The organism is Rugamonas fusca (assembly GCF_014042365.1).
GTDB classification, from domain to species: domain Bacteria; phylum Pseudomonadota; class Gammaproteobacteria; order Burkholderiales; family Burkholderiaceae_D; genus Rugamonas; species Rugamonas fusca.
The window spans coordinates 57,279-98,008 of sequence record NZ_JACEZS010000023.1 but is presented as its reverse complement, the minus strand read 5'-3'; the positions used below and the strand labels follow the sequence as shown (position 1 = coordinate 98,008).

Below are 40,730 nucleotides of genomic sequence, written 5' to 3'. Positions count from 1 at the left end.
AAGTACTGAGAAAACGGGCGCGACAAGCGTTTGCGGCTAAGGCAGGCAAGAAATTGCGCCTCGATAAAATCGAGGCGCCGGGACAGTATTATCGACTTGACGCTGGTTGGCTAATGGGTGACCCCGCCGCTATGGGAGCTGACCTCGCTGCTATGACCCCGCCGCTACTGGGCGGCGCGGGCGCGGCGCCACAGCTTGAATTGGCGGCTGGCCGTCTGGCGCAGCTGGAACAGCCAGTCGCCACGCAAGATCTGGCCCAGCTGGCGGGCGTTGCGGCGGTCGGCCTTGCTGGCGCCGGGCGCGCCCAGCCGGGCCCGCAGTCGCTCCACCGGCGCGAACAGGCTGGTCAGGAAGATCTCGCGCAGGCGCGTCCGCACGGCCGCGCCCTCGGCCCCCGGCAACTGGTAGCTGCATTTCACGGTGCCGACGTAGAAGTCGCACACGGCCGCGTCGAAGCGCTCTTGCACGGTGGCGCTGATGCCGGCCTGTGCCAGCGGCGCGCGGGCGCTGGCCAGCGCCGTCACCACGTCCACGCACCAGCGCGCGCTGACGGCCTTGGTGATGCTGGCCGGGTGCTGGCGGTAGTCCAGCAGCACGAACGGCAGGTAGACCATGCTGTGGCAGTGGGCCAGCAGCAGCGGCACCACCGACAAGTCCTCGAACACGCGGCCGGCGGGGAAGGGCGGCTGTGGCAGCCGGGCGTAGACTTCGCGCCGGCAGATGTTGTTCCACAGGTAGGTATGGCGGTCGTCGAAGAACGGCGCCAGGATGGCCTCCTGGCCTTCGATACGCCGCCCGGCCGGATAGCTCAGCTGCACGTCGCGGTCCTTGTGCGGCGCATCCGGGTGCCAGAAGTGGAAGGCGGTGCTGATCACGTCCGGGCGCTCGCGCGCGATCACGTCGCCGAGGGCCGCCAGCGCGCCCGGGCGCAGCCGGTCGTCGCTGTCGATGAAGGCCAGGTACTGGCCGCCAGCCAGGGCCAGGCCGGCGTTGCGGGCGCCCGCGATGCCGGCGTTGGCTTGCTGATGCAGCACGATGCGCAGCGCCGGATGGCGGGCCTGGAAAGCGCGCACTTGATCGGCCGTGTCGTCGCGCGAGCCGTCGTCCACCACGATCAGTTCGTGCCTGGCCGTCATCTGGCCCACGATGCGCTCCAGGGTGTCGGCGATGAACGGGGCCGCGTTGTAGGCGGCCATGATGAGGCTGATGCTGGGCGGGCTCACGCCTGCAATCCCTGGGCCGCGCGGATGGTCTTGTCGGCGATGCGGCGCACCACCAGCTCGCGGTTGCTGCTGGCCTGGTCGCGCTGGCTCTCGGGATGCCACAGGTGCAGCACTTCGGTGGCGAAGGCGCCATCCTTGCGCATCACGCCGGCGTTAAACAGGCGCAGCACGATGTCCGAGTCCTCGTAGCCCCAGCCGCGGAAGCTTTCGTCGAAGCCGTTGATGCGATCGAGGTCGGCGCGCCACATGGCCAGGTTGCAGCCCTTGATGCGGCGCCAGCTGAACTGGCGGCGGGCCCGGCCCACGTCGGGCCAGCGGGCTAATAATTGTAAGATTTTGTTAAGGTGGCCGCCGGCCCGCAGCCGCAGCTTGTCGGCCAGCGTGAGCCGGTTCACGTCCACCTGGCCGGCCAGCACGCGGGCCGTCAACTGCTCGCTGAGCAGGATGCGGCTGCCCGACACCATGTGCCCATGCTGGGCCAGCTTGCGGTGCTGGCTGACGAAATCAGGCTGGGGCACGCAGTCGCCGTCCAGGAAGATCAGGTAGTCGCCGCGCGCGTCCTGGATGCCCAGGTTGCGCACCCGCGCCAGCCGGAAGCCCAGATCCTCCTGCCAGACATGGCGCAGCGGCACCGGCGAGCGCGCTCGCAGGGCTTGCACGCACGCTAGCGTGTTGTGGGTGGAGCCGTCATCGGCGATAATGATTTCGTAACTCGCATCGTCCTGGCGGAAGCACGCCTCGACCACGGCCGTGAGCGCGTCGGGACGATTGTAGGTGGAGATGATGACGGAAATGGTGAAAACTTGTTCCATGAGGGCAATGCATTCCTGGTTGATTCTTCGTAAGTAAAGCTCACAATCGAATGCATGAATAATACCTTATCGAACCAGCCGCCAGCATTGCTGCGTTCCGCCCCGCCGCTGGCCGTGATGCTCACGTTCGCCTTGCCGCTGCTGGTGATGGTCACGCGCGACGGCATGCACGTGGCCCTGTTCCTGATGTTGTTGTCGCTGGCCTGGCTGGGCCGGGAGCGCTGGCGCGCCCTGGTGGCCGCCCATGGCCGGGCCGTGGCCGGCATCGTATTCGGCTTTGGCGGCTACTTTCTCGTGTCGCTGGCGCGGCTGCTGATCTACCGCCAGAACCTGCATACGCTGGACGGGCCGCTGCGATTGCTGCTGGCGCTGGCGGCCCTGGTGTTCGTGGCCGGCTACCGGCCGCCGGTCCGGGTGTTCTGGCTGGGCTTGTGCCTGGGCGCCGTGTCTGCCGGCGTGATCGCGGCGGCCCAGTGGACCCTGAGCGGCGGCGAGCGGGCCGAGGGCTTCACCCACCATGCCATCACCTTCGGCGACCTGGCCGCGGCCCTGGGCGTGATGGCGCTGTGCGCGCTGGGCCAGTTCCGCCACAGCCGGCTGGCGCCGCTGCCCATGCTGGCGTTCGTGTGCGGGCTGGTGGCGGCCGTGCTGTCCGGTTCGCGCGGTACCTGGCTGGGCCTGCTGCTGGTGATCCCCTTCCTGCTCAAGTACGGCGCCGCCGTCCATGGCCGCCGCCTGGTGATGGGCGTGCTGGCCGCGCTGGCGCTGTGCGTGGCCGCCTGGTTCGTGCCGGCCAGCGGCGTGGCCAAGCGGGTCGATGACGCCGTCAATGAAGTGCGGCTGTACCAGAACGCGGGCAACGCCAGCACCTCGGTCGGCATCCGGCTGGAGCTGTGGAAGGCGTCCTGGATGATGATCAGCGAACATCCGTGGCTGGGGGTGGGGCGTGAGCAATTCCACCCGGCGCTGCTGGCGCTGCGCGAGCAAGGGCGGCTGCGGCAGTCCGACGCGCTGCTCTATAGCAGCAGCCACAACGATTTGATCAATGTGCTGGCCACCGGCGGCCTGCTCGATTTCAGCCTGCTGCTGGTGATGTATGGCGCGCCGCTGCACTTTTTCCTGCGCCGCCTGCGCCGCGCCGGCGCCGCCGACGAGGGGCGCGCGGCCGCCCTGGCCGGGCTGGCGCTGGTGGTGTGCTTCTTCGGATTCGGCCAGACCGACGTCATGTTCTGGCTGATGATGCCCAAGGTGTTCTACGGTATCATGGTGTGCATGCTGGCCGGCTTTTGCTTGAACGACGAGGATGCCGCGCGCCGCGCGCCTCCCCTTGAGACGCGCGCCTGAGCGTCTCCCCCTTTCATTTCACAGGCTCGCATGCCCCCGCAACTGAACCACATACTGATCTGCCGCACCGATAATATCGGCGACGTCGTGCTGTCGCTGCCGCTGGCCGGCTACCTCAAGCAGCGTTTCCCCGGCGTGCGCGTCGACCTGCTGTGCAGCGCTTACGCCGCGCCCGTGGCGCGCCGCTGCCGCCACCTGGACCAGGTGTACGCGCTCGAGCAGGTGGGCGACCCGGCCGCCTTTTTCGCCGCCCATGGCGCCGACACGGTGATCTTCGCCATGCCCAACCGCCGGCTGGCGCAGGCGGCGCGCCGGGCCCGGGTCCGCAACCGGGTCGGTACCAGCCACCGGCTGTTCCACTGGATCCATTGCAACCGGCTGGCCCACTTCGGCCGCGCCCACTCGGCGCTGCACGAGGCCCAGCTCAATTTCGCCCTGTTGCGCCCGCTGGGCGTGGACGAGATTCCGCCGCTGGCCAGCCTGCCGCCCCTGTACGGCCTGACGGCGCCGCAACGGGACGACGTGGCCGCCTTGCGGGCGGCCACGCCGCACGCCGTGATCCTGCACCCCAAATCGAACGGCAATGGCCGCGAATGGCCGCTGGCCCATTACACGGAACTGGCGCGGCGCCTGCAAGCGCGGCCCGATGTGCGGCTGTGGGTGACGGGCAGCGCGGCCGAAGGGGCGCTGCTGGCGGCCCAGGCGCCTGCGCTGCTGGCCCTGCCCAACGTGGACAACCTGTGCGGCCGCTACGACCTGGAAGGCTTGTGCGCGCTGATCGGCGCCAGCACGGGCCTGGTGGCCAGTGGCACGGGGCCGCTGCACATGTCGGCCGCGCTGGGCCAGCCCACGCTGGGCCTGTTCCCGCCCCGCAAACCGATCGACGCGGCGCGCTGGGGCGCGCTGGGCGTGCGGGCCCGCTCGCTGACCATGGCCGGCGAATGCGCCGGTTGCCGCGACGCGGCCACCTGCACCTGCATGCACGCCATCACGCCGGCCCAGGTGGAGCAGGCGGTGCTGGACTGGTGCGCGCCCGTGATCGACCAGGAGGCCGTATGAGCACGCCAGCGGCGCCCTTGCGCACCCTCGTCATTTCCCCCAACTGGATCGGCGACGCCGTGATGGCCCAGCCCTTGCTGCGGCGCTTGCGGGCGGCCCATCCGGAGCGCCCCATCGACGTGCTGGCGCCGCCGTCCGTGTCGCCCGTGTGGCGCCAGATGGCCGAAGTGGACGAGGTGCTGGAGACCCCGTTCCGGCACGGCGCGCTGCAACTGCGCGAACGGTGGAAGTACGCGCGCGCGCTGCGCCGGCGCGGCTACGCGGATGCCTACGTGCTGCCCAACACGCTCAAGTTCGCGCTGATCCCGTGGCTGGCCGGCATTGCGCGCCGGGTCGGCTACAAGGGCGAAAGCCGGCATGGCCTGATCAACGTGATGCACCACGACGAACAGCCGCCCCGGCCCATGGTGGCGTTTTACGCCGCCTTGTCCGAGGCGCCCGTGGCCAGCCAGGCGCCCGCCTGGCGCGCGGCCCTGCCGCGCCCGGCGCTGCGGGCCAGCGCCGACCAGATCGCGGCCGCCTGTGCGCGCGCGGGGCTGGACCTGGACCGGCCGCTGCTGGCGTTCGCGCCCGGTGCGGAATTTGGCGGCGCCAAGCGCTGGCCGGCCGAACACTTCGCCAGCCTGGCCCAGGCCGTGCTGGCGGCCCATCCGCACGCCCAGATCGCGCTGCTCGGTTCCCCCAAGGACCGGGAAGTATGCGACGCCGTGCGGGCCGCGGCCGGCGGCGTGGACGCCATCGTCAACCTGGCCGGCGCCACCAGCCTGGCCGAGGCCGTGGCCCTGATCGCGCGCGCGGCGGCCGTGGTGGCCAACGATTCGGGCTTGCTGCACATCGCCTCGGCCCTGAACCGGCCCGTGCTGGCCCTGTACGGGCCCACCGATCCCGACCACGCGCCGCCGTTCTCCGACCTCGCCGCTTCGCTGTCGCTGCGTCTGGAGTGCGCGCCGTGCCGGCAGCGCGAATGTCCGCTGGGGCACCAGGATTGCATGCGCAAGCTGCTGCCGGCCACGGCCTGGCAAAGCCTGCAGCCGATGCTGGCCGCCATTTCCCGTTAATTTCCCGTTGCAGTCCCGCCCGGGCCACCTGCAGGCTCCCTAAGGCATGCCGTCCAGCCGTCCCAGCGCGTCCACGGCGACCTGGGGCGGCACCGTATGGCCGCCCGCGAACTGCTCGAATGCCACCGCGTAGCCGGCCGCCGTCAGGTCGCGCGCGATCTGCTGTCCCCGTTGCACGGGCAGCACGGCGTCGGCCGCGCCATGGGCGATGAACACGCGGGGCTGGCCGGCGATGCGCAGCGGCCGGGAAAAGCCGGGCGAGAACGCGAGGATGTCGCCGAACAGGTCGCCGTTGGCCAGTCCCACCGACAGTGCGTACGAGGCGCCGTCCGAGAAGCCGGCGATGGCCAGCGCGGCGGGCGCGATGGCGTAGTGCTGCATGGTCCAGCTCAGCAGCAGGTCGATGAAGGACAGGTCCGGGCCAAAACCGCCGCGCAGCAAATCCCAGGACGTGTCGCGGGCGCGCGGCGCCAGCAGGAACGTGCCGCGCAGCATGGCGTGCCCCAGGGCGGTGGCCTCCGCGCCGCCATCGCGCCGGCAGGCGCCATGCAGCAGCAACAGCAGCGGCGCGCCCTGCGGGTCGGGCCGCTCCGGCGCGAAGAACAGGGTTTCCCGCCCGTTCGGAAAGACCAGGGTGTGCAGCCCGGGCGCGATGGTGGGCGCGGCGGTGGGCGGATGGGGCCGCGCGTACAGCCGTCCTTCGCTGTAGGCGCCGTCCGGGACGGCGGATAGGGGTGCCATGGCGGCCTGTGCGCGGAATGGACAATAACGGCAGCTTACTCCGTTTGCCGCCCGCGCGGCGCATCCGCGAAAATTAGAGGGTTTCTTCGGTTTTGCTGATTCAAGTGGCAAAATAAATTGCAATCGATATAATTGCACTGTCTTTTAGGAAACAATAATTAGCAATAAATAAACGATAAATAAACAGACAGGGAAAACCACATGAAATTTGCCACCATCCTCAAGTCGTTCGCCGCCGCCGCCATCTTCGCCGCCGGCAGCAGCCATGCCGCCACCGAGCTGATCTCCAATGGCAGCTTCGAGCAGAACCTGCAAGCCTCCGGCACCTGGGGCATCTACAACAACTTGATCGGCTGGCATGGCGCCAACAAGACGGGCATCGAGCTGCGCGACAACGTGGCCGGCAGCGCCTTCGACGGCAAGAATTTCGTGGAACTGGACACCACCGCCAACAGCTCCATGTGGCAGCAAGTGAACGACGTGGCCGGCAAGCACTACACGCTGAGCTTCGCGTTCGAAGACCGCGCCGGCGTACCATCGTCGTCGCAGGGCGTGCAAGTGTTCTGGGGCAGCCAGAACCTGGGCGTGTTCAACAACGCCAAGGAATGGACCATCAAGTCGTTCGACGTGCTGGGCAACCAGGGCGGCACCAAGCTGAGCTTCTTCGCCGTCGGCACCAGCGACAGCTATGGCACCTCGATCGACAAGGTCTCGCTGACCTCGGCCGTGCCGGAACCGGAAACCTACGGCATGCTGCTGGCCGGCCTGGGCCTGGTGGCCTTCGTGGCGCGTCGCAAAGCGGCCAAGTAACAGCATGACGCCCGGCCCCGATGGGGCGCGGGCAGACCAAACGGCCCGGCCGCGCGAGCGTCCGGGCCGTTGTTGTTCTGTGGGAGCGTTCAGGTCAGCGTCATTTCCACCGTGGTGATGGCGTCGGGCCGCACATGGACCGCCTTGTCGAGCGACAGCGACGGCGTGCCGCGCGTGGCCAGCCGTAGCCGGTGCTGGCCCGGCGCCACGTTCACGCAGGACCAGATGGTGCCCGTGAATGGCTGCGGCGCCTCGTCGTCCAGGCCGATATCGACCGTCTGCACCTGGCCATCCTTGTGGCTCAGCGCCAGTTCGATGGCGCCGCTGGCGCGGCCAGCCATGACCGAGACGCGCACCGCGTCCAGCGCCTTGTCGCCCGCGTCGCGCTGGGCGCGGATGGCCTCGCCCAGGGCCGTCATGCTGGTGCTGAATTCGGCCGCCCACTGGCTCGTTTCCTCCGCCTGCAGGCGCAGCGTGTCGTCCTCGTACTGGCGGGCCAGCTCGAACAGGGCGCGCACGTCGGCGTCGTCCAGCGCGCCATGGCCGGTCAGCAGGTAGCCGGCCCATTCGAGCTCGAAGCGGCGGCTGCGGTTCTCGATGGCGACCACGGTGGTGATGTAGCGCAGCCAGCCGCTGGACCAGCCGAAGATGCGGTCGGCCCCCTGCAGCAGGCCGGCCAGGGCCAGCGCCACCACGCCGCTTTGCGTACACAGCAGCCGTTGCGCGCTGGCATCGCTGAAGCCGGCCGCCACCGGCAGCAGCGAGCCGACGATCAGCAGCAAGAAGGTGGCGCCACGCACCCACCACGAGATGCGGCGCTTGACGGCGATGCTGGACCAGTACCAGCCGCGGATGGCGGCGCAGGTACTGTTGGCGTGGTCGTAGATGGTCTTGAGCGCGTCGGCGGGTTGCTGGTCCCGGTACTGGTTCCAGGGCAGGAGCTTGGTGTGGCTGACGTCTGTGGCGGTCATGTGGGGGAGGGCGGTTCCAGTTGGGAAAAGTCAGTTCCGGCAATGGGACAACGAAAATCAAACTTCGTTCCATTTTTGTCCATTTGACAGACCTGACACCGGTTTCTTACATCAGGATCACGTCGTACTGCTCCTGATGGTAGGCCGATTCCACCTGCAGCGAGATTTTCTTGCCGATGAAGTCGCCCAGCATGGCCAGGTGCTGCGATTCCTCCTCCAGGAACAGGTCCACCACTTCCTGCGAGGCGAGGATGCGGAATTCGCGCGGGTTGAACTGCTTGGCTTCGCGCAGCAGTTCGCGCAGGATTTCGTAGCAGATGGTGCGCGAGGTCTTGACCTGGCCCTTGCCGCCGCACGCGGGGCACGGTTCGCACAGGATGTGGGCCAGCGATTCGCGGGTGCGCTTGCGCGTCATCTCCACCAGCCCCAGCGCCGAGAAGCCCGACACGGAGACCTTGGTGCGGTCGCGCGACAAGGTCTTTTTCAGCTCGGCCAGCACGGCGTTGCGGTGCTCGTTGTTCTCCATGTCGATGAAGTCGAGGATGATGATGCCGCCCAGGTTGCGCAGCCGCAGCTGGCGGGCGATGGCGTGCGCCGCTTCCAGGTTGGTCTTGAAGATGGTGTCGGCGAAGTTGCGCCCGCCCACGAAGCCGCCCGTGTTGACGTCGATGGTGGTCATGGCCTCGGTCTGGTCGACGATCAGATAGCCGCCCGACTTGAGGTCCACCCGCCGCCCCAGCGCGCGCAGGATTTCCTCCTCCACGCCGTACAGATCGAACAGCGGGCGTTCGCCCGTGTAGTGCTGCAGCCGTGGCAGCACGCTGGGGGTGTAGGTCTGGGCGAACCCGGACAGGGCGATGTAGTTCTCGCGCGAGTCGACCTGGATGGTGGCCGTCTCCTCGTGCACGAAGTCGCGCAGCACGCGCTGGGCCAGGCTCAGGTCCTGGTGCAGCAGCGTGGTGGCGGGCTTGGTGCGGGCGCCGTTGGTGATGGCGGCCCAGGTCTTGCGCAGGTATTCGACGTCGGCCGCGATGTCGGCGTCGGTCGCTTCCTCGGCCTGGGTGCGCACGATGTAGCCGCCCTTTTCATCGGCCGGCAGCAGGCCTTGCAGGCGCGCGCGCAGCGCTTCGCGGTCCGCTTCCTTTTCAATCTTCTGCGAGATGCCGATGTGCGAGTCCTGCGGCAGGTAGACCAGCATGCGCCCGGCGATGGAGATCTGGGTCGACAGGCGGGCGCCCTTGGTGCCGATCGGGTCCTTGATCACCTGCACCGTCAGCACCTGGCCGTCGAACAGGATTTTTTCGATCGGGGTGGGGGCGGCGTTCTGGCCGTCGTGCGGGCGGGCTTCCCAGATGTCGGCCACGTGCAGGAAGGCGGCCCGCTCCAGGCCGATGTCGATGAAGGCTGACTGCATGCCCGGCAGCACCCGCACCACCTTGCCGGAATAGACGTTGCCGGCCAGGCCGCGCGTGAGCGTGCGCTCGATGTGCAGTTCCTGCACGGCGCCCTGGACGATGAGGGCGACCCGCGTCTCCTGCGGGGTGATGTTGATCAGGATGTCTTCATTCATGCGTCAGTCACTTGCTTTTCTGTGGTTGATGGGCGCGCATGGCGATCATACACGGTTAGCCATCATCGCAACATGGCAGTGACGCCACAGGGCGCGGCGGCGCGCCACGGCACGAGCCGTCGCCGCGCCCATGGATAGCATGATGGCGCGGCATGGCGGGGCCGCCGCGGCGGGCAGTACGGGGCGCAGCACTGCGGGGCGGTGCCGCAGGTGCGGCAGGTCAGGGCAGGGGCAGGCCGGCCTGGCGCAAGAGCTGGGCCGTTTCGAACAGGGGCAGGCCCATGATGCCGGAGTGGCTGCCTTCGATATGTTCGATGAACTGGGCCGCCAGGCCCTGGATGCCGTAGCCGCCGGCCTTGTCGTACGGTTCCTGGGTGGCGCAATAGGCGTCGATGGCCGCTTCGCTCAGGGGGCAGAAGCGCACGTCCGACACTTGCGTCACCTGGCCGGTGAAGTCGGCGTGGTGCACGGCCACCGAGGTCAGTACCTGGTGGGTGCGGCCGGACAGCCGGCGCAGCATGGCTTTCGCTTCATTGGGATTGGCCGGCTTGCCGAGGATCTCGCCGTCGATGGTGACGGTGGTGTCGGCGCTGAGCACGGCGCGCGGCGTCAGGTGGCGCCGGTGCAGCAGGCTGTAGGCGAAGGCCGCCTTTTCGCGCGCCACGCGGGCCACGTAGACGGCCGGCGCCTCGCCCGGCAGCACTTCCTCGGTCACGTCGGCGCCGCGCGGGCCGTCGCTGCGCAACAGCAGCAGTTCGAAGTCGATGCCGATCTGGCGCAGCAATTCGCGCCGGCGCGGGCTTTTCGAGGCGAGGTAGATCTTCTTGTCGACCGGTTTCATTGTTTTATTATAGTGACGTCAGACCCGATGGTAAGGGTGGTTCTGCGTGATCGACCAGGCCCGGTACAGCTGCTCGGCCAGCATCACGCGCACCATGCCGTGCGGCAGGGTCATGCTGGAGATGCGGATCAGGCCTTCGGCGCGGGCTTTCAGCTCGGGATCGAGGCCGTCCGCGCCGCCGATCAGGAAGGCCGTGTCGCGGCCATCCTGCTGCCACGTTTCCAGTTGCCTGGCCAGGCCCACGGAAGTCAGGTCCTTGCCGCGCTCGTCGAGCGCGATGATGCGCACCGACTTGGGCAGCACCGCCTCGATGCGCTCGCGTTCGAGCGCCATGGCGGTGGCGGCCGTCTTGCTGCCGGAACGCTCGACCGGCTTGATTTCCTTGAGCACGATGCGCAGTTCCGGCGGCATGCGCTTGGCGTATTCAGCGTAGCCGGCCTCGATCCAGGCCGGCATCTTGTGGCCGACGGCCGCGATGATCAGCTGCATCGACCCTTACTCGGCCACTTTCTTGACGCGCTTGATCACGGTCTTGGCCGGGGCTTCCTTGTCGGCGGCCGCTTTCGGGGCTTTCGGCTTCGGTGGCAGCTTTTTCAGTTCGGCGGCGGCGGCCGTGGCGCTCTTGGACTTGGCGACCTTGACCACTTTGCCGGCCGGGGCAGCGACCTTCTTGGCGGCCGGCTTCTTCTCGGCCGCTGGCTTGGCGGCGGCTTTCCTGGCCGGAGCCTTTTTCTCCACGACCGGCGTGGCTTCCACGGCGGCCTTGGAAGCGGCCAGGTGGCCGCTGGTTTTCTTCGGCGCCGCGTCGGCGTCGGTCTTCTTGGCGCGCTTGGCGGCGCCCAGCTTGACCGGCTTGTCGCCCCAGATTTCTTCCAGGCGGTAGTAGGCGCGGATCGGGGCCTGCATGATGTGGACGATCATGTCGCCCAGGTCCACCAGCACCCATTCGCCGGTGTCCTCGCCTTCCATGCCGTACACGTCGCCGCCGGCTTCCTTGACCTTGTCGCGCACGGACGCGGCCAGCGCCTTGGTCTGCCGGTTGGAGGTGCCGGAGGCGATGGCGATGCGGTCGAACAGGCTGGTCAGGTGGGTGGTGTCGAACAGGACGATGTCTTGGGCCTTGACGTCTTCGAGGGCGTCAACGACGAGGGATTGCAGTTTTTTGATGTCCATTTAGCTTTTGTATAAATTATGTTGTTCAATATAGTCTAGCACTCGCGGGGAGATAAGCGAATTTGCCTGCTCCCCCCGTTGTAATGCCGCACGTATCTGGGTGGCGGAGATATCGACCGCAAAGTCCTGTGCCAGATACGTCAGACCGTGCGGGGTGTTGCGGATTTGTTCAGGGCTGCCCAGCCGGCGCGTGAATTCCGCCGCCACGTCCGGCGCCAGGCTGTCGAGCGCGAAGCCGGGGCGGGCCGCCACGCAGAAGTGGGCGTAGTCGAACAAGCTTCGCCAGTCGCGCCAGGTGCCGAAGTTCTGCAGCTGGTCGGCGCCCATCAGGAAGGCGATCGACGCTTGCGGGCCCAGTTCCTGGCGCAGCGTGCGCAGGGTGTCGACGGTGTAGGTCGGCTGCCCCTGTTCGCTGCGTTCGATTTCCTGCAGGTCCACCTGCACCGGGAACGGCTGGTCCGCGAAGGCCAGCTTCACCATCTCGGCCCGCTGGCGCGGCGTGGCCTGCAGCGTGGATTTCTGCCACGGGCTGCCGGCCGGGATCACGCGCAGCTGATCCGTTTGCAGCAAGTGGGTGAAATGGGCGCCAAGCGCGACATGACCGACATGGACCGGATCGAAACTGCCTCCCAGCAGTGCGATACGGCGCGTCACGTCGTCAGCCAGTCCCGTGGCGGCAGGAAGTCCGTGGTCAGCGCCGCTTCCGGCGTGCCTGCTTCCGGTTGCCAGTCGTAGCGCCACTTGGCCAGCGGCGGCATCGACATCATCATCGATTCCGTGCGGCCGGCGCCCGACTGCAGGCCAAACAGCGTGCCGCGGTCGAACACCAGGTTGAATTCCACATAGCGCCCGCGCCGGTAGGCCTGGAAATCGCGTTCGCGTTCGCCGTAGGGCTGGTCCTTGCGCCGCTCCAGCACCGGCAGGTAGGCAGTCAGGAAGGCGTCGCCCACGCTGCGCGTCATGGCGAAGCAGTGTTCGAAGCCGCCTGCGTTGACGTCATCGAAGAAGATGCCGCCCACGCCGCGCGCCTCGCGCCGGTGCTTGAGGTAGAAATACTCGTCGCACCACTGCTTGAACCGCGGATGCAGGTCGGCGCCAAATGGTGCCAGCGCGTCGTAGCAAGTCTGGTGGAAGTGGCGCGCGTCTTCCTGATAGCCGTAGTAGGGCGTCAGGTCCATGCCGCCGCCGAACCACCAGACGGGCGTGCCGTCGGCCGCGCTGGTGGCGAAGAAGCGCACGTTCATGTGCACGGTGGGTGCGTACGGATTGCGCGGATGCAGCACCAGCGACACGCCCATCGCTTCCCATGGCTGGCCGCCCAGATCGGGACGGTGGGCCGAGGCCGACGGCGGCAGTTTCGCGCCCTTGACGTGCGAGAAGTTGCAGCCGCCCCGTTCGAACACGTGGCCTTCCTCGATCACGCGCGTGATGCCGCTGCCGCCCTCGGGGCGGTCCCAGGCGTCGCGCCGGAACGGCGAGCCGTCCAGCGTTTCGAGCGCCTGCACGATGCGGTCTTGCAGCTCGAGCAGGTAAGCCTTGACGGCCGTAGGGTTGGGAGAAAGCGACATGGCGCGGTGCGGGAAAAAAAGTAAGGGTCGATTGTACCCGTTTGCACGTGGTTGTGATAGCAAAAAAGCCGGGGTCAGGTCCGGCAATCTGCCAAATCATGGCGTGATGCCGGACCTGACCCCGGTGTTCGCGGTCTTTCGTTTTAGTGTTTCAGGCCGCGCCAGCCGATGTCACGGCGGCACTGCATGCCGTTGAAGTGGATGTGGTCCACCGTGTCATACGCCTGCTTCTGGGCCATCTTGATGCTGTCGCCCAGGCCCACCACGCACAGCACGCGGCCGCCCGTGACCAGCAACTGGCCATCCACGGCGGCCGTGCCGGCGTGGAAGGTGACGGCTTCGGGCGTCTCGGCCGGGATGCCGTCGATCAGGGCGCCCTTGAGCGGCGCATCCGGATAGCCGGCGGCGGCCAGCACCACGCCCACGGCCGTGCGGCGGTCCCATTCCAGTTCCACGGCGTCCAGCGTGCCGTTGACGGCGTGTTCCATCACGCTCAGCAGGTCGGTCTTCAGGCGTGCCATGATCGGTTGCGTTTCCGGGTCGCCCATGCGGCAGTTGAATTCCAGCGTGCGCGGATTGCCGGCCGCGTCGATCATCAGGCCCGCGTACAGGAAGCCGGTGAACTGGATGCCATCCTTGGCCATGCCGGCGATGGTCGGGTTGATGATCTCGCGCATCACGCGCGCGTGCAGCGACGGGGTCACGATGGGGGCCGGCGAGTAGGCGCCCATGCCGCCCGTGTTCGGGCCTTCGTCGTTGTCCTTCAAGCGCTTGTGGTCCTGGCTGGTGGCCAGCGGCAGCACGTTCTTGCCGTCGCACATGACGATGAAGCTCGCTTCCTCGCCGGCCAAAAATTCCTCGATCACGATGCGCGCGCCGGCGTCGCCGAAGCGGTTATCGGCCAGCATGTCGTCCACCGCGCGGTGCGCTTCTTCCAGCGTCATGGCGACCACCACGCCCTTGCCGGCGGCCAGGCCATCGGCCTTGATGACGATGGGCGCGCCCATGGCGTCGATGTAGCCGTGGGCCGGCGCCACTTCCGAGAAGGTTTGGTAGCGCGCCGTGGGAATGCCGTGGCGGTGCATGAAGGCCTTGGCGAAGTCCTTCGACGATTCCAGCTGCGCCGCTTCCTTGGTGGGGCCGAAGATCTTCAGGCCGCGCGCGCGGAACAGGTTGACGATGCCGCCGGCCAGCGGGGTTTCCGGTCCCACCACGGTCAGGCCGATGTGTTCCTGCTCGACGAAATTGGCCAGCTCGTGCAGGTCCGTGATGTTGACGTTGACCAGGCGCGGGTCACGCGCCGTGCCGCCGTTGCCGGGGGCCACGTACACCATCTGGATGCGTTCCGATTGCGCCAATTTCCATGCCAGCGCGTGTTCGCGGCCGCCGGAGCCGACTACCAAAATTTTCATCGTTCAGTCCAAAGTGCAAAGTAAGAGCGGAAAACGGCGGCCAGGTGGCCGCCGCGGGTTTGCTGCCGGGACGCTTGATCAGTTTTCGATCAGGGCGTTGGAATAGACTTCCTGCACGTCGTCCAGGTTTTCCAGGGCGTCCAGCAGTTTTTGCATCTTGACCGCGTCGTCGCCCGTAAACACGGTCTCGGTGGCGGGCTTCATGATGATCTCGGCCACTTCGGCCTTGAAGCCGGCCGCTTCCAGCGCGTCCTTGACGGCGGCGAAGTCGTTCGGTGCGCACAGCACTTCGAAGCCGCCTTCCTCGTCGGCCACCACGTCCTCGGCGCCCGCTTCCAGCGCCACTTCCATCAGCGCGTCCTCGTTGGTGCCGGGCGCGAACAGGAACTGGCCGCAGTGCTTGAACATGAAGGACACGGAGTTTTCCGTGCCCATGTTGCCGCCGTATTTGTTGAAGGCGTGGCGCACTTCGGCCACGGTGCGCACGCGGTTGTCGGTCATGCAGTCGACGATGATGGCGGCGCCGCCGATGCCGTAGCCTTCGTAACGGACTTCCTCGTAGTTGGCGCCGTCATCGCCGCCGGTGCCGCGGCTGATCGCGCGCGCCACGTTATCCTTGGGCATGTTGGCGTCGGCCGCCTTGTCGATGGCCAGGCGCAGGCGCGGGTTGGCGTTGGCGTCGCCGCCGCCCATGCGCGCGGCGACCGTGATTTCCTTGATCAGTCGGGTCCAGATTTTGCCGCGCTTAGCGTCCGTCGCGGCTTTTTTGTGCTTGATATTGGCCCATTTGCTATGTCCAGCCATGTTCAGTCTTCCTTAGGCGGTGAGTCCGTGAGGGCGACATTTTAGCATACCGCCGTCCCGCCAGACCGCCCCGGCCGGCCGTCTTGACGTAGCGGGATTGTAATGTTGTTAAAATAGAGTGCTTGCTCGGTTTCTTGTAGGCATCAAGTCACACGGCCATGCTACGATTTTAATTTCCGGTACATTTCGAACAAGAGGGGACATATGGACAGAAGGCAGTTTCTCAAATTCAGCGGCTTCATCACCGTTTCCGTGGCCAGCACCGGTCTGGTCGGTTGCGGCGGCAGCAGCTCCCCGGCCGCGGCCAACCTGCCGGCCGCCACGGGCGCTGGCTGGAAGTTCCCGCAAAGCGTAGCCTCCGGCGATCCCCGTCCCGACAGCATCATGCTGTGGACGCGCGCGCTGCCGGCCAGCGCCGACAGCGTGGCCGCCGCCCCGTCCGGCAACGACGTGAGCATCCGCCTGATCGTGACGTCCACCGACAACAGCTCCCTGCTGGGCAGCAACGCCGCCCTGGCCGGTGCGCTGGTGGTGGACACGCAACTGCCCGTGCAAGCCCAGTACGACAACACGGTGCGTAACAAGGTCACGGGCCTGACGGCCGGCACCACCTATTTCTACCAGTTCGTGGCCGGCGACGTGCGCTCCAACGTGGGCCGCTTCAAGACGGCGCCGGCGGCCGACGCCGACGTCAGCCAGCTGCAGTTCGCCTACATGACTTGCCAGGACTGGAGCATCAACCACTGGGGCGCCATGAGCAACATGGCCACCGAGAACCTGGACTTCATCGTCCACCTGGGCGACTACATCTACGAGACCGTGGGTGAGGCCTTCCAGGTCGGCGCCGTGGAAACCCGCCACGACCAGCTGGTGCTGCCCGACGGCGCGTTCAAGAGCGGCAACTCGGGCGCCAAGTACGCCACCACGCTGGCCGACTACCGCTACCTGTACAAGAAGTACCGCACCGACAGCCGCCTGCAAGCCCTGCACGAGCGCTTCGCCTTCATCGCCATCTGGGACGACCACGAGTTCTCGGACGATTGCTGGCAGGATGCCGAAACCTATGAAGGCACGTTCAACGCCGACGGCAGCGACCTGCACCAGCCTAGCCGCCGCCGCAACGCCAACCAGGCCTGGTTCGAATACATGCCGGCCGACGTGAGCCTGGATACGGCCTCGACCAGCTTCCAGAACATCAAGATCTACCGCGACTTCCAGTTCGGCAAGCTGATGCAACTGGTGATGACGGACGAACGCCTGTACCGCGCCGACCACGTAATCCCGGAAGCGGCCATCAACCCGGCCACCGGTGTGGCCGTGGGCAGCATCGGCGCCCGCTACCTGGTGCCGCAGGACGTGTTCAACAGCGTGGAAGCGCAGAAGATGGCCGGTGGCACCCAGATCGGCGCCGATCCGCTGAGCATCGTCGGCATGCTGGGCACCACCCAGCGCCAGTGGTGGATGGACAAGATGAAGTCGTCCACCTCGACCTGGAAGCTGTGGGGCAATGAAGTGTCGCTGCTGCGCATGGGCCTGAACGGCGTGGACGCCATCGCCACCCTGGTCGCGCTGGGCGCCGTGCCGCAACTGGCTCAGAGCATCGGCACCACGGCCGCCGCCGTGGGCGGCAACCTGCCCGTGGCGGCTGCCATCGTGGCCGCCTCCACGGCCGGCGCCTCCGCCGCGACGGCCCAGGCCGCCGCCATGGCCATCGCCGGTGCCGGCAGCAGCAGCGCCGCGCAAGGCGCCGCCGCCGTGGGCGCGGGCTTGACGACGGCCCAGGCCGGCATCACCGTGGCCGCCTACGGCGCCGCCGTGGCCGCCGCACCGGCCGGCGCCGCCGCCCAGGCCGCTTCGGCCGCGCAGACCATCGCGTTTGGCTGGATCAAGCCGGACATCCAGGCCAACAAGGCCAACTCCGTCTACCTGCCGGCCGCCAAGAAAGCCGCGCTGGCGCCGTTCTTCACCCGCTTCCTGATCAACTGCGACCAGTGGGACGGCTACAACAGCGAGCGCAAGGCGCTGATGAGCCACCTGAAGACCAACAACGTCAGCAACGTGGTGGCGATCACGGGCGACATCCACGCCTTCTTCGCCGGCACCGTCAACGACGACTACGACGCGGCCAACGGCGGCACGCCGGTGATGGTGGACCTGGTCACGGCCGGCATCAGTTCCGACTCGTTCTTCAGCTACCTGAAGGCGGCCGCCGCGGCGCTGGGCGACATCAGCACGCTGGTGACCTACGCGGTCAATGTGCCGGTGCCGGGCGTGGGCACGCTGGCCCTGAGCTTCGACCTGCTCGACTACACCATGGGCAAGGCCGCGCCAACCGTGGACGGCCTGCTGGAGCAACTGCGCGTGCAACTGCGCGGCGCACTGGCCGCCAAGGGCTTGCCGGAAGCGCAGCTGGACCCGACCGTGGCCGCCGTGATGGCCGGCCTGAAGGCCAGCAGCGACTTCAGCGTCAGCCTGCTGGCGCTGGCCCAGCAACTGGCCGCCCTGGGCAACAACCCATGGCTCAAGCACGTGAACACGGACGCCCAAGGCTACACCGTGGTCACCCTGACCCCTGGCAAGATGACGGCCCAGTTCAAGCAAGCCAACAAGCTGGTCGGTGGCAACGCCCCGGCCAACGTGGTGGCGCGCGTGACCACGGCCACCGTGACGGCCGGTAGCGCCGCCGTCGCCATCAGCTAAGCGGACGCGCACGACGCCAGAAAGCGGGCCCGGCTGTTCTCCAGCTTGGCCCAAAGCAAAATCGGGGACGTACTCCGGTTTTCCCACACGGGAAAACCGGAGTACGTCCCCGATTTTTGCTGGCGGCAAGCGATGTTGCTGGTTTGCCTTTACAATTCCCGCATGAATGACAGCCTGACGGACTCCCTCCCTGCGCACCATGCGCGCGCCGCCTTCCTGGGCGGGCTGGGATTGGCTATCGGCGGGGCCGTGCTGTTCTCCACCAAGGCGGTGGTGGCCAAGCTGCTGTATCGCCATCACCTGGACGCCGTGACCCTGATCGCGTTCCGCATGCTGTTCTCGCTGCCCGTGTTCGCCGCCATCGCCGTGTGGCAGATGCGCAGCGGGCCGCCGCTGTCGAACGCCGACCGCGCGCGCCTGGTGGCGCTGGGCCTGCTCGGCTATTACCTGTCGAGCTTCCTCGATTTCCTCGGACTGCAATACATTTCCGTCGGCCTGGAACGGCTGATCCTGTTCCTCACGCCCACCTTCGTGCTGCTGATGACCACCGTGTTCCTGCGCCAGCATATCCGGCGCGCGCAGTGGCTGGCGCTGGTCACCTCCTACGCCGGCATCGTGCTGGTGTTCCTGCATGACTTGCGCGGCGGCGGCAGTGTGGCGCTGGGCGCGGCGCTGGTGATGGGGTCGGCCGTCGCCTACGCCGTCTACCTGCTGCTTTCCGGCGAGATGGTCAAGCGCATCGGGTCGCTGCGCCTCGTGTCGTATGCCATGTGCGTCTCCAGCGTGGCCTGCATCGGCCAGTTCTTCCTGCTGCGTCCGGCCGCGCTGCTGGTGCAGCCGGCGCCCGTGTACTGGCTGTCGCTGGTGAACGGCTTGCTGTGCACCGTCATGCCGGTGTTCATGACCATGATCGCCGTGGCCCGCATCGGCGCCGGCACGGCGTCGCAAGCGGGTATGATAGGCCCCGTTTCCACCCTGTTCCTCGGCGCGCTGATCCTGGGCGAGCCGATCACCCCCTGGCAGCTGGCCGGCACCACGCTGGTGCTGGCGGGGATATACCTGCTGTCGAAGAAGTAGTACCACCTTGTCTTTCAACCTGATTACGGACCACGTTATGAAAACCCGCATCGCCCTGATTGCCCACGACAAGAAAAAAGACGACATGATCGCGCTGGCCACGGAATACCGCGCATTCTTGGCCACCTGCACGCTGGTGGCCACCGGCACCACGGGCGGCCGCCTGGCCAACGAGGTGGGCTTGCAGGTGGACCGCAAGCATTCGGGCCCGTTCGGCGGCGACTTGCAGATCGGTTCGCTGCTGGTGGAGGGCATGATCGACTGCGTGATCTTCCTGCGCGACCCGATGACGCCGCAGCCGCACGAACCGGACATCAACGCCCTGGTGCGCGCCTGCGACGTGCACAATACGCCGTGCGCCACCAACATGGCGTCGGCGCATCTGGTACTGTCGCAATTGCAGCTGCGCGCGCAGCCCTGACCCTGACATAAGACGGAGGCCGGCATGACGAAAGTGATACAGATGACCCGCACCGGCGGGCCGGAAGTGATGGAGCTGATCGATGTGACGCTGGCGCCGCCCGGCCCCGGCGAGGCGCAGGTGCGCCACGAGGCGATCGGCGTCAACTTCATCGACGTGTATTTCCGCACCGGGCTGTATCCGCAGCCGCTGCCGGCCGGGCTGGGCATGGAAGGGGCGGGCGTGGTGGAGGCGGTGGGGCCCGGCGTCACCCACGTCAAGGTGGGCGACCGGGTGGCCTACGCGGGCCGGCCCAATGGCGCCTACGCGCAGGCGCGCAACATGCCCGCTTCCGCGCTGCTGGTGCTGCCCGAGCATATTCCGTTCGAGACGGCGGCCGCCATGATGTTGCAGGGGCTGACGGTGCAGTACCTGTTCCACCGCACGGTGGCGCTCAAGGCCGGCGACACCATCCTGTTCCACGCGGCCGCCGGTGGCGTGGGCCTGATCGCATGCCAGTGGGCGCGGGTGCTGGGCGTGAACCTGATCGGCACCGTGGGCTCGGACCAGAAGGCGGCGCTGGCGCTGGCCAATGGCGCGGCCCATGTCATCAACTACAACAAGGAGAACTTCGTCGAGCGGGTGCGCGAGATCACGGGCGGCAAGGGCGTCTCCGTGGTGTACGACTCGATCGGCAAGGATACCTTCACGGGTTCGCTCGATTGCCTGGCGCCGCTGGGCATGATGGTCAGCTTCGGCAACGCGTCCGGCCCGGTGCCGCCGTTCAGCCTCAATGAGCTGGCCTCGCGCGGTTCGCTGTTCATCACGCGGCCTTCGCTGATGAACTACACGGCCAAGCGGGAGGACCTGGAAGCGTCGGCCGCCTCGCTGTTCGGGGTGGTGGGCAGCGGCGAGGTGAAGGTGCCCGTGCATCAGCGCTACAACCTGGCCGACGTGGCGCAAGCCCATATCGACCTGGAATCGCGCAAGACGATGGGCTCGTCCATCCTGCTGCCATGAGCGCCATGCCGGAATCCACAGGCGACGGCTCGCCCAAGTTCGGCCGCCTGCTGATCGTGCTGGTGCTGGCCGTGATGCTGATCGGCGCCATCACGCTGGGGGCGGAAGCCTACTATTCCTGAGTAAAAAAACGGGGTCGCTGCCAACATGCATACACGAGCTCATGTATGAATGTTGGCTGCGACCCCATGTTTATTTGGCCTCCGGCGCGGGCGCTTTCGCGGCCGGCGCTTCGTCCTTCAGCGTTGTCGCGTCGATCTTCACGTCCACCTGGTGCGGCACGCCGCTCTGGCCGGGGAAGCCGGCGAACGCGCTGTGCACCAGCGCCGGCATCACATGCGGCGTGGCCTGCACGCGGCTCACGTTATGCACGGTGACATCGTACAGCTTGCGGCCCGTGTCCGAGTTGATGGTGATGTTGAGCTGGCGTTCGTACTGGTGGCGCACACTTTCCTCCACTTCCAGCGGGCCGTAGAACATGGGGTCATAGAAGAACGGACGGTAGCCGTAGCGGTAGTAGGGATAGCGGCCCCAGCCAGGTCCCCAAGCCGGTCCCCAGTACGGGCCGGGCCAGAACGGGTCGGTGGCCGTCAGCACGCGGACCGGCTGGTCCACGGTCTTGAAGTGCATGCCCACCAGCAGGGCGGCGTGCGATCCGTCGGCCGCCTGGCTGAAGCCGAGCTTGCCCAGCTCATCGCGTACCAGCACTTGATAGCTGCGGTATTCCAGCGTGTCCTCGTTGGGCGGTGGCGCGGTGAACGCATAGGCTTTGTTGCTCAGGTCCGCCGGCCAGTCGTTAAAGGCGGTCACGTCGCTACGGATGGTCGTCGCGCAGCCGCTCAACAGCAGGGTGGCGCCGGCCGCCACGATGGCGAATGATTTCATGACGTTACCCTTCCACAATGAATGTTCCATCGTTTAGTCTATGACGAAGTAATCGTTAGCGCATGATTATTACAGAATGTTACGGCCGTGGGGAAACCTGCAACTTATCCGCGTTCCATAGGTCAAAACGTCTCGCGCCGGGTCCGGTATTGGTAAAATAGCCCCTTGATCCAGCCTCCCACCCGAGTTCCCATGCGCACAGACAGCAGCCCCCAGACCATTTTCCGCAAGGATTACACCGTCCCGGCCTACCTGGTCGACACCGTCGAACTGGGCTTCGACCTCGATCCGGACCGCACCATCGTCGCCAACCGCATCACCATGCACCGCAATCCGGCCAGCAAGGGCCGCGACATCGTGTTGCACGGCGAGGAGATCGAGCTGGTGCAGTTGCGCCTGAACGGCAAGCTGCTGGCGGCCAGCCAGTATCGCCTGACGCCCACCTCGCTGACCATCCCCAAGGCGCCGGCCGAGGTGGTGCTGGAAATCGAATCCCTGTGCGCGCCCGTGAAGAACACGTCGCTGTCGGGCCTGTACGTCTCGAACGGCAATTTCTTCACCCAGTGCGAGGCCGAGGGCTTCCGCCGCATCACCTATTTCCCGGATCGTCCGGACGTGATGGCCAAATACACGGTGATGCTGCGGGCCGACAAGGCGCGCTATCCCGTGCTGCTGTCGAACGGTAACCTGATCGAGGAAGGTGAGCTGGGCGACGGCCGCCACTACGCCAAGTGGGAAGATCCGTTCAAGAAGCCGTCCTACCTGTTCGCGCTGGTGGCGGCCCGCCTGGTGTGCCAGGAGGAGCGCTACACGCTCCAGTCCGGCCGCGAAGTGCTGCTGCAGGTGTGGGTGGAGGAGGGCAACCTCGACAAGACCGACTACGCCATGCAGTCGCTGAAGAACTCGATCCGCTGGGACGAGGAGCGCTTCGGCCTGGAGCTGGACCTGGACCGCTTCATGATCGTCGCCGTGGGCGACTTCAACATGGGCGCCATGGAGAACAAGGGCCTGAACATCTTCAACACCAAGTACGTGCTGGCCAATTCGCGCGTGGCGACCGACGTCGACTACGCCGGCATCGAAGCCGTGGTGGGCCACGAATACTTCCACAACTGGACCGGCAACCGGGTCACGTGCCGCGACTGGTTCCAGCTGTCGCTCAAGGAAGGCCTGACCGTGTTCCGCGACCAGGAATTCTCGGCCGACATGATCGGCACCGACACCGGACGCGCCGTGACCCGCATCGACCAGGTGCGCACGCTGCGCCAGGCCCAGTTCCCGGAGGACGCCGGCCCCATGGCGCACCCGGTGCGGCCCGACTCCTTCGTCGAGATCAACAACTTCTACACGGTGACCGTGTACGAGAAGGGCGCCGAAGTGGTGCGCATGTACCAGACCTTGCTGGGCCGCGACGGCTTCCGCAAGGGCATGGATCTGTACTTTGAACGGCACGACGGCCAGGCCGTGGAATGCGACGACTTCCGCGCCGCCATGGCCGACGCCAACGGCCGCGACCTGACCCAGTTCGAGCGCTGGTACAGCCAGGCCGGCACGCCCGTGGTGACGGCCAGCACGCGCTACGACGTGGCCGCGCGCTGCTACGAGATCACCCTCAGCCAGCACTGCCCGGCCACGGCCGGCCAGCCCGACAAGCTGCCGTTCCACATCCCCGTGGCCGTGGGCTTGCTGGACGCGGATGGCAAGGACTTGCCGCTGCGGCTGGACGGCGCACCCTCGCCCAAGCACGCGCCCACCACCGTGGTGCTGGAACTGACGCAGGCCACGCAGACCTTCCGCTTCAAGGGCATCGCCGCCAAGCCCACGCCGTCGCTGCTGCGCGGCTTCTCCGCGCCCGTGGTGCTCGAATACGACTACACGGACGCCGAACTGCTGCACCTGTTCAGCCACGACAGCGACCCCGTGAACCGCTGGGAAGCGGGCCAGCGCCTGGCCATGGAACGCCTGCTGGTGCTGACCAGCGCCGTTGCCGCCGGCGACACGCTGGCGCTGGACGACACCTTCATCGCCGCGTTCCGCAACGTGCTGACGGACGACACGCTGGACCCGGCCTTCCGCGAGCTGGCCCTGATCCTGCCGTCGGAGACCATCATCGCCGAGCAGGTGGCGGTGGTCGATCCGCAAGCGATTCATGGCGCGCGCCAGTTCATGCGCCGCACCCTCGGCACGGCGCTGCGTGAGGAACTGCTGGCCCAGTACCACGCCAACCAGACTCCCGGCGCCTACAGCCCGGACGCCGTCTCGGCCGGCAAGCGCGCGCTCAAGAACCTGGCGCTGGCCTACCTGCTGGTGGCGCCGCAGGAAGCCGACCTGGCGCTGGCGCGCCAGCAGTTCGAGCAGGCGACCAACATGACGGACCGCGCCGCCGCGCTGTCGGCCCTGATCCACAGCGGTGCCGACGCCAGCGCCAGCCTGGCCAGCTTCTACGCCGACTTTGAGCAGGAAGCCCTGGTGATCGACAAGTGGTTCGCCATGCAGGCCGCGGCCCCTGGTACCAACGTGGCGGCCGTGCGCCAGTTGATGCAGCATCCGGCCTTCACGCTGAAGAACCCGAACCGCGCGCGCAGCCTGTTGTTCAACTTCGCCAACGCCAACCCGCCGCAGTTCCACGCGGCCGACGGCAGCGGCTACGACTTCTGGGCCGAGCAGGTGATCGCGCTCGACAAGATCAACCCGCAAGTGGCGGCCCGCCTGGCGCGCAGCATGGACCGCTGGCGCCGTTACGTGCCGGCGCTGCAGGTGCATATGCGCCATGCGCTGGAACGCGTGGCCGCGTGCGCCAAGCTGTCGAACGACGTGCTGGAAGTGATCAGCAAAGCGCTGTCCAATTAATTATCTTTACCAAGCAAGGGAATCCATGAAACGCATCAGCCTCACGCAATACCTGGTCGAAGAACAGCGACTGCACAACACGATCCCGGCCGAACTGCGCCTGTTGATCGAAGTGGTCGCGCGCGCCTGCAAGACCATCAGCCACTCGGTGGGCAAGGGCGCGCTGGGCGAAGTGCTCGGCACGGCCGAGACGGAGAACGTCCAGGGTGAAGTGCAGAAGAAGCTCGACATCATCTCCAACGAGATCCTGCTGGAAGCGAACGAATGGGGCGGCCACCTGGCGGCCATGGCGTCGGAGGAGATGGAATCGATCCACCCGATCCCGAACCGCTATCCGAAGGGCGAATACATGCTGCTGTTCGATCCGCTGGACGGCTCCTCCAACATCGACGTCAACGTCTCGATCGGCACCATCTTCTCCGTGCTCAAGGCGCCCGAAGGCATGGGCGAGCCGACCGAGGCCGACTTCATGCAGGCCGGCAGCAAGCAGGTGGCCGCCGGCTATGCCGTGTATGGCCCGCAGACCATGCTGGTGCTGACCACCGGCCACGGCGTGAACTGCTTCACGCTGGACCGCGAGATGGGTTCGTGGGTGCTGACCCAGCGCGATATGCAGATCCCGGCCAAGACCAAGGAATTCGCCATCAACATGTCCAACATGCGCCACTGGCATCCGCCCGTCAAGCGCTACGTGGAAGAACTGCTGGCCGGTGACACGGGCCCGCGCGGCACCAACTTCAACATGCGCTGGATCGCCTCGATGGTGGCTGACGTGCACCGCATCCTGAACCGCGGCGGCATCTTCATGTACCCGGCCGACCTGCGCGACACGTCCATGCCCGGCAAGCTGCGCCTGATGTACGAAGCGAACCCGATGGCCTTCATCGTCGAGCAGGCCGGCGGCGCGGCCACGGATGGCAAGCAGCGCATCCTCGACATCGAACCGCACAAGCTGCACCAGCGCGTGCCCGTGTTCCTGGGCTCGCGCGATGAGGTGGCGGTGGTGACGGGCTACCATCAGGGTTGATCGCCCGGCCCAGCCATTTAGTCCATTCCGTGCCCGATGCAATGACAATTTTTCAAAGTCTCAAATTATTTTGCATCGGGGACTAGCGGATACGGAGAATTGTTTGTTAGAATGTGGGCCTTCGCCGCTTTAGCTCAGTTGGTAGAGCAGTTCATTCGTAATGAAAAGGTCGCCAGTTCGATTCCGGCAAGCGGCACCAGAGATTCAGCAAAAAACCCGCGTACTCGCAAGAGGCGCGGGTTTTTTGTTTTCATCGACACCCGCATCACCATCACCATCAGCATCACTCCCCCGGAACTGAATATTGCCCGAATACCAATCAGGCGCTGTTGCCGCAGCGACCAGCGTACACTGGGTCGGCAAGGGAAGACGCTCGCCGCGCCACCTACAGGCGCCGCCATTTTTCAGGGGAGTACACCATGACACACACTTTGGCCGCTGTATTCGAACACCGCACCGACGCCAACTACGCCCGCGACGCGCTGATCAGCGCCGGCTACGATAGCCACACCATCCAGTTGAGCGACGCCGCCAGCGCCAGTGGCGAGGCGCGCCAATTCGATACCACCACCAGCCCTGGCGCCGCCGACGACAGCATGCTCGACAGCGTGCGCCATTTCTTCAGCCGCCTGTTCGGCACGGAACACGACGACCAGCGCATGTATGCCGAGGCGATCCGGCGTGGCCATGTGGTGCTGACCGTCCACGCCGCCAGCCGCGAGCAGGCCGAGCGCGCGGCCGCCATCGTCCAGGCCTTCAGTCCGGCCGACATGGGCCAACAGCGCCCGCGCGAGGAGGTTGACCAGCGCGGCGCCGCTCCGGAATGGCATCAGTCCGGCATGGGCGCGCCGCAGGGCGAGCAGGCGCAACGCGACACGGCGCCGTCCGCATCGGGCGCAACGCCGTGGACGGGGGCGCCGGCCTCGTCAAGCGTGCCGCCTGCCGGGCAGGCATCGCAACAAGGCGGCGCCGCTGCCGGTTCGATGCAGCGCGCCACGCCTGAGGTGCCCTTGCCCGAGCGCGGCAGCGAAACGGGGGGCGCCACGCGCATCTATCCGCATCCCAATCAGGACAGCTTGAATATCCAGCGCGGCGACAGGATGGGCGATAGCGACGATACCTATTTCCGCGCCCACTGGCTCGACACGTTTTCCTACACCGGCGGCACTTACCAGGAGTTTGACCCGGCCTATCGCTATGGTGCCTCGATGGCCAGCAGCACCACCTACCAGGGCAGCGGCTGGGACGAGGTGGAGCCGGCCTTGCGGGAGGAGTGGCAGCGCTCGTATCCCGAATCGCGCTGGGAAAAATTCAAGGATGCAGTGCGTGCTGGCTGGGAGCGGATGACGTCCTAGTGGGCAGCTCGCCAGCGGGGCCACGCGGCTGCCGGAGTGCGCGGCGATGGCCGTCGGGCCCGCACCCGCGCGGCAGGCTACTTCGGCAGCAGGTGCCGGAACGTCGGCTCGATGTTGCGCGCATGGAGCCAGCGCACGATGTCGTCCAGCGTCGCATCTTTGAGCAGCAAGCCGGGCGGCGTTGCCGTCTCCGCCGGTGGCGCCGGCGCAGGCGACGGGACCGCGGCGCATGCGGCCGCCGCCATGTCCCCGAGCTGGCGCAGCGCGTGCTGGAACTGCTGTGGGCTGATGCTGTGCAAGCCTTCCAGCAAGGCCGCCTGGCCGGCCGCCGGCGGCGCCATCGCCAGGCCGGGCTCGTCGGCGAAGGCGGCGCCCAGGTCCGGGTGGATGAAGGCGGCCCAGGTGCCGCTGGGCTGGTGCTGGCACGGCGGCAGTGCCGCCGGGACGGGCGCGCCGGGCTGGTCCAGCTCCGGCAGGTAATGTTGCCGCAGACGCGACAGGAAGGTGTCGACCTGGGCCAGCGGCGTGACCTGCTCCAGCGACAGCCACAAGCTGTAGCCATGGCCGGAAATGCTCACGGCCGGCGCCGGCAGGCCCAGCTCCGTTTGCAAGGCGTTGGCGACGGCGCACAGGCGCGGCCACGATAGTCCGGGCTCCTCGCCGGCTTGCTGGTCGAACGGCAGGACGATGGCGCGCGTGCCGCCGGCGGCGGTCGCCAGTGGCACGGGTGAGGTGGACTGGCCCGCCGCGTGGCGCGCCAGCGCCTTGGCCGGGAGCGCATCCGGCGGGAGATAGAGGCGGGTCAGTTCTGAAATGAGTTTTTGCATCGGTTTCCTTGCGCGGCGACACCGGGTGTGGCGCCTGTTCCATGTGGGGCGCCGCCATTCTGCCACATCCGGCGCGCGGATCGCCCGCCGCCGCGCCGTCCATGTGGCGTTGGCCCGTGGGGCCCCTGGCCGCGCCGTTCAGCGGGCCGTCGTGTTCTCCGCCGCCGTCTGTTGCGCCATCCCGGCCGTGGCCACCTTGTTGCGCCCCGTCTCCTTGGCCTCGTACAGCGCCAGGTCGGCCTCGTTGAGGATGGCTTCGATGCCCTTGCTGTCGCCGCGCATCATGGCCACGCCCAGGCTGGCCGTGACGGGGATCGCTTGCCCTTCGAACTCGGCCGGCGGCGACAGTGCGATGGTCTTGCGGATGCGCTCGGCCGTCTCCAGCGCCTCGGCCAGCGTCGTCTCGGGCAGCAGCACGACAAATTCCTCGCCGCCCAGGCGGGCCGGCAAGTCGGCGTGGCGCACGCTGTGGCGCAGGCAGTTGGCCGTGCGCACCAGCACGGCGTCGCCGGCCGCGTGGCCATAGGTGTCGTTGACGTGCTTGAAGTGGTCGAGGTCTATCATCAGCAGCGCCAGCGGGCGCTGGTAGCGGCTGGCGGTGGCGAAGGTGGCGTCGGCCTGCTGGAAGAAGGCGCGCCGGTTGGCCAGCCGGGTCAGCGGGTCGGTGTAGGCGATGGTGGCCAGCGCCTGCTCGCGCGCGTGCTGGGCTTCCGTGTCCGTGAAACTGAGCAGCAGCTCGCGCGGCTCGTCGCGCTTCGATGGCAGCGGCGCCACCGACACCAGCGCGTGGCGCGTGCCCTCGCTCGCGTTGAGCGTCACTTCCATGCTGCGCCCCTCGGCCGCGCCGGCCAGCCGGGCGCCGGCGCACAGTTCGCGCCATACGGCCGCATCGGCGAACAGCGATTCGGCCACTTTCAGCTGCTCGCCCGGCATGGCGCCGAACAGGTGGCCGAAGGCGGGATTGGCGCGCAGCAGCAAGCCATCGTCGAGCCGCACGTGGGCCAGGGCCACGGGGGCGGTGGCGATCAGGCGCCCCATGGCACGGGCGCCGATGTCGAGCTGCTCCTTGTCAAATTGCAGCTGGGCCGCCTGGCGCGCGCCCTGGCGCACCAGCCGCAGCAGCAGCGCCAGCGCCGTCAGCAGCAGCAGGGTACTGACGCCGCTCAACACCAGTTCCGCGTACCAGGGGGCCAGGAAGTCCAGCTCGGCCGCCTCGACCCGCAACAGGTAGGCGCCGTTGGCGAATGGCAGCTCATAGACCAGGTGCTTGATGTGGTCATACGGCGAGATCCAGTAGGCCAGTTGCGGCTGGTCGCCGAACGGCTGGCGCGCGATGGGCGGGACGGGGGCGCCGATGATGGCGTCGGCCATCGGATAGCGGAACGCCAGCCGGTTGCCGGCCACCTGGATCATGGCCACCACGCTGTGGCGGCCCAGCGAGAAGCCGGCCTGTTCCATTTCCTTCAGGCGGCGCTGGAAGGCATCGTGGCTTTGCAGGGCGAACACGAAGGCGCGCGGCAGGCCGTCCGCCCCGCGCACGGGGCGCGTCACGACAAAGCCGCTGGGCCAGGCCGACCGGGGGCCGCCCTGGTAGATATCGATCGCCGTCGCCGGCGCGCGCGCGCCGCGCAGGGCGGACACGTCGATCCGGTCGCCCTCGTGCACGGTGGTCACATTGTTCGACATGAACAGCACCCGGCCATCGCGGTCGGCCACGCCCAGCAGTTCGATATCGTCGTTGCCGGCCGCTTCCCGCGTCAGCAGCGCCTGCAGGGTGGCCACCTGGCGGCCGCTGGCGCTGGCCAGGTCGGGCGGCAAATGATCTGCGAGCGCGTCGGCGATCATGTTCTCGGTCGTCACCAGCTGCGACAATTGCAGTCCCAGCGAACGGCGGGCGCTGAGCGCCACGTTTTGCAGCTGCTGGGCGATCTGTTGTTCCAGCTGCCGTTTGTGCTGGTAGACCCGGAAGCTGCTGCTGCCGACGTAGAGGCAGGCGAGAAAAGCCAGCAGCCACGTCATGGCGGCATAGTATTGAAACAGGGGCTTGTCGGGGGCGGATGCGGTGTGCGGTTCGCTCATGGCGGATGCCTCGTTGTGATTGTTTTGCTCAGCCTGGTGCCTGGCGTTCACTGTACGAGAATAGTGACGGCATGTCACTGTTATTTCGCGACAGTTAATTAGCGGATCGTGCCAGGGCGTGGTGATAGCATGGCCTGGTCGTTGGCGCGGTGCCGGCGTAGAACCTTGGTGCTGCCTTGTGGCATATACAGGCGACCAAGGAGAGCGACGATGCGGGAGGGACGGAATCTGGACGGACACATGACCGGCGCCGGCGGCGACGAGGCGATCTTGCTGGCCCGTATCGTGGCCGGCGACCGGCATGCGTTCGAGCAGCTGTACCGCGCCTATTTCCCCCGCCTGGGCCGTTTCCTGGGCCGCATGGTGCGCAGCGTGCCATTGATCGAGGAAGTCATCAACGACACCATGCTGGTGGTGTGGCAAAAGGCGGCCAGTTACGATGGCAGTTGCAAAGTGTCCACCTGGATCTTCGCGATCGCCTACCGCAAGGCGCTCAAGGGCTTGCGCGGCAGCGATGCGCCGCTCGAATCGGACCCCGAGTCGTACCCGGCCGGCCCGGCGCTGGAGCCGGACCACCTGCTCGAGGGACGCCAGTTGCGGCAAGTGCTGGAGCGGGCGCTGGCCCGCTTGCCGCTGGCGCAGCAGGTGGTGATGGTGCTCACCTACGACCATGAGATGGGCTACGCGGAGATCGCAGACGTGGTAGGTTGCCCTGTCAACACGGTCAAGACCCGCATGTTTCACGCGCGCCACAAATTGAAGGAATTGCTGGCGAGCCAGATGGAGGACTACCCATGAACGGCCACACCGTCAAGCTGGACGATCCAGCACACGAGGACGCGCGGACGTTGCTGCCCTGGTACGTGGCCGGCCGGCTCGACGCGGCCGACAGCGCGGCCGTGCGGCGCCACTTGGCCGACTGCCCGGCCTGCCGTGCCGAGCTGGACTACGAACGCCGCGTGCAGGCGGCCGCCGCGCTGCCGGATCGGGGCGGCCCGGCGTCGGCCGCCGCCACGGAGGCGACGGACAGCGGGGCGGTGGCCGGGCTGGACGTGGAGCGGGCGCTGGCCGCCTTGATGCCGCGCCTCGAGCCGGAGCGGCCCGCCCCCGCCACCGGCCTGGTCCCCGGCCCGGCCCGGCCGTGGTGGCGCCGGGCCGCGGCCAACGACGCATCCTGGCTGCGCTGGGCGCTGGCGGCCCAGTTCGCCGTCATCGCGGGGCTGGGGTTGCTGCTGGCGCGGCCGGCGCCCGAGCGTGGCGCCTATCACGTGCTGGGCGCCGGGGCCGCCGCCGGCAACCTGGTGGTGGTGTTCAAGCCGGACACGCCGGAACGGGACTTGCGCCGCATCCTGCAGGCCAACGGCGCGCACGTGGTGGACGGGCCCACCGTGACGGACGCCTACCTGCTCAGCGTGCCCGACGCGGACGCGGCCCGCGCGCGCCTGCGCACGGAGTCGGCCGTGGTGCTGGCCGAGGCGCTGGAGCGAGGGACGCGGCCGTGAACATGCGGCCACAGGCGCGGCCGGGGCCATCCGGGCTGGCACGCATGCTATTGCCGGCACCATCGCCCGCGCCATCAACGATGCCCTGTCGGTCGGCAGTGCGATGGCCCGTGCTGCTGGCGTGGGGGCTGGCGCTGGCTGGCCCGCCGGCTTGCGCCCAGGCCGGTTTGGGCGCCCAAGCCGGCCCCGCAACCGTGGCGGCGTCGCGGGCCGATGCGGGCGGCCCGGCGCCGTCCGGCGATGCCGCCGCGCCCGAGCGCCAGTTGCTGGTCATGCTGCGCCTGCCGCCGCCCCATTACCGGCCCGACGCCGGCTACGGCGGCCGCTACCTGGACGATGGCGGGCGCGGCGCGCGCCACCGCATCGCCGAGGAACTGGCCCGCTTGCACGGCCTGAAGCTGGTCAGCGACTGGCCCATGCCCACGCTGGGCGTCGATTGCTACCTGCTGGAGGCGCCGGCCGGCGGCGACCCGGCCCGTCTGGCCGAACGGTTGTCGCATGATCCGCGCGTGGAATGGGCGCAGCCGGTGGCCATCTATTCCGGCATGGATGGCGCCGCGCCCACGCTGTACCCGATGCAGCCGAGCGCGCGCTACTGGCACGTGGCCGTGCTGCACCGGGCGGCCACGGGGCGCGACGTGTCCGTGGCCGTGGTCGACAGTGGCATCGATGGCCACCATCCCGACCTGGACGGCCAACTGGCCAGCACCGAGAATTTTGTCGATGGCAGCAGCTACCTGCCCGAAGCCCACGGCACGGCGGTGGCCGGCATCATCGCCGCGCGCGGCGGGCGGCAAGGCATCCTGGGCGTGGCGCCGGGCGCCCGGCTGATGGGCTTGCGGGCCTGCTGGCAGCAGGGCGGGCAGGGCGCGCGCTGCAGCAGCTTCACGCTGGGCAAGGCGCTCAATTACGCCATCCTGCACGAGGCGCGCATCATCAACCTGAGCCTGTCCGGTCCGCCGGACCGGCTGCTGGACCGCCTGCTGGACGCGGCGCTGGCGCGCGGCATCAGCGTGGTGGGCGCCATCGATCCGCAAGGGCCGGCGCGCGCGTTTCCGGTCTCCCATCCCGGCGTGATCGCCGTGGCCCAGCAGGGGCGGGGCGGGCCGTTGGCGGCATTGCCGCCAACCCTGGGCGGCGCCGTGCTGGCGCCGGGGCAGGACGTGCCGGCCAGCCTGGCCGGTGGCGGCTGGCGTTTCGTGTCCGGCAATTCCTACGCGGCGGCCCACGTGACGGGCATGCTGGCCCTGCTGGCCGAATTGCGGCCCGGCGCCAACGGCGCGCAACTGGAACGTCTGCTGGTGCCGGGCCGCGGACCAAATGCTGCTACCATCGACGCATGTGCCACCATCGCCAACACCACGGGCGCCTGCACCTGTTCATGCGCGAGCGCCGTCACGCTGCGGTCCAGCCGCCAGCCCTGAGGGCCGGCGCGGCGCTGGCGCTGGGGCTGTTGTTGCCGCTGCTGGGCATGGGCGGTGCGGCCGCGCAGGCCAGCGGCAGCGTGGCGCTGCTGTCGGACTACCGCTTCCGTGGCCTGTCGCTCAGCGACGGCGCTTCCTCGGCCCAGCTGGGCCTCAATTACGACAATCCCCAGGGCTGGTACGCGGGCGCGCAGGCGGCCGGGGCCAACCTGCGCGAGCGCGACATGGTGCAACTGACGGCCTACGGCGGCCTGGCGCGCCGGCTGGCGTCGGGCTGGAGCTGGGAGGCCGGCGCCAGCGCATCGCACTTCAGCCGGGCGCGCGACAGCGACTACGGCGAATGGTACGCCGGCCTGGCGTCGGAGCGGCTTGGATTGCGGCTCTATTTCTCGCCCCACTATTTCGGACGCGACCTGCGCACCGCCTACGTGGAGCTGAACGGCTTCGCGCCGCTGCACGGCCAGCTCAAGCTGGTCGTCCACGCGGGCGCGCTGCGCTACCTGCCGCGTGACGGCGCGGACCTGCCGGCCCGCTACGACGCCCGCCTCGGCCTGGCGGCGGCGCTGGGCGACTGGAACGCGCAACTGGCGTGGCTGGCCGCCTCGTCGCGCGGGCCCGATGCGGGCGCGTCGCCTTACTACACTGCGCCATCGAAGCGCGCGCTCGTGCTCAGCGTGGCCTACACGTTTTAGCCATTTGCAGGAAACCTTGCGGCCGTGCGCGGGAATGTACGGGCAGCGGAACATCGCCCATCTCGCTGAAAGGACGCACCATGAATACCTCGCATTGCCTGCACAGGTTCGCCGGCCTTGGCCTGGCCATTATGCTGACCGCTTGCGGCGGCGGCTACGGGGGCGGCAGCTATATGCCGCCCAGCGCGCCGCCGCCGGCCGTCGCCAGCAGCTACACCGTCACCAGCCTGGTGTCGGACGCCGTGATCGCGGCGGCCCATACGGACGCCAATCTCGTCAACGGCTGGGGCGTGGCCTTCAATCCCAAGGGCTACGTGTGGGTGGCCGACAACGGCACCAGCAAATCGACGCTGTATGACGGCAACGGCGTGCCCCAGTCGCTGGTGGTCAGCACCCCGGACGCGCCCACCGGCATCGTCTACAACGGCACCACGGACTTCAAGCTGACCCAGGGCGGCGTGACCGGCGCCAGCCCCTTCCTGTTCGCCACCGAGCGCGGCATGATCGCGGCCTGGGCGCCGTCCGTGGCCGCCACCACGGCCGTGGCCACGTACGACGGCAGCGCCGCCGGCGCCGTCTACAAGGGCCTGGCGATCGGCAGCTTCAGCGGCGTCAACTACCTGTACGCGGCCGACTTCCACAACATGCGCGTTGACGTGTTCGACACCAACTTCGCCCGGGTCAGCCTGCCCGGCGGCTTCACGGATCCCGGCCTGCCGGCCGGCTATGCGCCGTTCGGCATCCAGGTGATCGGCGACAAGGTCTATGTGGCCTACGCCAGGCGGGCCGCCACCGGCGACGATGAGCAGGCCGGCGCCGGCCTCGGTGTGCTCGACGTGTACACCACGGGCGGCGCCCTGGTCCGCCAGCTGGTGAACGGCGGCGCCCTCAACGCGCCATGGGGCATGGCGATGGCGCCGGCGGACTTCGGCAGCAACGCCAACATGCTATTGGTGGGCAACTTCGGTGATGGCAAGATCAACGTCTACGACCCGGCCGACGGCACCGCCAAGGGCACGCTGAACGGGGCCGACGGCATGCCGCTGGTGATCGACGGCCTGTGGGGCATCGCGTTTGGCAATGGCCTCAACAGCCAGCCCAGCAACACGCTGTTCTTCGCGGCCGGACCCAAGGACGAGACCCACGGCCAGTACGGGCGCATCGATGTGAAGTAGCGGCGCACGCGCTCCTTGCGTCAGCGCAAGGAGCGCGCCGCGCGGGCTTGGATAATGGCAAGCTCGTCAGTCACGTCAGCGCCGCGCGTGGACCGCGTGCCAAGCTGGTGCCCGGCCCGGCGCTGCGTCGCGGGCGGCCCGGGCGGCGGTGATGTGGCTGGCGATTCGTTGATCGCATCCCCTGGAGAGCCGCCATGCAGCAGCGCTATGCCCCCGGCCTGTTCGACCGCTTGATGGATGGCCAGCCGCGCCTGCGTGGCTGGCCGCTGGAACAGCTCAAGGATGCCGTCGCCGGCGACCTCGAGGCGCTGTTCAATACCCGCGCCGCGCTGGCCGGGGCGGCGCTGGAACCGTATCCGGAAGTGCGCAATTCCATCCTCAATTACGGTTTGATCGATTTCGCCGGCATGTGCCTGACCAGCGACGAGGACCGCCAGAAGATTTGCGCCGCCGTGCGCCAGGCCATCGAGCGCCACGAGCCGCGCCTGTATGCCGTGAGCGCCGCGCTGCGCGTGTCGGACGCGCTGGTGAACCGGCTCGAGATCGTGATCAGCGCGCGACTGAAGGCCGATCCGGCGGCCGGGCTGGTGCGCTTTGACGCCGTGCTCAAGCCGTCCACCCAGCAGTACGCGATCGCCCGCGGCGGCCCGTCCGGGGACGGCGCCGCCTGACCATGCGCAGGCGCGTGCGTCAGCCGCGCAGCGCGTCGAAGAAGATCCCCGGCAGCTTGAACCACGACGGCCGCACCTGGAACGCGAACAGCTTGCGCGCCACGTTGTGGGCCTGGCGGTTGTTGACGAACCACGGCGGATTGGGCAGCAGCGTCAGCGCCCCGCCCAGCACACTGCGCGGGAATGGCCGGAACGGCGCCCGCACCACGGTGCGTTGCGCCTTGTCGAACATATGCGTGTTGTGCACGCTGCCGATGCCGCTCTGCACGTCGTTGAGCACGTGGCCGGGGAAGGCGCCCCACGGGGCCTGCGTGAGCAGGTAACCGAGCCCGGTCCAGGCGTTGATGGCGATGCAGCCGTAGTGCAGCTCCAGCAGCAGTTCGTCGAAGCGTGGGCCCAGCGCCTTGATGGTGGCCGGGTGGATCAGGATGTTGGCGCCCAGCGTGCCGCGCAGCTTGTCGTTGGCGTAGGCGATGGCGTGGCGCAGGTAGCTCTCCGCGTCCGCGCCGTCCAGCAGCTGTTCGCACAGGGTGGGCGCGAACACTTCCGTGCAGCGTCCGAACACTTGCTCGTCGCTGGCCGGCGGCAGTTCCACCACTTCGCGGTTGGCCGCCGCGCCGATCGGGTTGACGCGCCGCGCGCCCGGCTGGCAAGCGGCGAACTGGGCCTGGCGGCTGGCCGCGCCCGGATAGTAGGGCTTGCGGTCCGGCGCGGCGGCCAGTTGTTCGCGCACGGCCGCGCGCAGGGCCGGCGTGTGCCGCCATTGGGCCGGCAGTACCAGCACCTGCGAAGCGACGCAATTGAAGCCCGAGTTGTGCAGCTTCTGGGTGGCGATATGGCTGGCCTGGAACGCGATGTCGGCCGCCGTCCACGGTCCCGGCACCACGATGGTGGGACACACGGCGCCCAGCTCGCTGGAGATGGGCTTGGGATTGAGCGGCCTGTTGGCGCGCCGGTTCGCTTCCCCTTCCGGGCCGTGGCCGTAGACGATGGCGTCGTGCGTGGCCTGGCTGCCGGTGATGTGGATGGTGTCGACCAGCGCGTGCTGGCACAGCAGGGCGCCCACCTCACCGCCGCCGGTGACGAAGTGCAGGAAGTCGCGCTCGGCCAGCGGCGCGAAGATTTCCTCGAACACGGGCAGCAGGTATTCGTTGACGGGGTTGAGCTTGACGATGCAGACCGCCTTTTCCGAGTACAGCTTGTGCAGCGCGTCCAGCGGGGCGATGCTGGAGATATTGCCGGCGCCGAGGATCAGCGCCAGTTCGCCCTGCGCGTGGCGCGCGTCACGGTAAGCGGCAGCGACGTGGCTGGCCAGGTTGCCGGCGTTGACTTCCGGCTGCATCCACACTTCCGCCCGCACGCCCGACAGCAGCAGGCGGTCGAAGATCGTTTGCGGGAATACTTCCACCGCCAGCTGGCGGCCGGCCACGGAGCGCTGCCTGAGCGCGTGCACGGCGGGCCGGCCCTGGTCTGCGATCTGTTCCAGCGTCGCCAGCAGGTGATCGCAGGTGGCCAGCAGCGCCCACGGGCCCGAGGTCCATTCCTCGCCTTGCAGCGGGCTGTCGGCGTCGATGCCCTTGGCCGCGTTGGACAGGTCTATCCATCGTTCGGCGGCGGCCGGGATGCGCTCGCGCACCTGGCGCAGCAGGGCGATGCGCTCGCCCACGGGCAGCGCGGCCCAGTCCTGGCGGCGCGCCGCCAGGCGCGCCAGCAGGGCTTGCAAGCGGGCGCCAGCTTCCATGGCGCCACCCATCATTTCACCTTGCCCATGGCGGCGCGATCCTGCTCGCCACCGTCGGGGTTGATGCACATGAACGAGTCCAGGCCATCCTCGGTGCCATAGGCGGGCAGGTTGGACAGGCTGGAACACACGCGGCCATCCTTGGTGAACACCAGGTCGCGCAGCACCGTCACCCGGGTCGGGCTGGGGTAGCTGAGGAAGGTCTTGGTGGCCGGGGTAAAGCGCAGCACGCGGTCCGAGTTGTTGGCCGTGATCCACACGTCGCCCGTCTTCGGATGCACGTTGAGCGCATACGGCACTTCATGTTCGCCCTTGGCCAGCACCGGCAATTGGTAGCTGCTGAACTGTTTGGTGGCCGTGTCGAACGCCATCAGGCCGCTGTCGTCGAAGGCGGGAATCCACAGCACGCCGTGCTTGTCGAAGCGGGGGCGGCGCGGGCCTTTCATCGGCGTGTCGTATTCCGTGACTTCCAGCGTCTTCGGATCGACGCGGCCGATCTTGCTGGCGTACAGCTTGGCGTACCACACGCTGCCATCCTTGGGATTGATGTCGATACCATACGGGAAGGCGAGGATGTTATGACCGAGCCACTTCTGGTGCGACAGGTCCAGGTGCAGGTTCTTGCCGGGGAACCAGCTGGTCAGCTCGACGATGGTGGGGAACAGCATGTCGCTGACCCAGCGGAAGAAGCCGTTCGAGGGCAGGCGGATCACCTTCATCTGCTCGGTCTTCGGATCGAAGCGGCCGACCTGGTTGGAGGCCACGTTGGTCCACCAGACGATGCCTTCCTGGTCGATGCGGATGGTGTGCGGGTACAGTACGTCGCCCGGAATCGGATAGACCTTGAAGGCGTGGCTGACCGGGTCGAACGACATCAGCGTGGACGACAGGGCGTTGGTGATCCAGATCCGGCCATCCTTGGCCTGCGCCGTGCTGTGCGGACCGTGCTTGCCGGTGAAGATGCCGATCGGCAGTTGCTGGCCGGAGAACTTGCCGCCCACGGGCAGGTCGCTGGCCGGCAGCGGGTATTTCTCGATCTTGTGGGTCTTGCGGTCCAGCACCCAGATGATGTCGTGGCCTTCGTCGGTGCCGTACAGCTTGTCGTCCTCGCCCACGTCCGTGTCGTGGATGAAGGACATGCCGTCGCCCACCAGCCACTGCTCGACCTTGGCGCGCGCCAGTTCCGGCGTGGGCGCGTAATCGTGCTTGGCCAGAACGGGCTTGCCGTCGAAGCCGCGCGTGAGCACGCCGCTGATGGTTTCGACTTCGGAACCGCTAAGCTGGGCGAAATAGCCTTCCATGCGGGCGATGGTGGCCTTCCATGCGCTCTGTGGACGCGGTGGCCGGGTCAGCGCGTTGCCGATCTGGTGGCAGTACATGCACTGGCTGACGAACGGCTTTTTGTCTTCGCTGCTGGCCCATGGCAGGCGGGCGTTGTGGGCCGAAGCGGAGAGCGCGTCCGACTCGGCCTGGGGCGTGGCGAAGTGCTTGACGGTGAAATTGATGGTGGCGTTCTCGTTCGCGCCCAGGGTCGCTTCGGTGCTGCTGTCCTCGAAGTTGGCAAGACGCGTGTGCACGGCCAGCTTGCCGCCGAAGTCGGTGCGGATGGCGTAGCTGCCGTCGGCGGCCGTGTACACGGTTTCCTTGCGGTCCTTGGCTTCGTTGTACACGGTCACCATGGCGCCCAGTACGGGCTTGCCGTTTTCCAGCGCGACGGTGCCGCTCAGGTTGACGGCGCTGGCCGCATGGCTCAAACCCAGGCCCAGGCCGAGGGCGGCGATCAGGGTGGTGTGCCGCAGTTGCGTGGTCGATTTCATGTGCGGTACTCCTTACGCGCGGCCGGACTGGAACCAGCCGGGCAGGGTTTTACTGAAGTGCATCGAGGCCAGCGCACCGATGGCCAGGATGCCCATCAGCGGGCCGCCCAGCAGCAGGTTGGCGGCCAGCATGGAGGCCGAGATGGTCAGCTTGGGCAGGTGCAGCAGGTCGCCCAGCCACAGGTCCAGGATCAGGATGATGGCCGTCAGCTGGTTCAGTTCCAGCAGGCGCTTGAACCAGCGCAGGCTGGCGCCTTTCCACAGCAGGACCGCTTCCACCAGCAGGGCGGCGGCGGGGATGTAATAGGCATGGGCGTCCATGCCCAGGGCCAGCATGATGATGGCCGACAGCAGGAACAGGGCACTGAAGATGGTCGCCTGCATGGGGCGAGTCCGGGTAGTCATGAGAGTCTCCTCAACAAGGGTGTCGATGGGAGCATTCTCGGACAGCGGGGGGAATCGGACTTGTTATTTCTTGCCAATCGCTTGTCATTTCCCCTCACGGCGCGCGGCGCGGCGGGGGCGATGGCGGCGGCGCGCCACGGGCGTGGCGCGCCGGGACAACTATGCTTAGTAGCTGGTCAGCGGCACCGGCTGGCCGTGCCTGAACGTGAAGATGGTGACGGGCGACTGCTTCATGTCGCCATGGGTGTCGAAGGCGTAGGTGCCGGCCACGCCCTGGTAGCTGCCGGCCGCCACGGCCACGCCCACCTTGAGCGGGTCGGTCGAATTCACCTTCTGCATGGCTTGCGCGTACAGCTGCACGGCGTCGTAGTAGGAGGCCGCGTAGACGTCGGCGTCCTGCTTGAAGCGCTGCTTGTACTTGGCCTTGAACGCGGGGCCGCTGGCGGCCTTGTCGAGGATGGCGCCGCCCTGCGAGCACAGGACGTTCTCGCCGGCCGCGTCGCCGGCCAGCTTGCCCATCTCCGCCGTGCAGATGGTATCGCCACCGAGCAGCCTGGCGTTGATGCCCAACTGCTTCATCTGGCGCACCATGGGCGCGCCCTGCGGCGCGTAGCCGCCGAAGAAGATGGCTTCCACCTTCTTCGCCTTGAGCTTGGTGAGGATGGACGTGAAGTCGAACGCCTTGTCGTTGGTGAATTCGTGGCCGGCCACCGTCATGCCGGAAGCCTTGGCCTGCTTCTTGAATTCCTCGGCCACGCCCTGGCCGAACGCCGTGCGGTCGTCGATCACGGCCACGTTCTTCAGGTGCAGCGCGTTGGCTGCGTACAGCGCCATCTTGGAACCGAGCTGGGTGTCGCTGGCGTTTACGCGGAACAGGCCCTGGTAGCCTTGCTGCGTGAGCTTGGGATTGGTGGCCACGGTGGCCACCAGCGCGCCGGCGTCGTGGTAGGTGCGCGAGGCGGGGATGGCCACGCCCGAGTTGTAGGGGCCGACCACGTAGCGCACGCCGGCGTCCACCAGCTTCTGCGCCACGGCCACGCCGGACTTGGGATCGCCCTGGTCGTCCTCGGACAGCAGCTCGAACTTGATCTTCCTGCCGGCCACGGTGATGGGTTTCGCATTCAGTTCCTCGACGGCGAGGCGGGCGCCGTTCTCATTGTCCTTGCCGGAAAACGCTTGCGCGCCCGACAGCGGGCCGCTGTGGCCGATCTTGACCACCATGTCCTGCGCGCCGGCCGCGCCGGCCATGCCCAGCAGCGCCACGGCGCCTGCGATGTGCTTGAAATTCATTGAGTCTCCCGTAGTTGGCGCGCGGGCCGGCGGCCGCCGCGCAGTGTGCAGAATTATCGCCAAATTCGACACATATTATCGTGTGACTTGGGGCGCCGTGACCACCATTTTGGCGCGATTCGGGCGGCGCCGGGGCGCTTGCCGGAATTTTATTCGGTTTCGAGCGGCGCCCATGCGTTCCATTTCCGCCGCCGGTGGTATGCTCACCGTCAGTGCGTTCGAGCGTGCAACGTAAGAGCAACCTGACGGGTCTATCCACATGGATGTCTACACCCCACAAGTCTGGCTTCCCCATGAACGGCCCTCGCTGCCGGGATCGCCGTCCACGCCGCTGCATTCCGATGCGCGCCGGGCCGCCTACCTGGTGGTGGGCCTGATCGTGGCGCTCACGGGCGGCCTGGGGAACG

At 67.7% G+C, this 40,730-nt stretch carries 37 protein-coding genes and 1 tRNA gene (1 of these 38 only partly in view); 19 read left to right on the top strand and 19 right to left on the bottom strand.

Translation table 11 applies throughout. From position 1 onward, the window contains the following. Positions 1-164: 164 nt before the first annotated feature. Both H3H36_RS21745 and H3H36_RS21740 read right to left on the bottom strand, forming a co-directional pair. A complete protein-coding gene (locus H3H36_RS21745) occupies positions 165-1,223 on the bottom strand; it encodes a glycosyltransferase family 2 protein (RefSeq protein ID WP_182220175.1) in 1,059 nt (352 codons plus the stop codon). Beyond that, positions 1,220-2,035: a glycosyltransferase family 2 protein gene (locus H3H36_RS21740; protein WP_182220174.1), complete on the bottom strand. Its 816-nt coding sequence runs from the start codon at positions 2,033-2,035 to the stop codon at positions 1,220-1,222. Before H3H36_RS21740 ends, H3H36_RS21745 begins: the two co-directional genes overlap by 4 nt. 54 nt (positions 2,036-2,089) lie before the next feature. Here H3H36_RS21740 and H3H36_RS27165 point away from each other — a divergent pair, with 54 nt between their 5' ends. Genes H3H36_RS27165 through waaF form a run of 3 tightly spaced genes read left to right on the top strand, consistent with a single transcriptional unit; the run spans position 2,090 to position 5,496 of the window. Beyond that, positions 2,090-3,379, top strand: a complete 1,290-nt coding sequence (locus H3H36_RS27165) for an O-antigen ligase family protein (RefSeq protein ID WP_229220038.1) — start codon at positions 2,090-2,092, stop codon at positions 3,377-3,379. A gap of 30 nt (positions 3,380-3,409) precedes the next feature. After that, a complete protein-coding gene (locus tag H3H36_RS27160; RefSeq protein WP_229220037.1) occupies positions 3,410-4,438 on the top strand; it encodes a glycosyltransferase family 9 protein in 1,029 nt (342 codons plus the stop codon). Further along, on the top strand, positions 4,435-5,496 hold the full coding sequence (gene waaF, locus H3H36_RS21730; protein WP_182220173.1) for a lipopolysaccharide heptosyltransferase II: 1,062 nt from the start codon (positions 4,435-4,437) through the stop codon (positions 5,494-5,496). Before H3H36_RS27160 ends, waaF begins: the two co-directional genes overlap by 4 nt. A 39-nt stretch (positions 5,497-5,535) precedes the next feature. On the opposite strand, the gene H3H36_RS21725 is transcribed toward waaF, so the two are convergent. Then, a complete protein-coding gene (locus H3H36_RS21725) occupies positions 5,536-6,237 on the bottom strand; it encodes an alpha/beta hydrolase (protein WP_182220172.1) in 702 nt (233 codons plus the stop codon). 201 nt (positions 6,238-6,438) lie between these two features. On the opposite strand from H3H36_RS21725, the gene H3H36_RS21720 reads away from it, so the two are divergent. Continuing rightward, entirely contained in the window at positions 6,439-7,047 is a 609-nt protein-coding gene (locus H3H36_RS21720) for a PEP-CTERM sorting domain-containing protein (protein ID WP_182220171.1), read from the top strand. 89 nt (positions 7,048-7,136) lie between these two features. On the opposite strand, the gene H3H36_RS21715 is transcribed toward H3H36_RS21720, so the two are convergent. The 9 genes from H3H36_RS21715 to H3H36_RS21675 form a co-directional block, all read right to left on the bottom strand. After that, the gene (locus tag H3H36_RS21715; protein WP_182220170.1) at positions 7,137-8,018 is read right to left on the bottom strand and encodes an SLATT domain-containing protein; all 882 of its coding nucleotides are present in this window, start codon (positions 8,016-8,018) and stop codon (positions 7,137-7,139) included. 106 nt (positions 8,019-8,124) lie between these two features. Next, a complete protein-coding gene (gene rng, locus H3H36_RS21710) occupies positions 8,125-9,588 on the bottom strand; it encodes a ribonuclease G (RefSeq protein ID WP_182220169.1) in 1,464 nt (487 codons plus the stop codon). A gap of 220 nt (positions 9,589-9,808) precedes the next feature. After that, positions 9,809-10,429 carry a Maf family protein gene (locus H3H36_RS21705; RefSeq protein WP_182220168.1) on the bottom strand — a complete coding sequence of 207 codons (621 nt, stop codon included), beginning with the start codon at positions 10,427-10,429 and terminating at the stop codon, positions 9,809-9,811. Between the two features lie 18 nt (positions 10,430-10,447). Then, positions 10,448-10,918 carry a 23S rRNA (pseudouridine(1915)-N(3))-methyltransferase RlmH gene (gene rlmH, locus H3H36_RS21700; protein ID WP_182220167.1) on the bottom strand — a complete coding sequence of 157 codons (471 nt, stop codon included), beginning with the start codon at positions 10,916-10,918 and terminating at the stop codon, positions 10,448-10,450. Between the two features lie 6 nt (positions 10,919-10,924). After that, a complete protein-coding gene (gene rsfS / locus H3H36_RS21695) occupies positions 10,925-11,602 on the bottom strand; it encodes a ribosome silencing factor (protein WP_182220166.1) in 678 nt (225 codons plus the stop codon). Then, on the bottom strand, positions 11,603-12,256 hold the full coding sequence (locus tag H3H36_RS21690) for a nicotinate-nucleotide adenylyltransferase (RefSeq protein WP_182220165.1): 654 nt from the start codon (positions 12,254-12,256) through the stop codon (positions 11,603-11,605). It abuts the gene before it with no gap. After that, entirely contained in the window at positions 12,253-13,170 is a 918-nt protein-coding gene (hemF, locus tag H3H36_RS21685) for an oxygen-dependent coproporphyrinogen oxidase (protein WP_182220164.1), read from the bottom strand. Before hemF ends, H3H36_RS21690 begins: the two co-directional genes overlap by 4 nt. A 143-nt stretch (positions 13,171-13,313) precedes the next feature. After that, complete coding sequence (purD, locus tag H3H36_RS21680) at positions 13,314-14,582, bottom strand: phosphoribosylamine--glycine ligase (protein ID WP_182220163.1); 1,269 nt, start codon at positions 14,580-14,582, stop codon at positions 13,314-13,316. Positions 14,583-14,660: 78 nt separating this feature from the next. Further along, on the bottom strand, positions 14,661-15,386 hold the full coding sequence (locus H3H36_RS21675) for a YebC/PmpR family DNA-binding transcriptional regulator (RefSeq protein WP_182220162.1): 726 nt from the start codon (positions 15,384-15,386) through the stop codon (positions 14,661-14,663). Positions 15,387-15,590: 204 nt separating this feature from the next. Here H3H36_RS21675 and H3H36_RS21670 point away from each other — a divergent pair, with 204 nt between their 5' ends. The 4 genes from H3H36_RS21670 (at position 15,591) to H3H36_RS21655 (ending at position 20,583) form a co-directional block, all read left to right on the top strand. Next, a complete protein-coding gene (locus H3H36_RS21670) occupies positions 15,591-18,086 on the top strand; it encodes an alkaline phosphatase D family protein (RefSeq protein WP_182220161.1) in 2,496 nt (831 codons plus the stop codon). A 162-nt stretch (positions 18,087-18,248) separates the two neighbouring features. Continuing rightward, the gene (locus H3H36_RS21665; protein ID WP_182220160.1) at positions 18,249-19,163 is read left to right on the top strand and encodes a DMT family transporter; all 915 of its coding nucleotides are present in this window, start codon (positions 18,249-18,251) and stop codon (positions 19,161-19,163) included. Positions 19,164-19,200: 37 nt separating this feature from the next. Continuing rightward, the gene (locus H3H36_RS21660; RefSeq protein WP_182220159.1) at positions 19,201-19,584 is read left to right on the top strand and encodes a methylglyoxal synthase; all 384 of its coding nucleotides are present in this window, start codon (positions 19,201-19,203) and stop codon (positions 19,582-19,584) included. Between the two features lie 24 nt (positions 19,585-19,608). Further along, positions 19,609-20,583 (top strand): quinone oxidoreductase family protein, encoded by a 975-nt coding sequence (locus H3H36_RS21655; RefSeq protein ID WP_182220158.1) that lies wholly within the window; start codon positions 19,609-19,611, stop codon positions 20,581-20,583. Between the two features lie 192 nt (positions 20,584-20,775). Here the strand turns inward: H3H36_RS21655 and H3H36_RS21650 are convergent, their stop codons facing one another. Beyond that, the gene (locus H3H36_RS21650) at positions 20,776-21,468 is read right to left on the bottom strand and encodes a DUF4136 domain-containing protein (RefSeq protein WP_182220157.1); all 693 of its coding nucleotides are present in this window, start codon (positions 21,466-21,468) and stop codon (positions 20,776-20,778) included. Positions 21,469-21,660: 192 nt separating this feature from the next. Between H3H36_RS21650 and pepN the strand changes: the two genes are divergently transcribed. From pepN to H3H36_RS21630, 4 genes are all read left to right on the top strand, one after another. Next, the gene (pepN, locus tag H3H36_RS21645; protein WP_182220156.1) at positions 21,661-24,318 is read left to right on the top strand and encodes an aminopeptidase N; all 2,658 of its coding nucleotides are present in this window, start codon (positions 21,661-21,663) and stop codon (positions 24,316-24,318) included. A gap of 25 nt (positions 24,319-24,343) precedes the next feature. Then, positions 24,344-25,345, top strand: a complete 1,002-nt coding sequence (locus tag H3H36_RS21640; protein WP_182163203.1) for a class 1 fructose-bisphosphatase — start codon at positions 24,344-24,346, stop codon at positions 25,343-25,345. A gap of 123 nt (positions 25,346-25,468) precedes the next feature. After that, positions 25,469-25,544, top strand: a tRNA-Thr gene (locus tag H3H36_RS21635). A gap of 220 nt (positions 25,545-25,764) precedes the next feature. Continuing rightward, a complete protein-coding gene (locus H3H36_RS21630; RefSeq protein ID WP_182220155.1) occupies positions 25,765-26,700 on the top strand; it encodes a hypothetical protein in 936 nt (311 codons plus the stop codon). A gap of 77 nt (positions 26,701-26,777) precedes the next feature. Here H3H36_RS21630 and H3H36_RS21625 read toward each other — a convergent pair whose 3' ends face one another. Together H3H36_RS21625 and H3H36_RS21620 are read right to left on the bottom strand one after the other, a co-directional pair. Next, on the bottom strand, positions 26,778-27,527 hold the full coding sequence (locus tag H3H36_RS21625) for a hypothetical protein (RefSeq protein ID WP_182220154.1): 750 nt from the start codon (positions 27,525-27,527) through the stop codon (positions 26,778-26,780). 138 nt (positions 27,528-27,665) lie between these two features. After that, complete coding sequence (locus tag H3H36_RS21620; RefSeq protein WP_182220153.1) at positions 27,666-29,606, bottom strand: sensor domain-containing diguanylate cyclase; 1,941 nt, start codon at positions 29,604-29,606, stop codon at positions 27,666-27,668. Between the two features lie 240 nt (positions 29,607-29,846). Between H3H36_RS21620 and H3H36_RS21615 the strand changes: the two genes are divergently transcribed. The 6 genes from H3H36_RS21615 (at position 29,847) to tssE (ending at position 35,070) form a co-directional block, all read left to right on the top strand. Continuing rightward, entirely contained in the window at positions 29,847-30,404 is a 558-nt protein-coding gene (locus H3H36_RS21615) for an RNA polymerase sigma factor (protein ID WP_229220036.1), read from the top strand. Beyond that, on the top strand, positions 30,401-31,108 hold the full coding sequence (locus tag H3H36_RS21610) for a zf-HC2 domain-containing protein (protein ID WP_182220151.1): 708 nt from the start codon (positions 30,401-30,403) through the stop codon (positions 31,106-31,108). Before H3H36_RS21615 ends, H3H36_RS21610 begins: the two co-directional genes overlap by 4 nt. A 98-nt stretch (positions 31,109-31,206) precedes the next feature. Continuing rightward, positions 31,207-32,532 carry a S8 family peptidase gene (locus H3H36_RS21605; protein ID WP_311196672.1) on the top strand — a complete coding sequence of 442 codons (1,326 nt, stop codon included), beginning with the start codon at positions 31,207-31,209 and terminating at the stop codon, positions 32,530-32,532. Further along, positions 32,490-33,224 carry a TorF family putative porin gene (locus tag H3H36_RS21600; RefSeq protein ID WP_182220149.1) on the top strand — a complete coding sequence of 245 codons (735 nt, stop codon included), beginning with the start codon at positions 32,490-32,492 and terminating at the stop codon, positions 33,222-33,224. Before H3H36_RS21605 ends, H3H36_RS21600 begins: the two co-directional genes overlap by 43 nt. Before the next feature lie 80 nt (positions 33,225-33,304). After that, positions 33,305-34,399 carry a TIGR03118 family protein gene (locus H3H36_RS21595; protein WP_229220035.1) on the top strand — a complete coding sequence of 365 codons (1,095 nt, stop codon included), beginning with the start codon at positions 33,305-33,307 and terminating at the stop codon, positions 34,397-34,399. A gap of 194 nt (positions 34,400-34,593) precedes the next feature. Then, a complete protein-coding gene (tssE, locus tag H3H36_RS21590) occupies positions 34,594-35,070 on the top strand; it encodes a type VI secretion system baseplate subunit TssE (RefSeq protein WP_182220148.1) in 477 nt (158 codons plus the stop codon). A 19-nt stretch (positions 35,071-35,089) separates the two neighbouring features. Here tssE and H3H36_RS21585 read toward each other — a convergent pair whose 3' ends face one another. The 4 genes from H3H36_RS21585 to H3H36_RS21570 all read right to left on the bottom strand — a co-directional run bounded on the left by H3H36_RS21585 (position 35,090) and on the right by H3H36_RS21570 (position 40,323). Next, on the bottom strand, positions 35,090-36,811 hold the full coding sequence (locus H3H36_RS21585) for an aldehyde dehydrogenase family protein (protein WP_220459823.1): 1,722 nt from the start codon (positions 36,809-36,811) through the stop codon (positions 35,090-35,092). 11 nt (positions 36,812-36,822) lie between these two features. Then, a complete protein-coding gene (locus tag H3H36_RS21580; RefSeq protein ID WP_182220146.1) occupies positions 36,823-38,628 on the bottom strand; it encodes a carboxypeptidase regulatory-like domain-containing protein in 1,806 nt (601 codons plus the stop codon). A gap of 12 nt (positions 38,629-38,640) precedes the next feature. Beyond that, entirely contained in the window at positions 38,641-39,033 is a 393-nt protein-coding gene (locus H3H36_RS21575; RefSeq protein WP_182220145.1) for a hypothetical protein, read from the bottom strand. Between the two features lie 165 nt (positions 39,034-39,198). Beyond that, the gene (locus tag H3H36_RS21570; protein ID WP_182220144.1) at positions 39,199-40,323 is read right to left on the bottom strand and encodes a branched-chain amino acid ABC transporter substrate-binding protein; all 1,125 of its coding nucleotides are present in this window, start codon (positions 40,321-40,323) and stop codon (positions 39,199-39,201) included. Between the two features lie 259 nt (positions 40,324-40,582). Here H3H36_RS21570 and H3H36_RS21565 point away from each other — a divergent pair, with 259 nt between their 5' ends. Then, a protein-coding gene (locus tag H3H36_RS21565; protein ID WP_182220143.1) for an MFS transporter crosses the window boundary here: on the top strand, positions 40,583-40,730 show its start. The gene runs 1,526 nt beyond the window's last position; the window shows 148 of its 1,674 coding nt (coding positions 1-148); the start codon lies at positions 40,583-40,585; its stop codon lies beyond the right edge, outside the window.

Bases quoted from the DNA above. Each gene is read 5' to 3' on its own strand.
- H3H36_RS21740 (WP_182220174.1), bottom strand. From the start codon at position 2,035: ATGGAACAAGTTTTCACCATTTCCGTCATCATCTCCACCTACAATCGT.
- H3H36_RS27165 (WP_229220038.1), top strand. From the start codon at position 2,090: ATGAATAATACCTTATCGAACCAGCCGCCAGCATTGCTGCGTTCCGCC.
- H3H36_RS27160 (WP_229220037.1), top strand. From the start codon at position 3,410: ATGCCCCCGCAACTGAACCACATACTGATCTGCCGCACCGATAATATC.
- waaF (WP_182220173.1), top strand. From the start codon at position 4,435: ATGAGCACGCCAGCGGCGCCCTTGCGCACCCTCGTCATTTCCCCCAAC.
- H3H36_RS21725 (WP_182220172.1), bottom strand. From the start codon at position 6,237: ATGGCACCCCTATCCGCCGTCCCGGACGGCGCCTACAGCGAAGGACGG.
- H3H36_RS21720 (WP_182220171.1), top strand. From the start codon at position 6,439: ATGAAATTTGCCACCATCCTCAAGTCGTTCGCCGCCGCCGCCATCTTC.
- H3H36_RS21715 (WP_182220170.1), bottom strand. From the start codon at position 8,018: ATGACCGCCACAGACGTCAGCCACACCAAGCTCCTGCCCTGGAACCAG.
- rng (WP_182220169.1), bottom strand. From the start codon at position 9,588: ATGAATGAAGACATCCTGATCAACATCACCCCGCAGGAGACGCGGGTC.
- H3H36_RS21705 (WP_182220168.1), bottom strand. From the start codon at position 10,429: ATGAAACCGGTCGACAAGAAGATCTACCTCGCCTCGAAAAGCCCGCGC.
- rlmH (WP_182220167.1), bottom strand. From the start codon at position 10,918: ATGCAGCTGATCATCGCGGCCGTCGGCCACAAGATGCCGGCCTGGATC.
- rsfS (WP_182220166.1), bottom strand. From the start codon at position 11,602: ATGGACATCAAAAAACTGCAATCCCTCGTCGTTGACGCCCTCGAAGAC.
- hemF (WP_182220164.1), bottom strand. From the start codon at position 13,170: ATGTCGCTTTCTCCCAACCCTACGGCCGTCAAGGCTTACCTGCTCGAG.
- purD (WP_182220163.1), bottom strand. From the start codon at position 14,582: ATGAAAATTTTGGTAGTCGGCTCCGGCGGCCGCGAACACGCGCTGGCA.
- H3H36_RS21675 (WP_182220162.1), bottom strand. From the start codon at position 15,386: ATGGCTGGACATAGCAAATGGGCCAATATCAAGCACAAAAAAGCCGCG.
- H3H36_RS21670 (WP_182220161.1), top strand. From the start codon at position 15,591: ATGGACAGAAGGCAGTTTCTCAAATTCAGCGGCTTCATCACCGTTTCC.
- H3H36_RS21665 (WP_182220160.1), top strand. From the start codon at position 18,249: ATGAATGACAGCCTGACGGACTCCCTCCCTGCGCACCATGCGCGCGCC.
- H3H36_RS21660 (WP_182220159.1), top strand. From the start codon at position 19,201: ATGAAAACCCGCATCGCCCTGATTGCCCACGACAAGAAAAAAGACGAC.
- H3H36_RS21655 (WP_182220158.1), top strand. From the start codon at position 19,609: ATGACGAAAGTGATACAGATGACCCGCACCGGCGGGCCGGAAGTGATG.
- H3H36_RS21650 (WP_182220157.1), bottom strand. From the start codon at position 21,468: ATGAAATCATTCGCCATCGTGGCGGCCGGCGCCACCCTGCTGTTGAGC.
- pepN (WP_182220156.1), top strand. From the start codon at position 21,661: ATGCGCACAGACAGCAGCCCCCAGACCATTTTCCGCAAGGATTACACC.
- H3H36_RS21640 (WP_182163203.1), top strand. From the start codon at position 24,344: ATGAAACGCATCAGCCTCACGCAATACCTGGTCGAAGAACAGCGACTG.
- H3H36_RS21630 (WP_182220155.1), top strand. From the start codon at position 25,765: ATGACACACACTTTGGCCGCTGTATTCGAACACCGCACCGACGCCAAC.
- H3H36_RS21625 (WP_182220154.1), bottom strand. From the start codon at position 27,527: ATGCAAAAACTCATTTCAGAACTGACCCGCCTCTATCTCCCGCCGGAT.
- H3H36_RS21620 (WP_182220153.1), bottom strand. From the start codon at position 29,606: ATGAGCGAACCGCACACCGCATCCGCCCCCGACAAGCCCCTGTTTCAA.
- H3H36_RS21615 (WP_229220036.1), top strand. From the start codon at position 29,847: ATGACCGGCGCCGGCGGCGACGAGGCGATCTTGCTGGCCCGTATCGTG.
- H3H36_RS21610 (WP_182220151.1), top strand. From the start codon at position 30,401: ATGAACGGCCACACCGTCAAGCTGGACGATCCAGCACACGAGGACGCG.
- H3H36_RS21600 (WP_182220149.1), top strand. From the start codon at position 32,490: ATGCGCGAGCGCCGTCACGCTGCGGTCCAGCCGCCAGCCCTGAGGGCC.
- H3H36_RS21595 (WP_229220035.1), top strand. From the start codon at position 33,305: ATGAATACCTCGCATTGCCTGCACAGGTTCGCCGGCCTTGGCCTGGCC.
- tssE (WP_182220148.1), top strand. From the start codon at position 34,594: ATGCAGCAGCGCTATGCCCCCGGCCTGTTCGACCGCTTGATGGATGGC.
- H3H36_RS21585 (WP_220459823.1), bottom strand. From the start codon at position 36,811: ATGGAAGCTGGCGCCCGCTTGCAAGCCCTGCTGGCGCGCCTGGCGGCG.
- H3H36_RS21580 (WP_182220146.1), bottom strand. From the start codon at position 38,628: ATGAAATCGACCACGCAACTGCGGCACACCACCCTGATCGCCGCCCTC.
- H3H36_RS21575 (WP_182220145.1), bottom strand. From the start codon at position 39,033: ATGACTACCCGGACTCGCCCCATGCAGGCGACCATCTTCAGTGCCCTG.
- H3H36_RS21570 (WP_182220144.1), bottom strand. From the start codon at position 40,323: ATGAATTTCAAGCACATCGCAGGCGCCGTGGCGCTGCTGGGCATGGCC.